Origin of the sequence: Streptomyces glomeratus, from assembly GCF_021462825.1 — a bacterium.
Taxonomy (GTDB): Bacteria; Actinomycetota; Actinomycetes; order Streptomycetales; family Streptomycetaceae; genus Streptomyces; species Streptomyces glomeratus.
Genome location: NZ_JAKEEB010000042.1, coordinates 1 through 49,181, shown reverse-complemented (window position 1 = coordinate 49,181; position 49,181 = coordinate 1). Strand labels below are relative to the sequence as shown.

The window sequence follows — 49,181 nt, the reverse complement described above, 5'->3', positions numbered from 1 at the left end:
CTACTCCCCCCCCCCCCCCCGCCCCCGCCGCCGCCCCCCCCCCCCCCCCCCCTCCCCCCCCCCCCCCCCCCCCCCGCCCCCCCCCCCCGCGCCCCCGCCCCCCGGCGGCCCCCCCCCCCCCCCCCCCCCCCCCCCCCCCCCCCCCCCCCCCCCCCGCGGGCCCGCCCCGCCCCCCCCCCCCCTCCGTTCCCCCACTTCCCGAACGGTGTCTGCGGTCGCCGGGGCGGCAGCCCTAGGCCGCGTGCTCCAGGACGCCCTCCGCCACCTTCTTGTCCAGTGCCGCCCGCACCAACGCGGCGGAGAGCACCGCCGGTTCGGTGCCGCCCGCCAGCCGCACCAGTTTCTCCGGGTCCTTGGGCAGCCCGAGCCGCTCGGCTCCGGACAGGGCCTTGGCGTCGACGTAGGGCGCCACCTCCGGCCAGACCCGCTGCACCTCCCGCAGGAAGATGTCGGCGCCGGCCGGCCCGATTCCCGGTATCTCCTGAAGAAGCTCGCGCAGCGTCGGAACGTCCCCGTCCGCCTCCTTCCGCAGCCTGCGCAGATCGCCTCCCCAACGCTCCGTCAGCAGCTCGGCGCCGTCGCCGAGCTGGGTCGCCGTCCGCTCGTCGTAGCGCCGGTAGCCGCCCCGGCCGAGCGCGTCCACACGCTCCTGCCACTCGGCTCCGGCCATGCGCCGAGGATCGCGCAGTCCCGCCTCCTGCAGCGCCCGCACCGTCTCCAGGGCGATCGAGGTGCGGATGCGGGCGCTGAGCAGCAGGGCCATCAGCAGCAGCCGGTAGAGCGGCTGCGGGGCGTCCTTGAGCGGGATGCCCGCTTCCTCGGCGTAGGTGTGACCGTGCTCGCGGACGAGTTCTTCGACGACGCGGTCCGCCTTGTCGCGGCGGGGCACGGCGATCTCACTTCCGCGGCTTGAGCGGGTCGTGGCCGATGGTCATCAGCCGGTGGCGGCGGTCCTCGTCCGAGGCACGCTCGGGCTCCGGTTCGTCGTACAGGTCCTGCTGGGCGGTCACGGTGTCCACGACCTCACGCATCACCTGGATGTCGTCGTCGGTCAGATCCGTGCGCCGCTTCTGCAGGATCGCGAGGACGTGCCGTCCGGTCGGCGGGCCCGCCTGCTCGGGCAGCGGCTCGGTGTCCTCGCCGGCGTCCAGGACCCGCAGCCAGGCCGCGAGTTCCTGGGAGGTCATGTTGACCACGCGGTGGAACTCGTCCCACAGCGCGTCCATCTCCAGGGCGTCGGTCATGGTGTACTCCTCTCCACCCTCGGTGGCAGCCCTGCCTCTCGGTGGTTCAGTCCTCCCGCGGCCAGTTCTCGGCCTCGAACATCCAGCGCTGCTTCTCCAGCTCCGCGGTGAGTCCGATCAGCAGGTCCTGGGTGACCGGATCGGCCTTCTCCGTGGCGTCGATCCGCGTGCGCAGCCGTCCGATCGCCGTCTCCAGCGACTCCACCATCAGCCGCACGACGTCGGTGTCACGCAGCCAGCCCTCCTTCGCGCCCGGCAGTCCGAAGGCGGACGCGACGGTCTCCGGCCGACCGTCCGGCGGGACGCCGAGCGCGGCGGCCCGCTCGGCGACGGTGTCGGCGTACGTGCGTGTCGTGGCCACCACTTCGTCCAGCTGGAGGTGGATCGAACGGAACCTCGGTCCGACGATGTTCCAGTGGGCCTGCTTCCCGACGAGTGACAACCCCAGCAGATCCACCAGAGTCTCCTGCAGAGCGTCCCCCGTGACCCGGCGTGCGGGCTCGGGCAGAGTGCTGTGCACCACGGTCATCGCGCGCTTCTCCTTGTCGGTCGGTGTACTGGTCGGTATGCCGGTCGGTCCTGGTCCGGGGCGGTTCGGCGGCGGGGCCCTGGCTCTCGCATGCCGCCTGCCACCCCATGGCCGCCCGGGTGCCCGGGTCGGATGGGGGTGAAACCCGGTGAGCAGGTCCGGCGCGGGGCGGGAAGCTTCCCGGTGGGCCGTCCGCGGTCTATAGTCAAAACTAGCGGTGCTAATTAATGGTTCGAGGCCGATCAGGAGTCCCGTCGTGCGTACCGTCCATTTCGCGGCAGCCCGCCGCACCCCCATCGGCAAGCTGCGCGGCGCCCTGTCCTCCGTACGGCCCGACGACCTCGCCGCGACGGTGATCCGGACCCTGGTCGCGGACGTGCCCGGCCTCGACCCGGCCCGCGTCGACGACGTCTACTGGGGCGCCGCCAACCAGGCCGGCGAGGACAACCGCAACGTCGCCCGCATGGCCGCGCTCCTGGCCGGGCTGCCCGAATCCGTCCCGGGCGCCACGGTCAACCGGCTGTGCGCCTCCGGTCTGGAGGCGGTGACGACCGCGGCCCGCACCATCGCCGCGGGTGAGGCCGACATCGTGCTGGCCGGCGGATCCGAGTCCATGAGCCGCGCCCCCTTCGTACTGCCCCGCCCCGAGGAGGCGCTGCCGCACCGCATCGAGACCGTCGACACGCGTCTCGGCTGGCGCCTGGTCAACCCCGCCATGAAGGACCTCCACGGACTGCTGTCCATGGGTGAGACCGCCGAGGAGGTCGCGGAGCGGTACGGCATCGGACGGGTACGCCAGGACGAGTTCGCGCTGCGCAGCCACCGGCGTGCCGCGGACGCCCGCAAGAACGGGTGGTTCGACAGCGAACTGCTGCCCGTGGTGAGGCCGGACGGGGTCGTGGTCACCACCGACGAAGGCGTGCGCGAGGACACCTCCTACGAGAAGCTCGCCCGCCTCAAGCCCGCCTTCCGCGAGGGCGGCACCGTCACCGCGGGCAATGCCTCGCCGATGAACGACGGAGCCGCCGGCCTGCTCCTCGTCAGCGAGGAGGCCCTCGACGAGCTGGGACTCGAGTCCCTCGGCCGCTATGTCGCGGGCGCCTCGGCCGGCGTCCACCCGGACGTGATGGGCATCGGGCCCGTGCCCGCCACCGAGAAGGCCCTGGCCCGCGCCGGCTGGACGATCGGCGGCATCGAGGAGGCCGAGTTGAACGAGGCGTTCGCCGCCCAGACCCTCGCGTGCGTCGACCGTCTCGGCATCGACCCGGAGCTGGTCAACCCCGACGGCGGCGCCATCGCACTCGGGCATCCGCTCGGCTGCTCGGGCGCACGGATTCTGACCACCCTGCTGCACCGCATGCGCCGCACCGGGGCGGCCCGCGGGCTCGCCACCATGTGCGTGGGAGTCGGGCAGGGCACCGCGGTGCTCGTGGAACGGCCCTAGGGTTTCCCTCGCCCCTGATCCACCGGGACGGCGCGAACCCGACATGGGAACCGAGGCGATGGCCCGACACTGCTGTACGGCGATGACGGACCGGGCGAACTGGCGTGCGACCGGCACGAGGGCCCCTTCGCCTGCCCGGACGCACTGATCCCGTTCACCGCCAGGTTCCGGGAGTACCCGCTGATCGTCCACGACGGCTGACGCGTGCCGTCGGGCATACGGCAACCCGGGCCTGGGCACGGGGTTGGGGCTGCGGTGGCCGCACAGCCCCGGCCTGCGGCCCGGGACCCGGCCGCCGGGCGAGACGCCTCTGACGCGGCCGGATGCGTGGGCATAGCATCGGTCCCCGCATGAACACGATGACGCTCTGGAACATATCCGCCGGGGGGTTCGCCGCGCTGGCCGTCGCGGCGATGCTCGTAGGCTTCTCCAAGACCGCCGTCAGCGGCGCCAACACGGTCAGCCTCGCGATCTTCGCCGCGGTCCTGCCCGCCCGGGCCTCGACCGGCGTCCTGCTGCCGGTGCTGATCGTCGGCGATGTCCTCGCGGTCCTCACCTACCGGCGGCATGCCCACTGGCCCACCCTGTGGCGGCTGTTCCCGGCGGTCGCCGTGGGCGTCGTCCTGGGCACCCTGTTCCTGATGTGGGCGGACGACGGAGTCGTACGCACGTCGATCGGCGCGACCCTGCTGCTGATGGCGGCGGTCACGGTATGGCGCCGACGCGCTGCCGGCCGGCCCGACGACCCGGACGCGGTGACCACGCGAGCCGGGCGGATCAAGGCCCGCTCCTACGGTGTCCTCGGCGGCTTCACCACGATGGTGGCGAACGCCGGCGGCCCGGTGATGTCGATGTACCTGCTGTCGGCGGGCTTCCGCAAGATGGGCTTCCTCGGCACCTCGGCGTTCTTCTTCCTGATCGTCAACGTCTCCAAGGTTCCTTTCAGCGCCGGCCTCGGCCTGATCGACGGCCGCTCACTGCTGCTGGACGCGGCGCTCGCGGTGTTCGTGGTGCCGGGTGCGTTCGTCGGAAAGTGGGCGCTGCACCGGATCGACCAGCGCCTGTTCGAGCAATTGGTGATCGCCGCCACCGTGGTGGGCGCCCTCCAGTTGCTGCTGCGCTGAGCGGGAGGGAATCAGCGGCGCAGCAACGCGGGGAGGTCCGCGAAGGAGTCGAGGACGTGGTCGGGCTCGCCGCTCGCGGCCCGGTGGGTCTCCGGCTGGTACTTGCCGGTCCTGACGAGTACCCCCCTGATCCCGGCACGCTGGGCCGCGAGAACGTCGTTCTCGATGTCGTCGCCGACCATGAGCGCCTGATCCGCGCCGACCCCGAGACGGGCCAGCGCCGCCTCGAAGAACGCGGGCGACGGCTTGCCCGTGACCTCGGCCTCGACCCGCGCCGCCCGCTCCAGACCGAGCAGAAACGCACCCGAGTCGAGTTGCAGCCCCTGGTCCGTGCGCCAGTACAGGTTGCGGTGCATGGCGACCAGCCGCGCACCGCGCTGAAGGTGGCCGAAGGCGCGGTTGAGCGCCGCGTAGTCGAACTCCGGTCCGGCCCCGCCGAGGAGTACGACGTCCGGGACGGTGTCCTCGTCGTCGGCGACGACCGAGACCCCGACCAGGTCCTCCCGGATGTCACCGCTGTTGAGCAGCAGGCACCGCGCGCCCGGACAGCGGTCGGCGAGATACCCGGCTGTGACGGCGGGCGCGGTCAGGACGTCTTCGGCGGACACCGGGAAGCCGGCTTCGGAGAGGGTCTCGGCAACCGACGCACGGGTGCGGGACGTCGTGTTGGTGACCAGGGAGACGGCGAGACGCGCCGCGCGGATCTCCTGCAGTGCGCGGACCGCGCCCGGCAGGGGCTGCCAGGAGACGGTGAGGACCCCGTCGATGTCGATGAGCACGGCGCGCACAGCATCCATACCAGGACCCTAGCGAGCGGAGCGCCCGCCCGCCGTGAGGCCGCGGGCGGAGGGAACCGGGGAAGCCCGTACCCTCGTGGCCATGTCCCTCCACGTCCTGGTCCTCGGCGGTACCACCGAGGCGCGTGAACTGGCCGCCTCGCTCGCGGCCCGTCCGGACGTACGGGTGACCACGTCCCTGGCAGGCCGGGTGTCCCGGCCGGGGACGGTCGAGGGGGACGTACGCGTCGGCGGGTTCGGCGGCGCCGAGGGGCTGGCCGCATGGCTCCGCGCGCACCGGGTGGACGCGCTGGTCGACGCCACGCACCCGTTCGCCGCCGGCATCACCGCGAACGCGGCTCGGGCCGCGGCGGCCGCCGGTGTTCCCGCCGTGGTACTGCGCCGGCCCGGCTGGCGTCCGGCGCCCGGCGACCGGTGGCACGAGACGGCCTCCCTCGCGGGCGCGGCCGCGCTGCTTCCGGCGCTCGGGCGTCGGGTGTTCCTCACCACCGGCCGACTGGGCCTCGCGGCCTTCGCCCATCTGGCGGACTTCCACTTCGTCGTACGGTCGGTGGAGCCGCCGGAGCCGCCCATTCCGCCAGACACGGAAGTGGTGCTCGCCCGCGGGCCGTTCACGGTCGGGGAGGAGACGGCCCTGCTGCACGAGCACCGCATCGAGGTGCTGGTGACGAAGGACAGCGGGGGAGCGGCGACGGCGGCCAAGCTCACGGCGGCGCGGGAACGGGGGATCCCGGTGGTCGTCGTACGGCGTCCGCCCCTGCCCGAGGGCGTCACCGCGGTGCCGGACGTGGCCGAAGCACTCTCCCGGCTGGGGCTCGGCTCCCGGGAACGGCCGGATCCCGTCTAGTCCCGTGGACGCCTGCGCAGCAGATACGTGTCCATGATCCAGCCCTTGCGCTCCCTGGCTTCCGCCCGCAGCCGCTCGATGCGCTCGGCCGTCTCGGCCAGGGGGCCGGAGACGAGTATCTCGTCCGGTGTGCCGATGTACGCGCCCCAGTAGATGTCGATGTCCTGGTCTGCGTACTGCCGGAAGGTCTGGTGGGCGTCGAGCATGACGACCACGTCGTCGACGCCTTCCGGGAAACCTTCGGCGAGACGGCGCCCCGTGGTGATCTGCACGGGCCTCGCCACCCGGTTGAGCCCCGTGCGGTGCCTGGCGACAAGCGCCGAGACGCTGCTGATCCCGGGCACGACGTCGTACGAGAACGTCACCGCGCCGCGGGCCAGGACCTCCTCCAGGATGCCGAGCGTGCTGTCGTAGAGCGCGGGGTCGCCCCAGACCAGGAAGGCGCCGGTGTCGTCCTCGCCCAGCTCCTCGGCGATGAGCCGCTCGTAGATGTCGGCTCGCGCCGAGCGCCAGTCGCCGACGGCGGGGGAGTAGGCGGTGCCGCCCGCGGCCCGGTCGCGCTCGGGGTCGCGTGCCTCGGCCAGGCGGTACGTCCCCTCCGGCAGGTGTGCGTCGAGAAGGTCACGGCGCAGCTGCACGAGGTCCGACTTCACCTCGCCCTTGTCGAGCACGAAGAACACGTCCGTGCTCTTCAGCGCCTTGACCGCCTGCAGGGTCAGCTGATCGGGGTCGCCCGCCCCGATGCCGATGACATGAATCTTTCGCACGCCCCGAGTCTGCCGTACGCCGCCGAGCGCCCGCGCCCGCCCCTGCCCCGGTCCGCCTACCGTGGTTCCCCGCGCAGCCGGGGCGCCCACGCGCGTGCGTCGACCGGCGCCGCCTCCCGCTCCACGACCGCCGCCGAGTCCCGTGCCCAGCGGACGAGTTGCGTCACCCCGATACCGTACGGCCGCTCCCGGCCACTCTCGATCGCCCACTCCTCCACGGCGCCGGCACCGCGTCGCAGCAGCCGGGCACCACCGGTCGCGTTGCCACGGGCCGCGTGCGTCAGGCCGACGGCCAGCTGGGCGAGCCCGCGCCACAGGGCACGCTCCTCGGCGGGCCCCGACTTCCATGCGTCCTCGAAAACCTCGTGGGCATGGAACGGCCGCCCGTCGTCCAGCAGCGCCTGAGCCTCGGCGACGGTGTCCTGCGGTGTCCGCAGGACACCCTCCGGCTGGCGCTCCACGCCCGGCGAGCCGTACGGAAGCGGCCGCCCCAGTCCGTCCCGTGGCCGCGCATTGCGGGCCCGCCCCCCGGCGTCGCGGTCGCGGTCCCGGCTCGCGCCGGCCTCCGATGCGTCGTTCATACCCCGATTGTCCCCCGCCGCCCGCCCCTTCGAGGCAGTCCGCGGCGTGGGGTAGAGTTCTGTCCGCGCGATCACGCGGGCCACCGCGAGAGGCGCACCGGGACGTGGCGCAGCTTGGTAGCGCACTTGACTGGGGGTCAAGGGGTCGCAGGTTCAAATCCTGTCGTCCCGACGGTGAGGTCGTTGGATTTCCATACGTCAGGGGCTCTCTTCGGAGAGCCCCTGACGCATGAGTCGGTAGTCAGGGCGGGGTTGCGGTCGGGAGAGTCTTCTCGGCCCAGACGGTCTTGCCCTCGAGGGAGTAGCGGACACCCCAGTTCTGTGCGAGTTGGGCGATGATGAACAGGCCGCGTCCGCCTTCGTCGATGGTGTTCGCGTGGCGCAACCGCGGCGCGAGGGAATTGCCGTCGTGGACCTCGCAGGTGAGTGCCCGGTCCTTGATGAGCTGCAACCGCAGAGGCGGGGTGCCGTAGCGGACGGCGTTGGTGACCAGTTCGCTGACGATCATTTCGGTGGTGTAGGCGGTTTCCTCGTCTATTCCCCACAGGGCGAGCTGCTGTCGGGTGTGGGCGCGCGCCGTGGCGACGGCTTTGGCGTGCGGGTCGAGATCCCACCTGGCGACGTGGTGAGCGGGAAATGTGCGCGTGCGGGCGAGCAGGAGGAAGACATCGCCGTGGCAGGTGTCGTTCCGCAGCCGGTAGAGCACCTCGTCGCACAGATCCTGCAGTGGCCGGTCGGGATGGGCCAGCACCTGCTGGAGAGTGTCCGGGGACGGGGAGACGTACAACAGGGATGCGGTGTAGAAGGCGAGGATGCTGCCGTCGGTGACAGGGAGGGTGGTGACGGCGAAGGGGGATCCCTCGGCACTGCCCAGAGGGGGTCCGGCGGGCAGGTCGGGGATCTCGGTGGTCCCGTCGGGGTGGGCGATGACGGGTGGGGGATGGCCGGCCAGGGCGATCGCGCAGGTCTGGGCGAGCGGGTCGTATACCGCGTATGCGCAGCTTCCCCTGACGGGTACGCGGTCTCCCGGCGGCAGGGTTGCGCGTTCCTGGGCCAGACTCAGGGCAGTGTCGTTGAGGCGTGCGACGAGTTCGTCGGGCTCCAGGCCGAGTGCGGCCAGGGAGTGGGTGGCGGTCCGTATCTGTCCCAGAGTGGTGGCCGCGTGGACGCCTTGACCGGCGACTTCTCCGACCATCAGCGCGGTGCGGGCGCCGGGCAGGGCGAAGGTGTCGAACCCGCCGCCTCCGCCCACAGCGGAGGGCACGTGCATGTGCGCGGTTTCGACGGTGGTCTGCGTCGCAGGGAGGGGCAGCAGCACATGGCGCTGGATCGTCAGAGCGATGGTGTGTTCGCGTGTGTAGCGGCGGGCGTTGTCGATGCACAGCGCGGTGTGAGCGGCCACTGCGCGGGCGAGGGTGACATCGCCTCTTTCGTAGGTGTCCGTCTGGCCGGTGCGGTACAGGCTCAGCAGCCCCAGCACGGTCCCACGCAGCGCCAGGGGCACCGTGATAAGGCTGTGGGCGCCGGACGCGCGGATCGCTGCGGCGCGTGGCGGGTCGGCTGCCAGCCAGGGCGTGTCGGGGCCCAGGGCTACGACGCGGGGCACGAGGTCGGCCAGCGTCTGGGCGAAGGGCGTCGGGAACGGCAGAGCGCGCACGTCACCCACCGGATGTGCCTGCATCTGCTCCTCGCCGCCGCTATGGCCGTAGGCGGCACGGCGCAGCGGCACCTCGAGTCCCAGAGGGCTCAGCGGAGGGTCCTCGCCACGCACCACTGCGTCCACCACGTCCACCACGGCTATGTCGGCGAGGTCCGGCACCACCTCATGCACCAGTTCCTCGCAGGTGGCCACCACATCGAGGGTCCGTCCCACGCCCTCGCGCACCGAGCCGAAGACGCGGAGGCGGGCGCCCACCTTTTCGCGTTCGGTGACATCGAGCATCTCCGCCAGCACCCCCAAGACCCTCCGCTGCGGGCTCTCCAGACGAGACGCCGAGACGGAGAACAGGTACTCAGGCCCCGGCGCGCCCTTCGGACGCACTCTCACCAGGTGGTTCCGTGCGGGCGCGCCGCTCGCCAGCACACCCTCCAGCATCGCCACCACCTCACCGGGCGCGGAAAGGTCGTACACCTCGGTGAAGTGCCGGCCCACGATCTGCCCAGGCGGTGTTCCGTGCAGACCCGGCACGGTGAGGTTGAGCCGTAGGATCCGCAGCTGCGTGTCCAAGATCAGCAGGCCTGTAGGGGACTGGCGGAACAGAGCTTCCAGTACCGCAACACCCTCGACGGGCGAGATGGCGTCGTCTTGCGCCACGCCGACCACCTCCACTATCCAGCCTGCCCCTGGCTCCAGCGCGCCGCTCCCTGGCCTCGGAAGACGTCTCGGAAGACGTCAGGGAGCACCGGCGTGGAGAACACGGCACCAAGGGCATCTCTGTCTTCCTGGTCGAGTCCGACCGCCCGGGCGTCGGCGTCGGGCCGAAGGACCACAAGACCGGCCAGGCCGGCGCCTGGACCGCCGAGGTCTTCTTCGACGACGTCCGGGTCCCACTCTCCGCCCTGGTGGGCGGCAAGGAGGGCGCGGGCTTCGGCGAGGCCATGAAATCGCTGGTCCGCGGCCGGGTGCACATCTCCGCGATCTGCGTCGGCATGGCCCAGCGGATCCTCGACGAGTCGGTTGCCTACGCCGCCTCCAACAAACAGGGCGGCTCCCCCATCGGCGAGTTCCAGCTGGTCCAGGCGATGCTTGCGGAGATCCAGACCGGCGTCTACGCCGGCCGTGCCATGGTCCTGGAGGCCGCGCGGAAGTACGACTCCGGAGAGGATCGGAAGATCGGCCCCGCCGCCGCCAAGCTGTTCTGCGCCGAGATGGTCGGCCGCGCCGCCGATCTCGGCGTCCAGATCCACGGCGGCATGGGCTACATGCGGGGGGTGGCGGTCGAGCGATGTTTCCGCGACGCCCGCCTGTTCCGCATCTACGAGGGCACCAGCGAGATCCAGAAGCTGATCCTGGGCCGGGCCCTGCTCAAGGACGTGAAGTGACCATCGCGATGCGGCCGCACCAGTCGATCGGCGACTGCCTGGCCCCGTGACCGCGAGCCTCCGCCGGCGACAGGCAAGCCCGAAATGACCAAGGCGTCTCCTTCTCCGTCGGCGAGGGCGCCGGCCCTGTCTCCGGCCAGGTCATCCATGCCGCGGGTCTCCGGCCAGGTCATCCATGCAGCGGGTCTCCGGCCAGGTCATCCGTGTCGCGAGCGGCCCCAGGGCCTGATCCGGCGCACCCGACCGATCCCGGAGGCATCCGGCCCGCGCACCGCGTGTCGTGGACGAGGCAGTCCGGCTCGGAGGCCGTGGCCCGTCTGCTGGGCGTGTCCACCACCAAGACGAGCCGCCGCTCCTGGCCGCGTGGGAGGGCCGGGACGGCGGCCGCGTCTCACACGAAGGCACTCTGCCCGGTGATGGACTTGCCGACGATGAGGGTCTGCATCTGGTGGGTGCCCTCATAGGAGTAGAGGGCTTCGGCGTCCGAGAAGAACCGGGCGACGTCGTAGTCGAGGAGGATGCCGTTGCCGCCGAAGAGTTCGCGGGACCAGGCGACGACCTCGCGCATACGGGCGGCGACGTACTCCTTGGCCAGCGCGGAGTGCTCGTCGCGGAAGATGCCCTGGTCCTGCAGCCGGGCGAGCTGTACCAGCATGCCCCAGGAGGCGGTGATGTTGCCCAGGCTCTTGACCAGCAGGTCCTGCACCATCTGGAACTTGGCGATGGGCCGGCCGAAGGCGATGCGTTCCTTGGCGTAGTCGAGGGCGAGTTCGTAGGCGCCGATCATGACGCCCAGGGCCTGCCAGGCGACCCCGCTGCGCGTCTGGCGCAGGAGCTCGGCGACGTCTCGGAAGCCCTTGATGTTCTGCAGCCGGTTGGCCTCCGGCACGCGCACGTCGGTCAGGGTGATCTCGGCGTTCTGCACGATCCGCAGCGCGATCTTGCCTTCGATCTTCACCGGCTGGAAGCCGGGAGTGCCCTTTTCGACGACGAAACCCTTGACCTTGTTGTCGTCGACGTCCCGCGCGAAGACCACGACGTAGTCGGCGAAGGTGGCGTTGCCGATCCACTTCTTGGCGCCGTTGAGGATCCAGGTGTCGCCCTCGCGCTTGGCGGTGGTGCGCATGCCGCCGGAGACGTCGGAGCCGCCGAGCGGTTCCGTGAGGGCGAAGGCGCCGATCTTCTCCATCGTGGCCATGGCGGGCAGCCACCTGTCGCGCTGTTCCTGGTCGCCGCCGTAGTAGATGGAGTAGAAGCCGAGCCCGTTGTGGACGCCGAAGAAGGTGGCGACCGAGGCGTCGACGTGGCCCAGCTCCGTGGCGAGCATCCCGCTGAGCAGGTGGCTGGCGGCCGGCTGGTGCTCGCCGTAGCCCTCGTAGGCCAGGGCGGCCAGCCCGCTGCCGCGGAACTTCTCGATCAGTTCGTAGGGGAACTCGCCCCTGCCCCAGTACTCGTTGACGAGCGGCTTGATCTCCTCGCGCAGGAAGGTGCGGGCCTTGACCAGTATCCTGCGCTCCTCGTCCGAAAGCAGCGTCTCGTAGAGGTAGAAGTCGGCGGTCAGCTGGTCGTCCAGGTGTGCGAGGGGGGTGGTGCTGGTGGTCATCTCAGTTCTCCTTCTGGTGCTGGTTGCGGCGGATGTCTTCCAGGGCGGACAGGACGGCGAGTTGCCTGCGGTCCCGGGCCTCGGCGAGGTGGGTGTACGGCGTGGAGGCGTATGCCTTCTCCACCGCTTCGATGACTCGCTCCCGGTCCTTGGGGTCCTGCGAGGGCTGTCCGAGGGCCAACTGCTGCATGGACCGGCCGATATGCGCGCTGATGTGGCGGTAGCCGCCGGGGCCGCCGCCCAGATGTGAGCCGAGGAACGGCCCGACCGTGGACCAGCGGATGCCGAGCGAGTGCGTGACGACGGTGTCCAGGTCCTCGGGGCTCACGACGCCCTGCTGGACGAGGTAGACGGCCTCGCGGTTGAGCGCGCTCTGGAGACGGTTGCCCACGAAGCCGGGGATCTCCTGGCGTTCGACGACGGGGGTGCGGCCGACGGCGGTGTAGAAGTCGACGGCCGCCTGCACGGCTTCCTCGGTGGTGCGTTCGCCGGGTACGACCTCGACGAGCGGCAGCAGATGCGGCGGATTGAAGGGGTGTCCGATGAGGATGCGGCCGGCGTCCTCGAGGTCCGTGGTGAAGACGGTCGCCGGGATCGCCGACGACGAACTCAGCATCAGTGCGTGCCCGGGGGCCTCCCGGACCAGCCGGGCGAACAGCTCCTTCTTGAATGCGACGCGCTCGGGCCCGTTCTCCTGGACGACGTCGGCGTCCCGGACGGCTTCCGTGACGTCGGCCGCGAAGTGGACCCGGTCGGCGAGGCCGTCGGTGTCCAGACCCTGGGCGGTCAGGTGCGGGGTGAACGCGGCGAGTGCCGTGCCGATCGCCTCGGCGAGATCTGGGCGCGGGTCACTCACGCGGACGGTCAGGCCGTGGCCGGCGAACAGTGCCGTCCAGGACAGCCCGATGGTGCCCGCGCCGATCACGGCGGCGGTGCGGAAATGACGTGTCACTGGGTGTCTGCCTTGAGGTAGTCGAAGACCGGCTTGACCGGGGCGAGGGTCAGATCGGTGAGGATGTGGCTGGCGGAGACGATCTCCAGGACGGGCAGGTCGGCCAGCGGGGCGAGGACGTGCTGGAACAGCTGCAGCCGGGCCGGGCCGGTGTAGGCGGCCTTGACGAGCACGTCGGTGATCTCGGTGCGGACCAGCTCCAGGACGCGCGGGGTGCCGTCGTAGCCGGGGACGGCCTTCAGCATGAAGGTCGGCACGGTGATCTGCTCTTCGGCCTCGCATGTGTCGAGCGCGTCATGCTTGTAGCCCATGGTCGCGGTGGCGACCCGCAGCGTGCCGTAGTCCAGGGTGCCGACCAGCACGTCCTGGTCGACGTACAGCTGCGGTGTGCCGAGAACCTTCGGGTAGGCGCCGGCCTCGCGTCCGGCCGCTGTCGCCGGGAAGCTGTCGAGGTACATCGCGTGCAGGTACTCGCCCGGCTCGCCGTCGAAGCTGACCTGGATCGCCTGGCCGCCCTCGGTGTAGGGGCCGAACCCGGTGACGTCGTTCATCTTCATGATCTCGAACCGGACCAGCGGCTCCTCGATCCTCAAGGGCTCGGGAACGACCGCCCGCAGCGCGCCGGGGTCGGTGCGGTAGACGATGCTGAGGTACTCGCGGTCGGTGAACCACGCGGTCCTGGGTGGAAACGCCGGGCGGGTCAGCGGGGTGGTCACATGGCGCCGTACGTCTTCGATCCGCATGTCACTTGCCCGTCCACTGCGGGGCACGGCGCTCGGCGAAGGCGGTCATGCCCTCGCGCGCGTCGGCCGAGGCCATCAAAGTGCCCATCTCCTTGCGCTGCACAGCGAACACATCGGCCTCCGGGACGCCGTCGGCGGCCCGCGTAAGGTTCTTCACCGCGGCCAGCGCGAGCGGGGCGTTGTGGGCGAGCTGCTCGGCGAGCTCGACGGCGGCGGCCACTGCCTCGCCGGGCCCGGTGACCCGGTTGGCCAGGCCCAGCTCTCCTGCGCGGCCCCCGCTCACCGGCTCACCGGTCAGCAGCAGCTCCATCGCCAGGTGGTACGGGATGCGCTTGGGCAGCCGGATCACGCCGCCACCGGCGGCGATCAGACCGCGCTTGACCTCCGGCAGGCCGAACTTCGCGTCCTCGGCGGCGACGATCAGGTCACAGCCCAGGGCGAGTTCGAATCCGCCGCCCAGGGCGAAGCCTTCCACCGCGGCGATCAGGGGCTTCGTCAGCTCTGCCTCGGTCAGGCCACCGAAGCCGCGGCCCGGTATGGCGGGCGACTCACCCTTCAGGGCGGCCTTGAGGTCCATGCCCGCGCTGAAGGTGCCGTTCGCTCCGGTCAGGACACCGGCCCGCAGCGCGGCGTCGGCCTCCAGTTCGTCCAGCGCGGCGGCCAGGCCGGCGGCGACCGCGGCGTTCACCGCGTTGCGTGCGTGCGGGCGGTCGATGGTGATCAGCAGGATCGAGCAGACCCGCTGGACGCGCACTTCGTTGCTCTTCATCGCTGTGCTTCTCCTACGACGTACTGCGGGCTCAGCGAGTCGCAGACAGCTCGGCGAGGACCTCCGCGGTGTCCTGGCCCGGAACCGGGGCCAGACGGCGGATCGAGCCGGGCGTGGCCGAGAACCTCACCGGGATCCCGATCGTGTGGACCGGGCCCTCGGTCGGGTGGACCACCGTGTCGAGCAGGTGGCCCTCGCGGACGTAGGGGTCCTCGTGCGAGTGGTCCAGCTCCAGCACCGGTCCCATCGGGATGCTGTGCTTGACACACACCTCGGCCCATTCCGCCGTGGTCAGCGCAGGGGTGCACTCGTCGACCAGGTCGGACAGGTCGTCGGCGTCCGCCGGGTTGAGGACGGGGCCGTTGACGCGCGGGTCCGCGGTGAGCTCGGGACGGCCGGCGGCGGCGAAGAAGTCGCGGTAGTTCTGCGGGTTGTACGGAATCACGGCGGCCAGGCCGTCCTTGGTGCGCCGGGCCCTGTGGTGCTGCGAGAGCGACCGCGCGTAGCCCGTGGGGCCCGTCGCCGGTTCGAAGGTGTGCCCTGCGAGATGCTCGATCAGGTTGAACGTGATCAGTGTGTCGGCCATCGGGATCTCGATCTGCTGGCCGTGCCCGGCCTTGTCCCGGTGCACCAGCGCCGCGAGCACGCTGTAGACGATGGTCAGCGCCGAGACCTTGTCGGCGAGGATGGTCGGCAGGTAGAGCGGCGTCCCCAGCGTGCGGTTGGCGATGTCGACCAGCCCGGAGGCGGCCTGGACGGTCTCGTCGTAGGCGGCGGCGTCGGCCCGGTCGGAGTCGCTGCGGAAGCCCGCGGCGTGTGCGTAGACCAGACCCGGATTCGCGGCGGCGAGGTCGTCGTAGGTCAGGCTCAGTCGGGCGAGCGCACGGGGGCGCATGTTGGTGATCAGTACGTCGGCGGTGCCGATGAGCTTCAGGGCCTGGGCGTGCTCGGCCTCGTCCTTGAGGTTGAGGTCCACGCTGCGCTTGTTGCGGTTGACGTTGAGGTGCATCGGGGTCATGCCCGGCGTGTTGCGGTACTCGCCCACCCGGACGGTGTCCGTGGGGGATTCGATCTTGATGACATCGGCGCCCAGATCTCCGAGGATCTGGGCCGCGTACGGCCCCATGACCACGGTCGAGAGGTCGATGATCCGCACGCCGTCGAGGGGCCCGGAAGTGTGTGTGTCCGCCATTGTCGCGTCCTTTCATGCCTCGGTTGGCTATGACAAAAACGCTAATGGCGAATTGCGACCGGTGGAATTATCGTATTGCTAATATCGGTGTGACCGCAGAGGTCACACCGGTCAAATCACGAAAAACCGCTCCTCCGATGGGGTCACGCCGCTTCAGGGCGTCGACGGCGTCGACGGCGTCAAGGCGTCAAGGGCATCAAGGGCATCGAGGGTGGATATTGGAGCCCCCACGTGCGGCCTGCTCGGTTCAGACGTGAAGCGGGTCGGCGAAGACCTCGCGGGCTGCTTCGACGAGTTCATCGAGGTCACCGCCAGACGCCCGGTCGTGCCGCCAGATCAGGACAGTGTCCAGTCGAGGTTCGAAATCCGTGAAAGGCAGGACCTTCGTATTCTCCATCGCATAGCGGTGCATGGGACTTTCCGTGTCGAGTATGGAAAAGTAGAAAGCCATTCCGCTGGAAATTACTTGAGCGACTCCCGCATAGCCGGTATCCGTCAGCTTGATACGTTTCTTGATCCCCCGCTCGCACAGTTCCCGGTCAAGCTGTTCGAAGTAAGCGGCGCTGATTTCCTTGGGCGCGACGATGAAGGAGAGGTCGGCCAGGTCGGCCAGTGCCACGGAGTCCCGCCCGGCGAATTGGTCGGCCGGCACCACCGCTGCCAGCCGTTCCGATATGGCGGGCAGCTGGTCCAGCGCGGGATCGCTGATCGGCAGCCGGGCCAGCGCGAGCGGGAGTCTGCCCTCGCGCACGCCGATGGTCAGAGCCTTGGAACTGCCGGGCCAGCGCAGGAGCTCGCACCTCCTGCTCACGCGCTCGGCCAGCGTGTCGACGAGCTCGCTCAGCCTGGGGTGCAACCCCGGGGGAATGCCCACGAACATGGTGGTGCGCCCGGATCGGGTCACCTCGCGCAGCCGCCATGGGATGGAATTGATCTGCTCCAGCACCTCTTGCGCGATCGGCAGCAGCGCTTCACCGGCCGGCGTGAGCGTGACACTGTGTGTGTCGCGGTCGAACAGTCGGTGGTCGAGCTCCCGCTCGAGGTCCCTGATCCGCTGGCTCAGCGGCGAAGTGGCCATATGCAGTCGACGGGCCGCCGCCGAGAAGTTCAGCTCCTCCGCAACAGCGACGAAATACCGCAAATGGAACATTTCCACCCTGTCACGTTAACCCTGACAAGCCGGCTTCGAGGTGTCGTGGGTCAGGCGGGGAGAGACCGGACAGCCCGGGCATTGCGGACCGGGAGCACTTTTCGGGGGCCGAAGGCGGGTCACACATCCTGGTTTCCATCGACCGGGGCCGCCCGCCCCGTGCCGTATTGCCCGCCTCAGCCGGCGCGCAGACGAGGATCGCGATCGCCGAGCACGAACTCCGCGGACCAGAGCCCGTGCAACACCTTGCTCAGCAGCGGGTGGCTGGCCTCGAGCCACCTCGCAATAGCGCACGGACCCGTCCTCGTTGATCTGCTGTCCTCCCAGGACGACAGGCGCGCGCAGCAGTTCCTCGCCCCACGGCCCGATGACGTTCCGATCGCGTTCGGTGCCGCGGTGACGGGGGTTGGTCGAACGGTGCCCCGGTGACGGGGTTGGCCGAAGGGGGCGGGTGGGCCGCGCCCGGGAGGGCATGCCGGGACGGGTCACCGGGAAGACGGCGAGCCGCCGACGGGAGCCCAGGCGTGGAGGTCGCCCACCGAGGTGACACGGCCGAACACGCCGTCCGTGAAGTGTCCGGCAGCGATGACGGTGTCCGGCCGCCGCGGCACGTGGTCGCGCACCGCTCGTGGCTGGTCCGGAGGGCTGTCGGCGCCACCGGTGAGGGCCTTCCGGCCCCGCGACGGGACCTTGTGGGGCGCCGGCCGGCTCTCAGCCGTTGAGCGTCGCCATCAGCTCGGGTGCGTAGCGGTCGCCGGTGACCACGCCGTGCGGGGCGACCGCGTCGATCGCGGCGATGTCCTCGGTGCTCAAGGTCACCTCGGTCGCGGCGATGTTCTCCTCGAGGTAGCGGCGGCGCTTGGTGCCGGGGATGGCGACCGCACCTTGGTGCTGGACCCAGGCGAGCGCCAGCTGGGAGGGCGTGACGTTCTTGTCGGACGCGATGCGGCGGACCTCGCGGACGACGTCCAGGTTGCGGTGGAAGTTCTCGCCCTGGAACCGGGGGTCGGTCCGGCGCCAGTCGTCCTCGGTGAAGTCGTCGGGACTGGTGATCGCGCCGGACAGGAAGCCGCGCCCCAGCGGGGAGTAGGCGACCAGGCCGATTCCCAGCTCCCGCAGCGTGTCGCGCACCCCGTCCTGCTCGATGCCGCGCTCGAACAGCGAATACTCGGTCTGGACGGCGGTGAGCGGGTGGACGGCGTGGGCACGCCGGATGGTCCCCGCGGAGGCCTCGCACACGCCGATGTGGCGGATCTTGCCTTCGGCGACCAGCTCGGCCAGGGCGCCGACGGTGTCCTCGATGGGCACCTCGGGGTCGATGCGGTGCAGGTAGTACAGGTCCACATGGTCGGTGCCCAGGTGCCGCAGCGAGCGTTCGAGGGCCCGGCGGACGTACTCGGGCCGGCCGTTGAGACCGATGACCCGGCCGTCGTCGGTGATCTCGACGCCGGTCTTGGTGGCGAGCACGGCGTCTTCCCGGCGCCCTGCCAGCGCCTTGCCGAGAAGCTGCTCGTTGGCGAAGGGGCCGTAGCTCTCGGCGGTGTCCAGCAGGGTGACGCCGAGCTCCAGCGCGCGGTGGATCGTGGCCAGCGACTCGGTCTCGTCGGTGGCGCCGTAGAACGCGCTCATGCCCATGCAGCCGAGACCTTGGGCGCCGACGGTCAGGCCCTTGCTGCCCAGTGCGCGATCTTCCATCAGGGTTCCCCTTCTCATAACTAACTGGATAGATACATACGGTAGAGGGGGGCGCCTCGGGTGTCAATAACTAGATAGTTACTTGCTAGGCTGGCCGCATGCCACGGGACTCCAGCGCCACCAAGGCCCGGCTGCTCGACGCCGCCTTCACCGAATTCGCCGCCTATGGCATCGCCGGGGCCCGGGTGGACCGGATCGCGGAGGCCGCGGGGGCGAACAAGCGGCTGATCTACGCCTACTTCGGCAACAAGGAACAGCTGTTCGACGAGGTCTTGCGACGGGCCCTGACGGCGGGTGCCGAGTCGGTGCCCTTCGACATCGAGGACCTGCCCGGATACGCCGGTGCGATCTTCGACCACCTCGTCGCCCGTCCGGACCTGATGCGCCTGCGCCTGTGGAAACTGCTGGAGCGCCCCTCCGCCACCGGACTCGAACCGGACGCCTACCGGCGCAAGACCGCCGAAGTGGCCGCCGCGCAGCAGCGTGGCGACGTCGCCCGGGAGATGGACCCTGCCGATCTCCTGACCATGGTTCTCGCCATGGCGCAGGCGTGGTTCTGGGCCGCCGAGGGCGAGGAGGCCGGCCAGTCCTGGTCGCCGCAGCGGCTGGCCCGGCACCGCTCGGCGGTCGTCGAGGCCGCCCGCCGGATCTGCGAACCGAAGTCCGCTGACGGATAGCAGCCTCACAGGCGCACGCAGGGGAGCCCTCGTACGAGGCTGTCGTCAGCCTCGGGGCGCAGGTGCCGCGGTCGCGTCGGCGGTCACGCTGCGCGCGTGGTCGACGAACCGTTGCGGGGCCGGTGGCAGGGTGCGCGAGGCCAGCCAGGCGATGCCGATGTCGCGGGCCGCCTGCACATCGGTGACCTGGAGGTAGCGGATGGGCAGGTCCGGGTTCATGTCCGGGGCGGTGGAGGCTTCCCGGGAGACCGGGATCAGGGACACCCCCAGACCGGCCGCGACCAGGCCGCGCAGGGTCTCCACCTCTTCGCCCTCGAAGCCGACGAGCGGGCTGAAACCGGCCTGACGGCACAGCGTTTCGGTGACGCTCCGCAGGCCATAGCCGGGCTTGAGCACGATGAACTGTTCCTCGGCCGCCTCGGCCAGACGGACTCGCTGCCGCTGGGCCAGGCGGTGCCGGACGGGGACGGCGAGCCACAGGCTTTCGACCAGCAGCCGCCGCCATGTGATGAGGGGGTGGCCCGGGTCCCGGCTGGTGATGATCACGTCCGCGGTGGAGTCCAGAAGGCGCTGGGCGAGACCGTTCTCGTCGGCCTGGTGCAGTTCGAACCGGGTCTGGGGGAAGGCCTCCCGGAACCCGGTGACCAGCCTGGGGACGAGCCAGGTGCCCAGCGTGTGCAGGAAGGCCAGCGACACCACGCCGCCCTCCGGGTCGACGACCTCGGCCACCGCGCGGCATCCACGGTCGTAGCTGTCCAGTACGGCATCGACGTACTCCTTGAACACCCGCCCGGCCGGGGTGAGGCGCAGAATCCGGCCGACGCGGTGGAACAGCTCCGCACCCACCTCGTCCTCGAGCCGCTTCAGGGCGCGTGACAGGGCGGGCTGGGTGATGCGTGCCTCCGCCGCGGCATCGGTGACCGTCGCGCCCTCGGCCACGGCCTGGAAGGAGCGCAGAGCGTGCAGGTCCATGCCCTCATTCTCCCGCCGTATCGATCACGGCATGTTCAGGTCCTGTATGCATGGTTCCTGGGGCGGAGCGCAGGGACAGGGACCGTGCGGTCACGGCGTCACAGAGCTGTTCGGCCTCGGTGACCGTCCGCTCCCAGTCGGGGAGCCGGTGACCGGGCCGGACCGGTTCGCGTCGGGCGTTCGCGGCCGCCCGTCGAGCCTCGGCCAGCTGGTGGTAGGCGGCGCGGCGCAGTGCCTGCCGCTGGGCCGGCGCGGCACTCGGGGCGAGGTCCTGGTAACGGCGGGCCGCGGCCAGAGCCGCCTCGGTCAGGGCGTCGGCGCGGCCCGCCGTGGAACGCGGCCACAGCGCGAAGTGCGCTGCGAGCACGAGGGCGGACGCGAGAGCGGTGTCCAGAATGCGGGGCCCGTACAGCGCCCGGTGATCGCCGAGCAGATCGACCAGGACGAACACGATCGCGGTCAGGCCCGTCGTGGCCACCGCGTAGTGATGGCGCACGCCCACGGCCATGAGTGCGCCGAAGACGGCCACCAGGCCGATGAACGCGCAGGTGCTCTCCGTCAGCAGGGACACCGTGCCGATGGCGGCCACGCCGACGACGGTGCCGATGCAGCGGTGCAGTGCCCGGCGGAAGACGGGGCCGAGATCCGGCTGGTAGACGAAGGCCACGGTCATCGGCAGCCAGTAGCCGCGCGGGGCGTTCAGCAGGAGGGCACAACTCTGCGCGGCAAGGACGCAGGCCGCCAGCAGGACGGCGTAGCGCAGTCGTGCCGACCGGCTCTGTCGGGGACATTCCGGAAGCGACAGGGCCGCGTCGTCCATCCCCTCGGCGTCGGCGGCGGCGCGCAGCTCGTTGAGGGCCCGCAGCCCCGGGGAGCCGGGTTCGACCACCGGCAGCACAGCGGCAGCCGCGGGGCGGCCGTCCGGCAGGGATCCTACGGCCGCGTGCTCGCCGTCCGGGGGAGACGGAGCGGCCGCCTGCTCGCCGTCGGGCGCAGACGCCACGGCCGGTTCCCCGCCGTCCGGGAGCAGTCCCCGGGCGATCAGCAGGGGGATTTTCACCACGGTCGCCGGGAGCGGACGCCCTTCCCACAACAGCGTCGTCACCGCCTCACCCAGCCGTGCGGCGACGTGGAACGCCCCGAGGAGCCGGTCGGCCTCCGCGTCGCGGCGGCGCGCGTGACCGGACGTCAGGTAGCGGCCCAGCATGTGATGAGCGGCGTCCAGGGCGTCCGTGAGCCGCCGCCGGGCATCCTCGGCGGTCGCCGTGCCGGCTGCCGCGAGCGCCTCGGACGCGGCCCGGTACACAGCGCGTACGGCGGCCCGCTCGACGTGGTGACGCCGCCACAGCCACGGGGTCGCGGACAGTACGAGGACGAGGCCGACGCCGGTGAGCAGGGCCGACGGTGCCTGCCACCACGGCCCCGGCACCGGGATGCCGCCGCCGACCGTGGCGCCCAGCAGAAGGTGCATGCCGGCCACGGACGCGGTCCGCTCGCGGAGGCTTATCGCGCCGCCGACCAGGGCGCAGACGACCAGGCACACCGTCACGGCCGCCGTCTGCCCGGTGCGCAGCGCGAGTTCACCGGCGAGCAGCCCAAGGGCACTGGCCGGCCCCATCCAGCACAGCCGTCGCGCCCGTGTCCGGTAGGGGTCGGAGCCGTCCTGGCTCACTCCCCACAGGGCGCCGATGGCCGCGATCACCGCGGGGGTCATGTGTCCCGTCCACATGCCGGCGAGCAGCGGGAGGGCGAGGGCGACGGCTCCCCGCAGCGCCGCCGCGACCGGGAAACCGCCGAGAGTGTCGACCAGGGGACGGCGCGGCCGTGACGCCGGGGGAGTGTGCGGTGCACGTCCCTGAGGCGCGTGCGCTGCCGATGCCATACGGCCGTGTTCCTTTCGGGGCGGGCGGGGTCAGCCGACCGGATCGATGGTCTGCGGGAGGGCGATGGGGGGCGGGATCACACGGCCTTGACGGGCGGGTAGTCAGGCTGCCAGGCGGCGGCGCGGACGCGCTCTTCGATGTCGTCGCCGACGGGGGCGTGGGCGACGCCGTCCTGGGCGGCGGCCCGGGCCACGGCCACCGCGACCGCCACGGACGTCTCGCGCAGCCGGTCGATGAGCGGAAGGATCGGGGCGCCCGGCGCGGTGGCGTCGGTCTGCCCGGCGACGGCGTGCGCGGCGGCTACGAGCATGCGGTCGGTGACGCGATCGGCCCCCGCGACGATGGCGCCCAGCCCGAGCCCGGGGAACACCAGGGCGTTGTTGGCCTGGCCGATCTCGTAGGTGACGCCCTCGAACTCGACGGGGGCGAACGGGCTGCCGGTGGCGATCAGCGCACGCCCGCCGGTCCAGGCGAGCAGGTCGGCGGGGACGGCCTCGGCCAGCCGGGTCGGGTTGGACATCGGCAGGATGACCGGACGCCGCACATGGGCGGCCATGGCGCGCACGATCTCCTCGGTGAAGGCGCCGCCCTGGCCGGAGGTGCCGATCAGGATGGTGGGCCGGACCCGGCGGACCACCTCGGCCAGCGGGATGCCGCCGAGCTCCTCGTCGCGCTGCCAGCCGGCGACCTCGGTGCCACGGCGGACATAGGGGGTCTGGAAGTCTCGCAGGCCCCGCTGGCCCTCGGTGAGCAGGCCGTGACGGTCGACCGCCCAGATCCGGGAGGCGGCCTGCTGGGGCGAGAGGCCGCTTGCGACGAGGGCGTCACGGAGCTGGTCGGCGACACCGATGCCAGCGGTTCCGGCGCCGAGGATCACGATGCGATGGTCGGGCAGCGGCACGCCGGCGGCTTCGACACCGGAGAGCACGGCGGCGAGGTTGACGGCGCCGGTGCCCTGGATGTCGTCGTTGAAGGTGAAGATCTTCTCGCGGTAGCGGTCCAGGATGCGGCGTGCGTGGACCGGGCCGAAGTCCTCCCAGTGCAGCATCGCGTTCGGGAACAGCGTGGTGGCCGCGGTGACATAGGCGTCGATGAAAGCGTCGTACGTCTCCTCGTCCACGCGCGGATGCCGGTTGCCCAGGTAGAGCGGGTCGTCCAGCAGTTCCCTGCGGTTGGTGCCGACGTCCAGCATCACCCCCAGCGTCCGCTGCGGGTCCACTCCGGCGGCGGCGGTGTAGACGGCCAGCTTGCCCACCGCGATGTCGATCCCGCCCACACCCCAGTCGCCGATGCCGAGGATGGCCTCGCCGTCGGTGGCCACGATCAGGTCGACGTCGCCCGGCCCCAGTCCGGTGGCGCGCAGCGACCGCTCGATGTCCTCGGGCGCGTCGACCGACAGGTACACCCCGCCCGGGCGTCGGTATTCGTAGCTGTAGCGCTCTATCGCCGCGCCGACGGTCGGGGTGTAGACGATCGGCAGCATCTCTGCCAGGTGATCGCCGATCAGCCGGTGGAAGAGCCGCTCGTTACGGTCGTGCAGTGCCGTCAGGTAGACGTTCTTTGCCAGGTCGGTCGGCTGCGCCTGGTACTGCTGGTAGGCCCGTGCCGCCTGCTGGTCCTGGGTCAGCACCTGTGGCGGGACCAGGCCCACGAGGTCCAGTTCCCGCCGTTCCTCCTCGGTGAAGGCGGTGCCCCGGTTCAGGCGGGGGTTGGACAGCACCGCCCGCCCGCGGGCGGTGGTTTCGAGCCGGCCTGCCGCCGCGTTCCACTTCGTGTTCACAGTCGCCTCCCTGTCGGTCCTGGACTCGGATGACCCCAAGAGTCGGTGAACGTTGCGGCATGCGTCCAATGCCTGATAACCGGGCAGTCCATGACCTCAGTGCATGGAATGCCGCTGACGTGTGCTTTTCGCTGAGGTAAGGACTGCCCGCGTGTCCGCGAGAACATGGCCGGCCGCCGGCTTGCGCTCGCCGTGGCCTTCGTAGGCCGGCGTGATCAGGCCGTCCTCCCGGAACTTCTCACGGAACTTCTTCTCTTCTTCTCAGTCCTTCTCCTCGCCTGTGCGGCTTCCCTGCTCGCTCACCTGCTTCAGTGCGGTCAGGACGGCGAGTTGCCTGCGGTCGCGCAGCTCGCCGAGTTCCGTGGACGGGGAGGAGCCGTAGGCCTTCTCCACGGCCCGGATGACCCGTTCCTCGCATTCGGGGTCCTGCGAGGGCTCGCCGGCGGTCACCATCTCGTCCATGGACTTGCCGATGTGCGTGACGATGTGGCGATAGCCGCCGGGACCGCCGCCGAGGTGCTGGCCGAGGAAGAGTCCGACCGTCGCCCAGCGGATGCCGAGGGAGTTCCTCAGCACCTTGTCGACGTCCTCGGGACCGACGACGCCCTGCTGGACGAGGTAGGTGGCCTCACGAGCCACCACGTACTGCAGGCGGTTCCCGACGAACCCGGGGATCTCCTTGTGCACGACTACCGGGGTACGGCCGAGGAAGGTGTAGAAGTCGACGGCTCTCTGCACGGCGTCCTGGCTGGTGCGCTCCCCCGGTACGACCTCGACGAGCGGCATCTGGTGGGGCGGGTTGAAGGGATGGCCGATGAGGATCCGGCCGGCGTCCTCGATCTCCTCGGTGAACGCCGTGGCGGGGATCGCCGAGGAAGAGCTGAGCAGCAGCGCGTGCCGGGGGGCCGTACGGACCAGGGTGGCGAACAGCTCCTTCTTGAACTCGACGCTTTCCGGGCCGTTCTCCTGCACGATGTCGGCGTCGCGGACGGCGCCGGTGACGTCGGACGCGATGTGGACCCGGTCGGCGAGGCCGTCGACGTCCAGTCCCAGGGCGGTCAGATGCGGGGCGAACCGGGCCAGCGCCTCGGCGACGGCATCGGCGAGATCGGGCCGCGGATCGCTGACCGCGACGGTCAGTCCATGACCGGCGAACAACGCCGTCCAGGACAGTCCGATGGTGCCCGCGCCGATCACGGCGGCGGTGCGGAACGACCCGCTCATCGCCCGTCTCCCTTCAGGTAGTCGAAGACCGGCTTTGGCCCGGCGAGGGTCAGGTCGGTGTTGATGTGGCTGGCGGAGACGACCTCGAGCACGGGCAGGTCGGCGAGGGGCGCGAGGGCGTGCTGGAACAGCTGAAGCCGTGCCGGACCGGTGTAGGCCTCCTTCACCACGATGTCGGTGATCTGGGCGCGTACCAGTTCCTGTACGAGGGGGACGCCGTCGTAGCCCGGGATGATCTTGAGCATGAAGGCCGGCGTGGTGATCCGGGCCTCGGCCTCCTGCCGGTCGAGCGGATAGTGCTTGTAGCCCATCGTCGCGGTGGCGATCCGCAGCGTGCCGAAGTCGATCGTGCCCACCAGGGTGGGGCCGTCGACGTACAGCTTAGGCGTGCCGATGACCTTCGGATAGGCGCTGAGCTCGCGACCGGCCGCGGCCGCCGGGAAGTTGTCCAGGTACATCGAGTGCAGATACTCGCCCCGCTCGCCCTCGAAGGTGACCGGGATGGCCAGACCGCCCTCGGTGTAGGGGCCGTAGACGGTGACCTCGTTCATCTTCATGATCTCGAACCGGACCAGCGGCTCGTCGATCCTGAGGGGCTCGGGGACCACCGCGCGCAGCGCGTCGGCGTCGGTGCGGTAGACGATGTTGAGGTACTCACGGTCGGTGAACCGGGCGCTCACCGGCGGGTACGCAGGGTTGGCCAGCGGGGTGGTCAGCCGGCGCCGGACGTCTTCGATCTTCATGTCACTGTCCCGTCCACTTCGGGGCGCGACGCTCGGCGAAGGCGGTCATGCCCTCCCGTACGTCGGCCGAGGCCATCAGGTCGCCCACGACCTTGCGCTGGGCGGCGAACGCGTCGGCCTCCGGTACACCGGCCGCGGCCCGCACGAGTCTCTTCACGGCGGCTAGTGCGAGCGGGGCGTTCGCCGCGAGCTGGTCGGCGAGCTGGAGCGCGAGGCCCCTGGCCTCGCCAGGGGCGGTGACCCGGTTGACCAGACCCAGCTCCGCGGCGCGGCGGCCACTCACCGGCTCGCCCGTCAGCAGGAACTCCATCGCCAGGTGGTATGGGATCCGCTTGGGCAGCCGGATCACGCCGCCGCCGGCGGCGATCAGCCCCCGTGTGACCTCGGGCAGGCCGAATTTCGCGTCCTCGGCGGCGACGATCAGGTCGCAGCCCAGGGCCAGCTCGAAGCCCCCGCCCACGGCGAAGCCCTCGACGGCGGCGATCAGCGGCTTGGTGAGCTCCGCCTCGGTCAGCCCGCCGAACCCGCGGCCTTCGACCTCGGGCGACTCGCCCCTCAGGGCGGCCTTGAGGTCCATACCGGCGCTGAAGGTGCCTCCCGCGCCGGTCAGCACACCGGCCCGGAGCCCCGGATCGGCTTCCAGCTCGTCCGAGGCGGCGGTCAGGCCGGCGGCCACCGCCGCGTTCACGGCATTGCGGGCCTCGGGGCGGTCGATCGTGATCAGCAGGGTCGAGCCGACCCGTTCGCTGCGCACGGCGGTAGTGCTCATGACTGTCTTCTCTCTGCGGTTCAGCGGCCGGCCGGTTCGCCGAGGACGTCGACGGTGTCATGACCGGGAGGGAGGCCGGCCGCCGGATGTGAGGCGGGCGTGACGCAGAACCCGCGTCGGGTGGCGGTGTGGCTGCAGCCCTCGGCGCGGTCGCGGCGCCACATCGGGGCGGTGTCCGGATGAGGGTGGAAATCGGTGAAGGGCCGCGTCGTCACACTGTCCAGGTGACAGCCGCGCATCGGATTTCGCGACGTGGTGCGCGTCGCGATCGAACAGCGGGTTCCCGAGCTCGTGCTCGAGATCCCTGAACCGCCGGCTCAGCGGCGAGGTGGCCATGGGCAGCCGACGAGCCGCGGCCGGGGAGTTCGGTCTCTCCGCGCCCGCGACGAAACAGCACAGGTGCAGCGTCTCCACTGATCACCTTAGCCCGCCCGGTTCCGGGCTTCAGCCGCGCGCGAGCCGGACCGGCGGCATAGAGGACTGATTCACCGAGGGCCCGATCAGGGTGTTGATCCGAGGGTGCTCCACGGAGAGGCGCTCAGGCGAATCCTCCCTCCTCGACGGGAGGTTCGGCTGCGGCCGGCGCGGGTGGCCAGGCCTGCGGTGAGAGGACGCCCTTCACATAGGCGCGCGCCACCAGAGCCGTTCTGTTCGTGACCCCCCAACGCCGGGAGAGGCGCGCGAGGTGGTAGTTGACCCCGTCCGCGGTCAGGCCCACCTGTGTGGCGATGCGCGTGCTGGTGCAGCCGGCGGCCGCCAGGGCGAGGATGCGCGCCTCCATGGCGCTGGTCTGTCCGGACTCCTTCGTCTGCGGAGTGGACCGGGGAGGAGCCGGCGCCTCCGGTATCCGGAGGATCAGCAGGAGGTTCGGCGGGGTGTCGGGTGCGGTGCCGACCAGGTCGACGGTCATCTCGCCGCGTCGTTCCACACCGGTCGCCGGGCACCAGGACACCTCGATCGGGTACCGGGACCTCCGGCGCAGCCGTAGCGCTTCCGAGAGGGGATCGAGCCGCCGCCCCGCCGTCGGGCGGAAGAGGTCGAGGGCCTTGCGCCCCACGAGGCGGCCGGCGAGCGTGCCCCACTCCGAGGCCAGGGCGTGGTTCGCCGCGAGAACGGTTCCCTGTGCGTCGCAGAAGGCGAGAGGGAGCGGGATTCGGTCGAACAGCGCGGTGGCCTGGTTGCGCCAGAAGACCGCCTGGTCGTCCGGGGCCGGCGCCGGTGTGTTCGATGTGCCGGCCGCCCGCTGCTCTGGTGTGTCCATCCGTCGCTCCCGCGCTGGTACACGAGGGGTGAAGGGCCGGCAATCCCCCGCCCGTCACCACCGCTACAAGAACTGGTAGCACCGAGGCGACCGTGCGCATTCCGCCGGCGCGAGGGTGGACGGGCTGCGCCCCACCGGGGCGACATCCCTGAACGACCGAGGGGGCTATCTCCATGCGCCATAAGCGCACCGTCCGCCATGTGGTGGGCAACCTGCTCAGCGAGGGCCACACCGTTCGCCATGTGGTGGTCCATCTCCTCACCCCGCTGCTGATGTGTTTCGGCATGGGCCTGTCCTACCTCGGCGCCTTCCATGCGCCTGAGGCCCAAGCGCACGGGCTGAAGGTCGCCGTGGTGGGTACCTCGGCGCGCAGCCATCTGCTGGCCCAGGCGGTCAAGGACACCGCCGGTGACGCACTGGACGTCACCACCGTGCCCGACCGGGCCACCGCACGGCGGCAGATCATGGACCGTGACCTGGTCGGTGCGTACGTCCCGAGCGCCAGGCACGCCGAGCTGCTGGTCGCGGAGGCCAACTCCAGCACCTCCGCCGACGCGGCCGCGAAGGTCTTCACCGCGGTGGCCGCCCGCCAGGGCGCCCCGCTCAAGGTCACCGACCTGTCCCGCTCGGCAAGCGGCGATCCCACCCATGCGAGCCTGTTCTTCCTGCTGGTCGCACTGAGTGTCGGTTCCTACGCCGGTGTCGCGGCCATCGTCGCGGCCGGTGCCGCGCTCAGCGTGTGGAAGCGGGCCGCCATCGGTATCGCCACGGCACTGGCGGTGAGCGTCATCGGGGCGGTGCTGGCGGGCCCGTGCTTCCATGTCGTCGACCACGACCTGTGGGGGGTGTGGGGGATGGCCTTGATGTACTCGGCGGGCATCCTGACCATCGGCATCGGCCTGCACACGTTCCTCAAGCGCCTGACCACGCTGGCGCTCATGGTGCTGTTCGTGATGCTCAACTTCACGACGTCGGGCGGCGTCTTCGAGCCCGAGCTGCAGAACGGCTTCTTCGGCGCGCTGCACGCCTTCTGGAACGGCGCCGGATTCGTCGAGGGAGCCCGGAGCCTGCTCTACTTCGACTCGGCCGGCCTGGGCAGCCGGGTGCTCTCCCTGGTGCTCTGGCTCGTCGCGGGACTGCTGCTGGTGGCCGCGGCCGCGATCGCGGAGCGGCGTGCCACCTCCGCCTCGGCCTCCCTTTCCCCGGCGGAGGCGGACGCCCTGGAGGAGATGGGCGAGGCCGTCGCCGTATGACCGAGCGTCGAACACCCGCCGGGTCGCCGCCCGGCGGGTGCGGCGTTCTGACCGCCCGGCGCACACCGGACACGGGCACCGGGCGTGCCGCGTCCGGTAAGGGAACGGCCCGCCCCGCCCGGGAACCCGGGGGCGGGCCGCTCCCGTCGCCGCTCAGCCCGCCTCGGCCCGCGTGAAGCTCACGTCCGCCGTGTCCACGGTGCCCCCACGGCGCCCGGGAGCTTTCTGGTCCGACCAGTACAGGTTGGTGTGCGCGATCACCTGCTCCGGGGACGGGGCGCCGTACGCGGTGAGGTCCTCGGTGGTGTGCGCGTCGCCCACGAGCGTCACGTCGTACCCGCGCACAAGGGCGCCGTGGAGGGTGGACCGGATGCACATGTCGGTCTGGGCGCCGGTGACGACGACGCGGCCCACTCCGCGCCCGGCGAGCAGCGCCTCCAGCTCCGTGTCCTCGAACGAGTCGCCGTACCGCTTGTGGACGAGCGGCTCGGCGTCGTGGCGCACCAGTTCCGGCACGTACTGCCAGTTCCCGCTGCCCCGCTCGAGGCCCTCGTCGTCGGAGTGCTGCACCCAGATCACGGGCACGTCCTCCGCCCGTGCCTTGCCGATCAGGGTGTTGATGTTGCCTATCACGCCGTCACGGTTGTGGGCGCCGGCCACCACCCCGTTCTGGACGTCGATGACGAGCAGCGCGGTGTTCGGCCGGTCCGGCAGGGTTGTCATGGGGACTCCGGTTTCCTCTGGTTGGGGCCACGTCGAAACCCACCGTAGAGGCGGCCACCGACAACGCGTCGCGGGGACGTCAGCGCAGCAGCTCCGCCAGGCGGCGCCAGGCGGCACGGGGAAGGGCGCCGCGGGACCCGCCGTCGATCACCTGGAGGGCCACATGGTCCGCGCCCGCCGCGTGGAAGGACTCCAGCCGTGCCCGGATGCGGTCGTCGTCGCCCCAGGCGAACAGCGCGTCGACCAGGCGGTCGCTACCGCCGCCCGCGAAGTCGTCGTCGGTGAAGCCGAACTGCGCAAGCGCCTTGGTGTAGTTCGGCAGCCCGAGGTAGAGGGCGAGGCTGTCACGGGCCTTCGCGCGGGCGCTGTCCGGATCCCTGTCCAGTACGACCTTGGTCTCGGGCGCGAGGAGCGGCGCGTCCCCCAGGATGCCGCGGGCCCTGGCGGTGTGCTCGGTCGTGACCAGATACGGGTGGGAGCCGGCCGCGCGGTCGCGGGACAGCTCCAGCATCTTCGGGCCGAGCGCGGCGAGGACACGGCGCCCGGCGGGTACGCCCGCCGTGTCCAGGGCGTCCAGATAGTCGACCATGGCCGAATACGGGCGGCGGTACTCCCTGGCCAGCTTGGCGTGGCTCACGCCGAGCCCGAGGAAGAAGCGCCCCGGGTGGGTCTTCTCCAGCTCGGCGAAGTGCGTCGCGGTCTGTGCCGCCTCGTGCTGCCAGATGCTCTGGATGCCGGTCGCCACCCTCAGGCGCGAGGTCGCCTCGATCAGCGGCACCGCGTGGCGTACCGCGCTGCTGCCGCCCATCCAGAGGGCCCCGAAGCCGAGTTCCTCCAGCTCGGCGGCGGCCTCGGCGAGTTCACCGCGCCTGGCCGGGTCCTCCGAGCGCAGCCCGATACTCCAGATGCCGTATCGCCCGACGGCCTCCTTCAGGGAGCCTGCGCGGTCCGTGTCCGTGTCCGTGACATCGCCCATGGGTTCCGGTTCCTCCGTCCTCGGTGCTGCGTGCTGTCCGGGATCACTCGGATCACCTGACCGCTCGGATCAGTGATCACTTGGATCACAGGAGAGCCCAACGGCCGCGGACGCGGGCGTATTCCACGCCGGAGGTACTTCGAAATGCCCCTTGACTTCGCAGGACCCCCGCGCCACATTCCCTGACGCTGCATCAGATCGGGAGGTGAAACGCCTCACCGTCCCCCGCCATCCCTGGAGCGATCTGCCATGCCCACAAGCGCGGACCCCGCGAGACGCACCGCATCCCCCGCGGCGGCCGGACCGTCGCGCCGACAGGTGCTCGGCGCGGCCGGCACCGGGGTCGCCCTCGTGGCCGGGCTGCCGGGGACCGCCGCCGCGGCACACGCGGCCGGCCTGCCCTCGCTCGGCACGTACGACGTCGTCGTGATCGGCTCCGGCGCGGCGGGCATGACGGCCGCGCTGGCGGCCGCCCACCAGGGGCTGAGCTGTGTGGTCGTGGAGAAGGCGGCCACCTTCGGCGGCTCGGCGGCACGCTCCGGCGCCGGCATATGGATCCCGAACAACCCCGTCCTTCTCGCGGCGGGCGTCCCCGACACCCCGGCGAAGGCAGCCGCCTATCTCGCGGCGGTCGTCGGCCCGGACGTGCCCGCCGACCGGCAGCGGGCCTTCCTCGACCACGGCCCCGCCATGATCTCCTTCGTCATGGCCCACAGCCCGCTGCGCTTCCGCTGGATGGAGGGGTACAGCGACTACTACCCCGAGCTGCCGGGCGGACTGCCGAACGGCCGCTCCATCGAGCCCGACCAGCTCGACGGGAACATCCTCGGCGCCGAGCTGGCCCACCTCAACCCGCCGTACATGGCGGTCCCGGCAGGCATGGTCGTCTTCAGCGCCGACTACAAGTGGCTGACGCTCGCCGCCGTCAGCGCCAAGGGAGTCGCCGTCGCCGCCGAATGCGTCGCCCGGGGCACCAAGGCCGCCCTGCTCGGCCAGAAACCCCTCACCATGGGGCAGTCCCTCGCCGCCGGGCTGCGCGCGGGCCTGCTCGCCGCGGGTGTGCCCGTGTGGCTGAACACCCCGCTCACCGATCTCTGCGTCGAGGGCGGTGCGGTCACGGGCGCCGTGGTGACGCGCGACGGTACGCCGGGACTGCTCCGGGCCCGGCGCGGCGTGATCGTGGGCTCCGGGGGCTTCGAGCACAACGCGGCCATGCGTGCGCAGTACCAGCGGGGTCCCATCGGCACCGACTGGACCGTGGGGGCGCGGGAGAACACCGGTGACGGCATCCGGGCCGGTGAGCGGGCGGGCGCCGCGCTCGACCTGATGGAGGACGCCTGGTGGGGACCGGCGATCCCGCTGCCGGACCAGCCGTACTTCTGCCTCGCCGAACGCACCCTGCCCGGCGGTCTGCTGGTGAACGCCGCCGGTGCCCGTTTCGTCAACGAGGCCGCCCCCTACAGCGACGTGGTGCACACCATGTACGACCGGAACCCGAGCGACCCGGACATCCCGGCCTGGCTGATCGTCGACCAGAACTACCGAAACCGGTACCTCTTCAAGGATGTTGCGCCCGTTCTCCCCTTCCCCGACGCCTGGTACGACTCCGGCGCAGCGCACAAGGCCTGGACCCTGGACGCGCTCGCCGGGCGGATCGGGGTGCCCGCCGTCGCGCTGAGGGCCACGGTGAGCCGCTTCAACTCCCTTGCGAGAAGCGGTGAGGACCCCGACTTCCACCGCGGGGACAGCGCCTACGACCACTACTACACCGACCCCGCAGTCTTCCCCGACTCCTGTCTGGCGGCGCTGTGGCTGCCGCCGTACTACGCTTTCAAGATCGTCCCGGGTGATCTCGGCACCAAGGGCGGACTGCGCACCGACGCGCGGGCCCGGGTGCTGCGCGCGGACGGCTCGGTGATCCCCGGTCTGTATGCGGCGGGCAACGCCAGCGCCGCCGTCATGGGGCACAGCTACGCGGGCGCGGGCTCGACGATCGGTCCGGCCATGACCTTCGGCTACGTCGCCGCACTCGACCTCGCGGGCGGGTCGTGACCGGTCGCGGCGCCGGGTGTGTGGTGCGGGGCGCCGGGCGCCGGGCGCGGGGAAGGGGCGCGGGGAAGGGATCTCAAAAGAGGGGATGCGGGGACGAGGGCGCAAACGCGGGGCAACAGGGTCACATAGGCTGCACTCTTCGGCATTTACAGTCCGCGAGTGCCCGGGAGAGCCCCTGTGACCGTAGCGATCCCCCCGTCCGACACGGCCGGTTCGCCCGACGACCGGCACGCGCCCCGCGCATCGGCCGACGACGCGCCCGCCATTGCGCCGGCCCCCGACGGCGACGGGTTCTGGGTGGAGCCCGGGGCGGCCGAGGACGCGGCCGCGGTGCCGGGGGAGCCCGAGGTGGCCGAGGCCGTGGCCAGCGACGCCCGCGAGTTCGGTGTGTACGCCCGGACCGGCGGCTGGGCGTTCGCGCTGAAGGTGGCGCGCAGCGTACGGCCCGGCGGACAGCCGGCGGGTGGCACGCCCAAGGTCTCCGCCAAGAGGTTCGCCGAGCTGGCGGGGTGTTCCGCGGAGCGGATCATGCGCTACTACAAGGCCTGGGACAAGGCCGCCGACGACGGTCTGGTGCCGCACTTCGAGATCCTGGTACCAGGCCAGGACATCGAACTGCCCGACTCCGACGTATGGCTCTCGTACTACACCGCGCGCTCCAGCGCGTCCTCCGAGCGGGGGACCGCGATCGCCGCGGTGGCCGAGGCCGAGGGCATCCGGCCCACCAAGGCGCTGGAGGTCGCCGAGAACCCCACCGCGCTGCGGGCCGCCATCCTCGCCGATCCCTCGACCGCGCGGACCGCGCGCGCCGCGCTGCTCGACCGGCTCAGGGAAGACCCGGTTCTCCAGACCGAGCTGGCCCGTGACGTCGCCCGCACGGAGGCGCTGAAGAAGGCGGTGGCCACCGAGAGCCGGGCCGCGGACCGTATCGGCTATGTGCGGCAGATCGCGGAGAACGGACAGGTCAAAACGCCGGCCGGGCAGACGATCGACGCGCCCGCCGAACTCCGTGCGGAGGCCGAGCGCCATCTGTCCCTCATCGATGAGCTGGACGACGGCGAAGAGGCCGGGCAGTGGGCCGCGGAGGCGTACGACACGGTGAAGGAACTCGTGGTACGGGCCGTCGAGGCCGACCCGGAACTGCGCCGCCAGGAACGCCGTACGAAGTTCTACGGCAGCCTCCAGCGGGCGACGAAGGTCTTCGAGGAACTCACCCTGGACGACACGGACGACCTCGACGACCTCTACGACGACGACATGCTCCAGCGTCTGGAGCAGCTCCGCACGGCCATCGGCACCTGCATCGCGGCCCTGCGCAGGGCGGCCCCGGAGCAGCCGTGACGCACGGGAGGTCCGGCATGGCGGTCTCGTATCCCGCGACAGGTGGGCGGGAGACGGTCGGCCGTCGGCTACGCGGGGACGGTGACCGGACGCGGCTGCCGTTGCGGTACGGAGGCGCGGACGCGGTGGACCACAGGCGGCAGGAACGGTGAGACCGCCGTCGCCGCGGCCGCCGCGGACAGGGCGATGGCCCAGGCGGCCGGGCCGAGGGGCGTGCAGCCGAAGAACTGGCTGAGCCCCGGGGTCTGGACTACGGCCGCCAGCGCCACCAGGGAGCCCACGGAGGAGACCACGATCGACCTGCTGCGGCCCCCGGCCAGAAGCGTCTGGCCGAGCTGGGAGCACACCAGCGCGATCAGGGCGACGGTGCGGGCGCGGGCGCCGCGCCCGGTGAACCGCGCGGCGAGCCACGCGGCCGTCGCTCCGAGGGCGGTGGCCACGGCACGGCACACGGTTTCCTCGGTCAGCGCCGAACCGAGCGAGACCTCGGGACCCTCGTGCAGCATGCGTTCGGCGGCTTCGGGAGGCGGCGGGCGCAGGGCCACGGCCATGGCCGGTGCGAGGTCCGTGAACAGGTTGACCAGCAGCAGCTGGCGGGCCGTCAGAGGCGAGGTGCCGGTGGCGGCCGCACCGAGCAGGGTGAAGGCGATCTCCCCGAGATTGCCGCCGACCAGGATCGCCAGGGCCCGGCGCACCGAGGCCCACATGGCGCGTCCCTCCACCAGTGCGGCGAGCACCGTCTCCAGCCGGTCGTCGGTGACCACCAGGTCGGCAGCCGCCCGCGCGGCCGGCGTGGCCCGCGTACCGAACGCGATCCCGATGTCCGCGAGCCGGATGGCGGGCGCGTCGTTGGCGCCGTCGCCGGTCATGGCGACCGTGCGGCCGAGACGCTGGAACGCCTGCACGACGCGCACCTTGTGCACCGGGGTGCCCCGCGCGACGACGCCGACGTCGGGCAGCAGCGCATCGAGCGCGGGGTCGTCGAGTTCGTCGAGTTCGGCACCCGTCACCACACGTCTGCCGTCCAGGACGCCCAGTTCGGCGGCCGTCGAGCCGGCGGTGCCCGGGTGGTCACCGGTGATCATCACGATGTGCACGCCCGCGTCGGCCAGTTGGCGCACCGCGGCCGCGGCGGTCTTGCGCACGCGGTCGGCGAACGCCAGGAACCCCGCGAAATCCAGCTCCCGCACGGCCTCGTCGGTGAGTTCGCCCTCGGGGGCGTCCCGGAGTTCGGCGACCGCCAGCACACGATGGCCCTCGGCCGCCAGCCTCTCCCCGGCGGCGAGGATGTCCGCGCGGCCCTCCTCGTCCAGCGGCCGGCCGCCGCGGGTGGCACAGCGCCCGACGACCTCCTCCGGGGCTCCCTTCACCGACAGGATCCGGCGGCCTTCGGACCGGCACAGGGTGGCGTGGAAGCCGCGGCTCGGCTCGAAGGGCAGCCCGGACAGGCGCTGCCAGCCCGGCGCACCCGTCGTCCGCCGCACCCCCGCCTCCTCCGCCCCGGAGGTGACCGCACCGTCGGTGGCGTGTTCGAGCCCGTTCGGGCCGTGCGGGCGCGGTGTCGCCCGCAGCGCGGCGGCGAGCACGGAGCGCTGCTCCTCGCCGAGCGCATCGAGGGGCCGGCTGTCGCCGTCCGCCGCGACGGCCACGAGGGAGATACGCCCGTGGGTGAGGGTCCCGGTCTTGTCGAAGCACAGCACGTCGGTGCGGCCGGCCGCCTCGATGGTGCGGGGGTCCCGGACCAGCGCACCCCTCACGGAAAGCCTTCTGGCTGCGGCGAGTTGGGCCGCGGAGACCAGGAACGGCAGCCCTTCGGGAACGCTCGCCACGGCCAGCCCCACCCCGGCGCCGACGGTGTCCCGGGCCGGGCGTCCCCGCAGCGTGCCGGCCGCCATCACCGCCGCGGCCGAACCCAGCGCCACCGGCAGCGTGCCGCGGGTGATCCGGGCCAGTCGGCGCTCCACCCCTACGGCGGGGGCGGCACCGCGGCCGACCGCCGCCGCACGGCTCGCCTCGGTCGCCTTGCCGGTCGCGACCACGACAGCGCGGCAGCGGCCGGCCGCGACCGTGGTGCCTTCGTAGACCATCGACGTACGGTCCGCGAGGTCCGAGGCCAGCACGGGCGCCACATCCTTGGCGACCGGAAGCGACTCACCGGTCAGCGCCGACTCGTCCGTCTCCAGGTGGTGCGCCTCCAGCAGGCGGGCGTCGGCGGGCACGACGTCACCGGCGTTGAGGTGGACCACATCCCCCACGGCGAGGTTCTGCGCGGGGACGGTCGTGTCCGTGCCGCTCCGCAGCACCTTCGCCATGACCGCCGACTCGCGCCGCAGCCGGGCCACCGCCCGGTCGGTCCGGTGGCGCTGGAAGCCGCCGAAGAGCCCGGACAGTGCGGTGACGGCCACGATGACGACCGCGTCGAGGACGGCGCCCACGGATGCGGACATGGCCGCGCCGGCGCCCAGGACGGGCGTGAGCGGGTTGGCCATCTCGGTCAGGTAGGCCCGGCCGAGCGATACCGTGCCCCTCTCCTCGTCGGGCGCGGTGCCCCGCCGTCGTACCTCTTCCGCGGTCAGCCCCTCGTCCCTGCTGCCGGTCCTCGCGAGCACGGTGGCCGGATCCATGGCGTGCCAGGGGTGCCGGGACTCGGCGGTCAGGGGCAGGGGCCGCCGCAACAGCCGTACCGCCGACCAGACGCCGACGGCCGTTCCGAGGGCGGCCGCCGCGTTGAACGCCGTCGTGCTGTGTGCCGCCGCCCGCCGTGACTGCCCGGCCACCGCCGCCGTCGCGCCGACCGCGGCGGACGCCTGCGCGAGCCGCACCCCGCGCTGCGCGCTGTCGCGTGCGCCGCGGCAGGCCCGCACCAGGACGACGGCCGCCGACGGATCGCCGTCCACGCACACGTGCGCCCCCCAGGGAGGGCAGCTCCCGGGTCCGCTGACGCCCACCCCCACGTCGGCGGCGCGTAGCGCGACCGGGTCGGCGGAGACCAGCAGTACGCCGCTGCCGTCGCGCTGGAGGTCACGTACCGCGTCGAGCACCCGCTCGCCCGGGCCGCGCACCGCGTCGGCCTCCCGTACGGCCGGGTCACGGGTGTATCCGCCGGTGGCCACGACGGTCAGGCCGGCCGCATGCGCGGCGGGCACGAAGGCTCCGGCGGCCTCGTGCATCTGGGCCACCACGCTGACCAGGGCGCGCAGCCGCCGTCCGTGGGCCAGGCCGAGCACGAGCCGCGCGCCGTCGCGCTCCAGCCGCTCCCGGGCCCGCGCCCCCGTGGGTCCGTCCAGCGCCAGGTCCTCGAGGGGCCCGAGTGCCCACTCGTCCTCCCGGGACAGCCGCTCGGGCGCGGAGCCGTCGAAGAGCCGGTGGGCCCTCGCGGCGAGTTCTCCGCCAGGCGCGTCGTCGTCGAGGGTCACCAGATCGGCCAGGACGTCGGACCCCGTGGCCAGCACGTCCGTGTCGAGGAGCACCGTGCCGATCCGGTCCAGCCGGCGCAGGGCACGCGGGTCGACCACGAGGACCCCCTTGAGTGCCAGACCGCGGCCCAGGGCGCAGGCAAAGCCTTCACGTGCCAGCAGCGGCGCCTTGGGGATGGCCGCCAGCGCGCCGCCGGCCGCCTTGCCGGGGCGCCGGGTGGCGAGGAGCGATCCGCCGAAGGACGCCGCCGCCACGAGGGGCGCCCGGTCGGCGTAGCGCTCGACGGGACCGTGCTTCAGCGGGGTCTCGCGGGGAAGCGGGGGCTGCCCGCGATGGGTTCCGGCCGCGGCGCTGCCCGCGAGGCGCGGCTCGGCCGCGGTCCAGGCGTCGCACTCCGCGTTCGCCTCCATCACCCGCAGGCCGTGCCGGACGGTGTCCACGGCCACGCCGAGGAGCCCGCCGGAGCCCGCTTGGCCCAGTGCCGTGAGTGCGGCCATGAGCAGTCCGGCGTTCTCCGTCCCGACCGCCCGGTCCACCAGCGACCGCAGCCGCGGGTGGCTGTCGACGATCGGGACGAGGGCCGCGACCGACGCCGGCAGGGGAGCGCGGCGCACCAGGCCCACCGCGGCGGCCAGCGGCGCGGCCGCGAGGTGCAGCGCCACTGCGGCACCCGCCCGCCGTGCCCTCTCGCCGGAGGAGGGGTGGTCGGGCAGGGGCAGGTCGACGTCGTGGGCCTCCTCGGTCACCTCGACCGCCTCGGTGAGGGCCTCGACGAGGTCCTCGATGTCGGAGCCGCCCTCGGTGGCGACGATGACATGCCCGAGCACCGTGTTGGCCACCGCCCACGCCACCCCCGGCACCTCGGCGATCCGCCGCTCGACGTCCTCGGCGAGCCTCTTCGCCTTGGCGTGCGGCAGGTCACCTTCCCGCAGCCCGCGTACGGCCACGTGTGCGCGCCCGTCGAAGCACCGTATGCGTTCTCGCGTGTCGGTCCCCAGTACGGCGACCGCCGAGGACACGACGGCCCGCAGCAGCGCGCCTCCCGGCAGTGCCACCACGTATCACCTGCTCCCGGGCCCCGGTGGTTGACTCCCGGTTGCACGAGTAGCCACACATCGTAGGTTTCAATCCGACAGAAGCCCTCACACCCCCCAAGGGAGTGAAAATGGAATGAAACGGACTCTTCTCGGAGAGGAGGCAGCGGGATGGTCAAGGCAGCGGGGATCGCCCCACAGCAGGAAACGTCCCAGAAGCAGCACATGGAAACCCATGCGCATGAAGGTGCCGGCCTGCACCTCCATACGCTCACGCTGCACCCGTCACTGAAACTCCCCTACATCACCAGGGACGACGTGACGAGCACGGCGAGGGCGGCGACGTCACGGGTGCCGGGCATGCCGTCGGGCAAGGACGTCGTGTTCTACGGGGGGCTCGGCGCGATGGCCGTGGCGGGGGCTCTGGAATGGCCGGTCGCACTGGCCGTCGGCGGAGCCACCTGGCTGTTGCGCAGCGGCAAGAAGCGGATAGAGGGCGCCGGACCGGCGACCGAGCGCTACGGCCAGGGCCGCGGCGCGGCCGGGACCGGTAGCTGAGGCCGGAGGTCGCTGTCATCTGACGGCGCGCGGCGTCGACGGCGCGGCGCCGGGCACGCGGACGCGAGGCGCCCGTGTCTGCCGGGCGCGCGGGCCGCCGGGTACCCGTGGGGGCGGGTCGGCACGTCGCGCGTCGAGACATGGATGTGTCGACAAGCAGACCGTGTCGGTGCGTCGGCATGTCGGCGCGTGGACGCGCGAGCGCGTCGATGTGTCAGGCGGTGGCCGGGACGGCGGTGGCGCGCAGGTGACGGGAGTAAGCGGCCCACAGCTGCCACGCAATGCGCAGGATGATCGTCTCGGCCAGCGCGAGACCGATCTTCGTGGCCACGGCTACAAGAATCTCGCCCATGTCGGCTGAACTTTCTGTACTCGATTACGGATGTCCGATATCCGACCATGCAGCCGTTTCTTCGGTGATGGGTGCCATATGCGCATACGTTCGATGTCTTTTTGGTGAACAAACGGGGTCGACGCGAAGCCGTAGCCGACGACGCGCCGGGTCGCCAGGGGTCCGGTACCGCAACGCCGTATCTGAGGAGTGGCAGCCCAAGTCCCGTTACTGTGCGGACGGTTCGGGATGAGCGATCCGCCACTCGGACACCGCTCGACGCGATCAACGACAGGCGCTGAGCCGGAGCCCCGGAGGGGACGGTCGCTTCGATGGCAATGTCTCCACCGCGGTTTGTCCCTGTGGGCGTGGCGTCAGGCGGCGGCGTCGAGGACGGCGCGGAAGCGGGCCCGGCCGGAGAGCATGTGCTCGTACGCCTTGGGCGCCTCGGCGAGCGGGAAGGTCTCGATCAGCGGCTTGATGCCGTTCGCGGCGCTGAAGGCGAGGTTGTCCTCGTTCTCGATCGGGGTCCCGGTGAGATGGCCCTGGATGGTGCGGGTGCCGAAGATCAGCTCGGCGGTCTGTGCCTGGATGGGGTCGGGGGCCGCGCCGACGACCATGAGCTTGCCGCGCGGGGCGAGCCCCGCCACGAGGGGACTCATGGACGAGCCGCTGGAGGCGGTGGCGATGACGGCGGCGGCGCCACCGAGGTGCTGCAGGGCGTCGGCGATGTCCTCTCCATTGCTGTCTATGTAGTGGTGAGCGCCCAGTTGCCGGGCGAGGGACTCCTTCTCGGTGCCGCGGGCGATGGCGGCCACCCGGTAGCCGAGGCTGCGTGCGTACTGGACGGCAAGGTGCCCGAGCCCGCCGATGCCCTGTACGGCGACGAGGGCGCCGGGGCGGGCGCCCACCTGCTGCAGCGCCGTGAAGGTGGTGAGGCCCGCGCACAGCAGCGGGGCGGCCTCGGCCGGCGGGAGGTCGTCGGGAATACGGACCAGGCCGCTGGTGCGGGCGTAGGCGAACTCGGCGTAGCCGCCGTCCGTGGTGGTGCCCGTCTGCTGCTGATTGCGGCAGTTGACGAAGTCGCCGCGTCGGCAGGGATCGCATTCACCGCAGTGCCCGGCGAGGAAGCCGACGCCGACGCGCTGGCCCACATGCCAGGCGGTGACGCCCGGGCCCACCGCGTCGATAGCGCCGATGATCTCGTGGCCCGGGATGATCGGCTGCTCGGGATGAGCGCGCAGGCCCTCGACGGCGAGCACGTCGGAGTGACAGATCCCGCAGTACTGGACGCGCAGGCGCACCTGGTTCGGCGCGGGGTCGGCCAACTCCCGGTCGACCAGGCGAAATGTCCGGTTGCCGGTGACTTCGAAGGCTCGGTACGTGGTCATGAACTACTCCTCCGCTGGGTCGCGGCCGCTTCTATATGACCGGTCATCTCCTCCAATATGACCGACCGTCTTAAGTGGTGCAACCCGCACACCCGTCCTTGACAGTGTTAAGACGACTGGTCATATTGGAAGGGTGCCCGCGGACGAGCCGCGGCACCCCCAGGTGACACCCGGCCCGCACCTTTCCGCGCGTGCCAGGGGCCACGTCGCCGTTACATCCGCGGCGCGGGCCGCCTCGAACCCTGGGACACACAGCTCATGTCTGCCAAGAACGGCACGGATCTACGGTCGGAGCCGGCCCGGCACCTGTCGGCGTCGTCCGGCGTCGTCGCCTCACCCGGATCCACCCCCCACCACGACTCCGCTTCCCGCGGCTCGCGGAGCGCGAGCATCGGTCTCCTGGCGATCTCGCTGGGCACCGCGGGCCTGGGGGGAGCCTGGCAGGCGGCGGCAACCCTCGTGTGCGCCCCCGTCCAGATCAGTGATGCCCTGTTCACGGCCGCCGGGCTGGTCTGGGTCGTGCTCCTGGGCGTCTACGTCCGGCACGGCGGAGCGCGGTGGCGCAACCTGCGTGAGGACCTGCGCCACCCGGGCCAAGGGTTCGCCTTCGCCTACGTTCCCATCATCGGCATGCTGATCAGCGGTCACTTCTCGCGCTTCGGCCAGGAAGGCGCCCGCTGGGCCTACGCCGTCTTCCTGGTGGCGTCCGCACTGGTCGCCGCTCATCTGCTCGCCCACTGGCTGACCGGTGCGCTGAGCGAGGCCGCGCTGCATCCCGGCTACCTGCTACCGGTCACCTCGGCGCCGTTCATCGCGAGTGCCACCGCGTCGACGCTGCACCTTCCCGAGGTCGCGGCAGCGGCCTTCGCCGTGGGCGTCCTGTACTGGCTTGCCCTGGGTGCGGTCATTCTCGGCGGTCTGATCACCGGCAGCCCGCTTCCCCCGCCGGCCCGGCCCACCCTCACCGTCCTGATCATCCCGCCGGCCACCGGCGGCATCGCCTGGCTCGCCGCCCACAGGGGCCGTCTGGACGGAGTCGGCTACGGGTTCTCCGGAATCGTCCTCTTCACCCTCGCCACGGTCGCCTTCCTGCTCCCGGCGATGAGCCGGCGGTCCTTCCACACCGGTCTGTGGATCTTCAGCTTCCCGGTGGCCGCCACCGCGAACTTCCTCGTCCGCTGGACGTACGCGGCGGAAGTGCCCGGCCGCGAGGTCCTGGCGTGGGCTCTGATGGCCGCCGCAAGCGCCGTCTTCCTTCTCCTGACCGGCGCGACACTGGTCCACGGCGGCCGGCACCGGCGGCCCGGGGACTCAGGCCACGAGTGAGTCGAACAGGGTGAGGAAGTCGTCCAGCGGCTCTCTGCTCCGGGTCACCTTGGCCCGGAGGGCGGCACCTTCCCAGGCGTTCACGAGGAAGCCGGCCAGCGTCTCCGGCTCCAGAGTGCTCTTGAGTGTCCCGGCGCTGCGTGCCTCCTCCAGCGCGGATGTCACTTGGGCGGTCCAGCGGTCCAGCCCGGATTCCACCTGGCTGCGCACATCGGCGCTCTGCGCGGAGAGTTCGGCGCCGAAGTTGCCGAAGAGGCAGCCCCGAGCGAACTGGAACCGCTCCAGGTCGTCGGCCAGGTAACCGAAGTGCGCGCGCAGGCGCGGGGCCGGGGCGAGCGTCCGGTCCTCGAGCATGTCCAGCCGACGGGTCACCGCATAGCGGCGCATGATCTCGACGGCGAGCGCCTCCTTGCTCGGGAAGTGGTTGTAGAAGGAACCCTTCGGCACGCCCGCGGCGCGAGTGATCTCCTGGACCCCGATGCCGTTGAACCCGCGCTCGTGGAAGCATTCCGCGGCGGCATCGACCAACTGCTCGCGTACGCTCGGCCTCGGCATCTTCGACTCCTCACTCCTCTCTACCAATGTGACCGGTCGTCTTGTGGGTGTCAAGCGTCACGCCCGCGCGCCGGCCTGGTTGTCGTCAGTGAGCGTCACCTGTCAACATGGTGACGTGAATCTGGAGCATGTCTTTCTGTGCGGAAATCCCGCACTTGATTTCGCTGCGACGCTTCGAGCCCGCCGGTCGGCGCGGTTCGAGATGTTCGTGTCGCCGGACCGGCTGGACGCCTGGTACCTCGAGTCCGGGATCGTGGACGCCGTCACTCCGAGCCGCGAGTCGGACGTCGAGCAGGCGGTGACGGTTCGCGAGGCGATCTACGCGCTGGTGTCGGCGCGGCTGGCCGGCGAGCCGTTCGACAGGAAGGCGCTCGCGGTGGTGAACGGGGCGGCCCGGAAGCCTCCCGTGGCGCCGCAGCTCACGGCAACGGGGCGGTGGACGGAGGCGACGCCGGAGGAAGCGTTGTCCACCGTGGCCCGCCACGCCGTCGAGCTCCTGAGCGGCCCGGATGTGCCGCTGATGAAGGAGTGTGCCAATCCCGAGTGCACCCGGGTCTTCATCGACCGGTCACGTGGCATGCGCCGGCAGTGGTGCGGCATGGAATCCTGCGGGAACAAACTCAAGGCGGCTGCCTACCGCGCGCGCAGGCGGCAGGCCGAGGCGCCCGCCGCTCACTGAGGGAGAGGCCGGAGTGGGAGAGGCCGGGGCGGGAACCGTATCGGGGCCGCGGCGCCCGGCCGCTCGCCGTGAACTCGGCGGGTCCGGCTGATTCCACTGTGCGAAGTGCGCAGCGACGTGCGCCGGTTGGACGGCATGCCGAGACGACGGAGTCGCAGTGCGGAAACGCTCGGCCAACTGCCCCTGCCCGTGCCGAGGGACCTTGAGGCTCAACGGTCCTCTCCCGCGCCGGCCCGCGTCATGTCCGCCGCCCCTGCGGCGCGCGCCGCGACCTGGGCGGCGGCGCGCGCGGCTCTGCCGGTCACCCGCCAGGCGAGGTATCGCGGTGGGCGGGGCCGGCAACTCGTCTCGGGGCTGCGCTCTGTGTGCCGCGTCCCGCCGCCATCGATGCGGTTCATCGCGTCACCTGCTCGACTGATGACGGTCCTCCAGTCTGTCGCATCACCTGTCAAGGTGGTGACGCAGTGATCGGGGTGCACTGCTCTGATGAACCGCGACTGTCGGGAACGTCAGAGCCTGTCCGCGTCGACGACGGCTCGGGCGAAGGCCTCAGGCGCTTCCTGCGGCACGTTGTGGCCCATGTCGGCCGACGTCCGGTGGGGAGGGCCGGCGAAGGACTCGGTGCGCACGTAGCGGTTGCGATACCAGGCCGCGCGCCCGTCCTCCAAGCGCACGGCGTGCAGCATGCCCTCGCCGGTGAACCAGTGGGCGGACGGGGTCCGCGGATTGGGGCCGTTGCGCACGTACCAGCTGGCCAGTTCCCGCGGCAGGACACCCGTGACGGCCAGATCGCAAGCGGTGTGCTCGGCCACGACGGGGCCGTGATTGCCGGCCAGGTGAGACGCGGGGGCCCGTCACCGGGAGGCCTCCTCCCGCACGGCCGCGAACCGGGCGCGGGCGATGTCGGGGTAGCGGACCGTGAACAGCACCGGGAGGACGAATGTGGCGACCGTCAGGAGCGTACGGGCCGTGCCCGCGTCCGGCAGGTAGTGGCGCAGCAGCACTCCGCCGATACCGGAGAGGGTGAACGCGCTCGCCCACACGATGGTGATGTGACGGTTGACGCGCAGGAACAGCGGGCTGTGCCACAGATGCTCGGGGACCTGGGTACGGGCGATGCCGAGCGTGAAGGGACGGCCGAGGGCGAGCGAGCCCCAGGCGGTCGCCGCCAGCCACAGCGAGGACAGCGGTGAACCGTAGTGGGCGAGGGCCGGGGAGTCCGGCGCCGCGAACGCGGCGACGGTGTAGGCGGCGAAGAACACCACGGCGCTGCACTCGATCACCAGGGCGTCCCAGCCGCGGCCGGCACGGCGTTGGGCCACGACCAGACCCGCGGCCAGGACGAGGCCGGTGAGCACGGCCCAGCGTAGATCGACCGTACCGGTGAGCACGGCGACGGCAATCCACGGAAGGAAGCTGCGGATGTAGCCCACGGCGGTGGTTTCCTCTCGACTCTTGTGTGGGTGTGCCGCCCAGTCTGGTGATCATCCGGGCACTGCAGCATCCGGATAAAGTGCAAGACTCAGTGCAGGAAGCTGCACGGGACGGGGGTGCCGATGAGCTTGCAGAACCTGGGCCTGACGCCCGAACAGGAAAGTGTCTATCGGTATCTGCTGCGGACGCCGCGCGCCGATCCCGCTGTGGCCGAGACGGAGCTGGGCATCCGCGTGCCCGTGGTCCTCGACGAACTGAGGGCTCTGGGCCTGGTCGACGAACTGCTGCTGCCACTGCCGCCGGCAGCCGCCGTCGACGTGCTGGTCCGCCGGAAGATGGAGCGCGCTTCGCGTGAACTGGCGCGCATGGAGGCGGCTTTCGACGTCGTACGAGACCTCGCCGAGGAGGCGCGCCGTGGCCGGGCCGTCGAACTCGTCGAACGCCTCCCCGACGGCCTGGAGGTCAACCGTCGTATCAGCGCGATGCTCGACCGCTCCGAGACCATGCACGCCAAGCCGATGCCGCTCAGCTCGACCTACTCCGAGGAGTACGCGCGCCGCTACCGTCGGCAACTGGCCGACGGACTGGTCAGCCGGACAATCGTCGGTACCGCGGCACTCGACCGGCCCGAACAGCTGGCCTATGCACGGCAGATGAACAGCCTGGGCGACCTGCACCGGGTGTCCGCCGAGCAGTACCTGCCGCTACTGATCATCGACCGCCGGATCGCCTTCGTCCGTGTAGCACCCGGCGAACCGAGTGTCGAGGCTCCCACACTGCTGATCCGTCAACCCGGCATCGTGGCGGTGCTGGTGGAGTTGTTCGACGGACTGTGGTCCCGCGCCGCGGATCTCGACGGGCTGGAACTCACCGCGGCGGAGGCACGGGTCCTGCGCGCGCTCGCGGAGCACAGCAAGGACGAGGCAGCCGCGCGCGCTCTGAACATGTCCCTTCGCAAGTACCGAAGCCACGTAGCCGACCTGATGAGCCGTCTGGGCGCGAGCAGTCGCTTCCAGGCGGCCCTGCGCGCGAAGGAACGCGGCTGGCTGTGACGCAGGACCACACAGGCCGCCGGGTGCCTGTGACGCCTTGTCACCGCAGTTGCCGTGGAGGCCGCGGACGTACACCCGGAGCCCGACCGGGAAGTCAGGGACCGTTGCCGAATTCGTCGTTGATGACCGGGCGAGCCGTCTGCAAGGCTGGGTCCTCACCGACTGACCTGACACGGGGGACAAGCAGGCATGAGGAAAATCCTCAACACGGCCCATATCTACATGATCGTCGGGCTGGTCAGCGGCCTGTACTACCGCGAACTGACCAAAGCGAAGAACTTCACCGGCGACACCCAACTCGCCGTTGTGCACACTCACGTTCTGGCCCTCGGCATGCTGTTCTTTCTCATCGTCCTGGCGCTGGAGAAACTGTTCACTCTGACCTCCGTCCGGCTTTTCGCCTGGTTCTTCTGGACTTACAACGCCGGCCTGGCGCTGACCGTCGTCATGATGACCCTGCACGGGACCCTGACGGTGCTGGGGCATTCCAGCGGTGAGGCCATCTCCGGAGCCGCCGGGCTCGGTCATATCCTGCTGACCGTGGGCCTGGTGCTCTTCTTCATCACCCTGAGCAAGCGCATCCCCTCCGTCTCCCGGACGGGAGGCGACACGGCCGCGAGCCGGCTCCCCCTCGCTTCGTCGGCCGAGGACCGGTGACAACGCAGTTCCAGTCATTGCGTACGCGGTGACTCCCTGCGCCGAGGGCTTTCCCACCCTGTGCTGCCCGATGTCGATTCGCGGCCCTGCCCAGGCTGGGCCGAAGAGGGCGCCTGCCGGGCATCTGCTCTGGCCAGGCGCCCTCCACCGGGCATTCGGAAGAAGCCCGGCCTGCCGGATCCACGGTCCGGCCGGAAGGGCCGTTCGGCCCCCGGTGAACGACACGCCTCCTTGGGCCACTCTCCGGACAGGGCGGGACGGGTGGCACTCACCCATGGCGGCGGCCGGGCTCAGCATGGACGGAACCCGTGCACCGGTCGAGAGAGTGCTGGCCCCATGCACCCCAACGACGGATTCCGCGAACTCGGTCGCGCCGAGTGCCTGCGTCTGCTGGCCACAGCACCAGTGGGCCGGGTCGTCTACACGCGGCAGGCCCTGCCCGCGGTGGTGCCGGTCAACTTCGGGCTGGACACGGACGGCGCGGTGCTGCTGCGCACGCCGGCGGCGTCCGAGCTGGCCCGCGCGGTCGACGGTGCGGTCGTCGCCTTCGAGGCGGACGCGGTCGACATGGCAAGGCGGGCCGGCTGGAGTGTCGTCGTCACCGGCCCGGCCGAGATCGTGATCGACGGGCCGGAAGCGGGACGCCTTGAGCGGATGGCCCCGTGCTCCTGGGTGCCGTCGCCCGACGAGGTCTTCATCCGCATCGACGCCGAACTCGTCACCGGGCGCGAACTCGTCGGCCGCCGGACCATGTACGGCGTGCCCCTGCCGGCCTGACGCGTGCATCGCCTCTCACCACCGCGACCGAACGTCCCTATGACGGTGGGGCCGGACGGCACGGCGGCGGGCTCCCACCGGGCCCTGCCTCCCGCGGTGACGGGCGAGGAGCATCGCCGATGGAACCGCCCACGGGAATTCCCTGAGCGGTGTCGCGAACGATGCGGAGGCGGAGACGACCGTGGCACCCCACCCAGACGTGGCCGCACCCACCGAGGCCTGGCGGGGCTTCGCGGGACAGCGGTGGCGCGAGAGTGTCGACGTACGTGACTTCATCCAGGCCGACTACACGCCATACGAAGGCGGTCCGGAGTTCCTGGCCGGAACCGTCCGTCGGCTGGACGGCCGGCGGGCGGTGTCACGTATGGCCGGCTGTGGCAGGTGAACTGCGGTCAGGCGTTGCCGTGGGGCTGTCCGCCACGGCCACGCGGTCATCGGTCGTCAAAAGGACTCCGCTGATCAGGTCGGGGCGGATGCGTACGGCGTAGTCCATCCCTGATCTTGCGTGGGTATTCCCGGCTTCAGCCGGGGAGGGAAACGCGTGCTCGGGTCGGAGGCGCGCAGCGCCGGAATTCGCTGCGCCTCCTCGGTGACGGTCAGGTGGGCCGCTTCTGGCCCTCGATGTACTGACGGACGATGCTGAGCGGCGCGCCGCCGCACGAGCCGGCGAAGTAGGAGCGGGACCAGAACACGGAGCCCAGTCCGATGCGGTTGATGTGGCCGGTGTACTCGGCGCGCAGGTATCGGGAGCTGACGCCCTTGAGGCTGTTGATCAGCTTGGACAGGGCGATCTTCGGCGGGTAGTGCACGAGCAGGTGGACGTGATCGCGTTCGCCGTTGAACTCCTTCAGATCTGTCTCGAAGCTGCCGCACACCTCTCGCATGATTTCCTCGCACCGCTTCAGCATGGCGTCATCGAAGACGTCTTTGCGGTACTTGGTGACGAACACCAAGTGCGCGTGGAGGTTGTAGGCGACGTGGCGACCCGTGCGGATATCGGGGTTTGGTTCCCAGCGCGGTGACATACACCAAGGGTAGTATGATCGTGCGGGCTGACCAGGAAGGGGGTGGGCCGGATGATCCGTGCGTACAAGTTCCTCATGCGGCCCACCGTGGGCCAGGCGGCAGCGCTCGGTGAGATGCTGCGGGATCACTGCTCCCTCTACAACGGGGCGTTGCAGGAACGCCGCGACGCCTACCGGCACACCTCGAAGACCAGCATCAAATACGGGCAGCAGTCCGCGCAGCTCAAGGACATCCGGGCCTTCGACCCCGAGCGTCAGGGCCGCTGGTCGTTCTCCTCGCAGCAGTCCACCTTGCGCCGCCTGGACAAGGCGTTCCAAGCCTTCTTCCGGCGCGTGAAGGCCGGGGACAAACCCGGATACCCCAGGTTCCGGGGCGCGATGTGGTTCGACACGGTGGACTTCCCCAAGGACGGCGACGGCTGCCGCTGGGACTCCACCCCCCACGACCCCGTCACCCGCGTCCGCCTCCAGGGCGTGGGGCACGTCAAGGTCAACCAGCACCGGCCCGTGGTCGGCAAGGTCAAGACCGTGTCCGTCAAGCGTGAGGGCAAGCGCTGGTACGTCATCCTGACCGCCGAGCAGGCCGCCCCCGAGCCGCTTGGGGCGACCGGCAGCGTGGTCGGCATCGACATGGGCATAGCCAACTTCCTCGCCGACTCCAACGGCGAGTTCGTACCCAACCCGCGCCACGGCCGGAAGGCCGCCGCAAAGCTCGAAGCCGCACAACAGGCTCTCGCCCGCTTCCCCCGCGCCCGCCGCGACAAGCGCACCGCCAACCACCGCCGAGCCGTCCAGCGCGTTGCCGACCTGCA

48 protein-coding genes and 1 tRNA gene are annotated in these 49,181 nt (G+C 71.3%); 18 read left to right on the top strand and 31 right to left on the bottom strand.

The genetic code is table 11. The features are described from left to right. Positions 1–232: 232 nt before the first annotated feature. Genes LZ604_RS31535 through LZ604_RS31525 form a run of 3 tightly spaced genes read right to left on the bottom strand, consistent with a single transcriptional unit; the run spans position 233 to position 1,773 of the window. Positions 233–889: an HhH-GDP family DNA glycosylase gene (locus tag LZ604_RS31535; RefSeq protein WP_234519349.1), complete on the bottom strand. Its 657-nt coding sequence runs from the start codon at positions 887–889 to the stop codon at positions 233–235. A 7-nt stretch (positions 890–896) separates the two neighbouring features. After that, positions 897–1,244, bottom strand: a complete 348-nt coding sequence (locus tag LZ604_RS31530; RefSeq protein WP_234519348.1) for a DUF3140 domain-containing protein — start codon at positions 1,242–1,244, stop codon at positions 897–899. Positions 1,245–1,290: 46 nt separating this feature from the next. Next, positions 1,291–1,773: a Dps family protein gene (locus tag LZ604_RS31525; protein WP_234519347.1), complete on the bottom strand. Its 483-nt coding sequence runs from the start codon at positions 1,771–1,773 to the stop codon at positions 1,291–1,293. A 256-nt stretch (positions 1,774–2,029) separates the two neighbouring features. On the opposite strand from LZ604_RS31525, the gene LZ604_RS31520 reads away from it, so the two are divergent. The 3 genes from LZ604_RS31520 to LZ604_RS31515 all read left to right on the top strand — a co-directional run bounded on the left by LZ604_RS31520 (position 2,030) and on the right by LZ604_RS31515 (position 4,341). Next, positions 2,030–3,217: a thiolase family protein gene (locus LZ604_RS31520; protein ID WP_234519346.1), complete on the top strand. Its 1,188-nt coding sequence runs from the start codon at positions 2,030–2,032 to the stop codon at positions 3,215–3,217. Between the two features lie 69 nt (positions 3,218–3,286). Continuing rightward, positions 3,287–3,418: a DUF6980 family protein gene (locus tag LZ604_RS36435; RefSeq protein ID WP_372482242.1), complete on the top strand. Its 132-nt coding sequence runs from the start codon at positions 3,287–3,289 to the stop codon at positions 3,416–3,418. Between the two features lie 149 nt (positions 3,419–3,567). Next, complete coding sequence (locus tag LZ604_RS31515; protein WP_234519345.1) at positions 3,568–4,341, top strand: sulfite exporter TauE/SafE family protein; 774 nt, start codon at positions 3,568–3,570, stop codon at positions 4,339–4,341. Between the two features lie 11 nt (positions 4,342–4,352). Here the strand turns inward: LZ604_RS31515 and LZ604_RS31510 are convergent, their stop codons facing one another. Continuing rightward, the gene (locus LZ604_RS31510) at positions 4,353–5,138 is read right to left on the bottom strand and encodes a TIGR01458 family HAD-type hydrolase (RefSeq protein ID WP_234519343.1); all 786 of its coding nucleotides are present in this window, start codon (positions 5,136–5,138) and stop codon (positions 4,353–4,355) included. An 82-nt stretch (positions 5,139–5,220) separates the two neighbouring features. Between LZ604_RS31510 and LZ604_RS31505 the strand changes: the two genes are divergently transcribed. Continuing rightward, a complete protein-coding gene (locus LZ604_RS31505) occupies positions 5,221–5,985 on the top strand; it encodes a cobalt-precorrin-6A reductase (protein WP_234519341.1) in 765 nt (254 codons plus the stop codon). Here the strand turns inward: LZ604_RS31505 and cobF are convergent. Together cobF and LZ604_RS31495 are read right to left on the bottom strand one after the other, a co-directional pair. Next, positions 5,982–6,752: a precorrin-6A synthase (deacetylating) gene (gene cobF, locus LZ604_RS31500; RefSeq protein ID WP_234519339.1), complete on the bottom strand. Its 771-nt coding sequence runs from the start codon at positions 6,750–6,752 to the stop codon at positions 5,982–5,984. The two genes, LZ604_RS31505 and cobF, sit on opposite strands and share 4 nt — an antisense overlap. 56 nt (positions 6,753–6,808) lie before the next feature. Then, complete coding sequence (locus tag LZ604_RS31495) at positions 6,809–7,333, bottom strand: DUF309 domain-containing protein (RefSeq protein WP_234519337.1); 525 nt, start codon at positions 7,331–7,333, stop codon at positions 6,809–6,811. Between the two features lie 98 nt (positions 7,334–7,431). On the opposite strand from LZ604_RS31495, the gene LZ604_RS31490 reads away from it, so the two are divergent. Continuing rightward, a tRNA-Pro gene (locus LZ604_RS31490) sits at positions 7,432–7,505 on the top strand. 69 nt (positions 7,506–7,574) lie between these two features. On the opposite strand, the gene LZ604_RS31485 is transcribed toward LZ604_RS31490, so the two are convergent. Beyond that, positions 7,575–9,647 (bottom strand): SpoIIE family protein phosphatase, encoded by a 2,073-nt coding sequence (locus LZ604_RS31485; protein WP_234519335.1) that lies wholly within the window; start codon positions 9,645–9,647, stop codon positions 7,575–7,577. A 248-nt stretch (positions 9,648–9,895) separates the two neighbouring features. Here LZ604_RS31485 and LZ604_RS31475 point away from each other — a divergent pair, with 248 nt between their 5' ends. Then, complete coding sequence (locus LZ604_RS31475) at positions 9,896–10,375, top strand: acyl-CoA dehydrogenase family protein (protein WP_234519332.1); 480 nt, start codon at positions 9,896–9,898, stop codon at positions 10,373–10,375. Positions 10,376–10,766: 391 nt separating this feature from the next. Here LZ604_RS31475 and LZ604_RS31470 read toward each other — a convergent pair whose 3' ends face one another. From LZ604_RS31470 to LZ604_RS31440, 7 genes are all read right to left on the bottom strand, one after another. Next, positions 10,767–11,978 carry an acyl-CoA dehydrogenase family protein gene (locus LZ604_RS31470; RefSeq protein WP_234519331.1) on the bottom strand — a complete coding sequence of 404 codons (1,212 nt, stop codon included), beginning with the start codon at positions 11,976–11,978 and terminating at the stop codon, positions 10,767–10,769. 1 nt (position 11,979) lies between these two features. Continuing rightward, positions 11,980–12,930 (bottom strand): 3-hydroxyacyl-CoA dehydrogenase NAD-binding domain-containing protein, encoded by a 951-nt coding sequence (locus LZ604_RS31465; RefSeq protein ID WP_234519330.1) that lies wholly within the window; start codon positions 12,928–12,930, stop codon positions 11,980–11,982. Continuing rightward, a complete protein-coding gene (locus tag LZ604_RS31460; protein ID WP_234519329.1) occupies positions 12,927–13,673 on the bottom strand; it encodes an acetoacetate decarboxylase in 747 nt (248 codons plus the stop codon). Before LZ604_RS31460 ends, LZ604_RS31465 begins: the two co-directional genes overlap by 4 nt. Before the next feature lies 1 nt (position 13,674). Beyond that, positions 13,675–14,442: a crotonase/enoyl-CoA hydratase family protein gene (locus tag LZ604_RS31455; protein ID WP_234519328.1), complete on the bottom strand. Its 768-nt coding sequence runs from the start codon at positions 14,440–14,442 to the stop codon at positions 13,675–13,677. Positions 14,443–14,473: 31 nt separating this feature from the next. Then, positions 14,474–15,634: a CaiB/BaiF CoA transferase family protein gene (locus tag LZ604_RS31450; protein WP_234519327.1), complete on the bottom strand. Its 1,161-nt coding sequence runs from the start codon at positions 15,632–15,634 to the stop codon at positions 14,474–14,476. 247 nt (positions 15,635–15,881) lie between these two features. Then, the gene (locus LZ604_RS31445; protein ID WP_234519352.1) at positions 15,882–16,784 is read right to left on the bottom strand and encodes a LysR family transcriptional regulator; all 903 of its coding nucleotides are present in this window, start codon (positions 16,782–16,784) and stop codon (positions 15,882–15,884) included. A 711-nt stretch (positions 16,785–17,495) separates the two neighbouring features. Beyond that, positions 17,496–18,479, bottom strand: a complete 984-nt coding sequence (locus LZ604_RS31440; protein WP_234519326.1) for an aldo/keto reductase — start codon at positions 18,477–18,479, stop codon at positions 17,496–17,498. Between the two features lie 98 nt (positions 18,480–18,577). On the opposite strand from LZ604_RS31440, the gene LZ604_RS31435 reads away from it, so the two are divergent. Then, positions 18,578–19,156, top strand: coding sequence for a TetR/AcrR family transcriptional regulator (locus tag LZ604_RS31435; protein WP_234519325.1), 579 nt, complete (start codon positions 18,578–18,580; stop codon positions 19,154–19,156). Between the two features lie 45 nt (positions 19,157–19,201). On the opposite strand, the gene LZ604_RS31430 is transcribed toward LZ604_RS31435, so the two are convergent. The 8 genes from LZ604_RS31430 to LZ604_RS31395 all read right to left on the bottom strand — a co-directional run bounded on the left by LZ604_RS31430 (position 19,202) and on the right by LZ604_RS31395 (position 27,788). Next, positions 19,202–20,128 (bottom strand): LysR family transcriptional regulator, encoded by a 927-nt coding sequence (locus tag LZ604_RS31430; protein ID WP_234519324.1) that lies wholly within the window; start codon positions 20,126–20,128, stop codon positions 19,202–19,204. Positions 20,129–20,132: 4 nt separating this feature from the next. Then, positions 20,133–22,010 carry an FUSC family protein gene (locus LZ604_RS31425; RefSeq protein ID WP_234519322.1) on the bottom strand — a complete coding sequence of 626 codons (1,878 nt, stop codon included), beginning with the start codon at positions 22,008–22,010 and terminating at the stop codon, positions 20,133–20,135. A gap of 77 nt (positions 22,011–22,087) precedes the next feature. Further along, positions 22,088–23,791: an NAD-dependent malic enzyme gene (locus LZ604_RS31420; protein ID WP_234519319.1), complete on the bottom strand. Its 1,704-nt coding sequence runs from the start codon at positions 23,789–23,791 to the stop codon at positions 22,088–22,090. 261 nt (positions 23,792–24,052) lie between these two features. Next, complete coding sequence (locus LZ604_RS31415) at positions 24,053–25,015, bottom strand: 3-hydroxyacyl-CoA dehydrogenase NAD-binding domain-containing protein (RefSeq protein WP_234519318.1); 963 nt, start codon at positions 25,013–25,015, stop codon at positions 24,053–24,055. Next, entirely contained in the window at positions 25,012–25,758 is a 747-nt protein-coding gene (locus LZ604_RS31410) for an acetoacetate decarboxylase (RefSeq protein WP_234519316.1), read from the bottom strand. The genes LZ604_RS31415 and LZ604_RS31410 overlap by 4 nt, the downstream gene beginning before the upstream one ends. A gap of 1 nt (position 25,759) precedes the next feature. Next, positions 25,760–26,527, bottom strand: coding sequence for a crotonase/enoyl-CoA hydratase family protein (locus LZ604_RS31405; protein ID WP_234519315.1), 768 nt, complete (start codon positions 26,525–26,527; stop codon positions 25,760–25,762). Between the two features lie 57 nt (positions 26,528–26,584). Then, complete coding sequence (locus LZ604_RS31400; RefSeq protein WP_234519314.1) at positions 26,585–26,941, bottom strand: helix-turn-helix domain-containing protein; 357 nt, start codon at positions 26,939–26,941, stop codon at positions 26,585–26,587. Positions 26,942–27,065: 124 nt separating this feature from the next. Then, the gene (locus tag LZ604_RS31395; protein ID WP_234519313.1) at positions 27,066–27,788 is read right to left on the bottom strand and encodes a helix-turn-helix transcriptional regulator; all 723 of its coding nucleotides are present in this window, start codon (positions 27,786–27,788) and stop codon (positions 27,066–27,068) included. A gap of 173 nt (positions 27,789–27,961) precedes the next feature. Between LZ604_RS31395 and LZ604_RS31390 the strand changes: the two genes are divergently transcribed. Then, positions 27,962–29,041, top strand: a complete 1,080-nt coding sequence (locus tag LZ604_RS31390) for an ABC-2 transporter permease (protein WP_234519312.1) — start codon at positions 27,962–27,964, stop codon at positions 29,039–29,041. Between the two features lie 153 nt (positions 29,042–29,194). Here LZ604_RS31390 and LZ604_RS31385 read toward each other — a convergent pair whose 3' ends face one another. Both LZ604_RS31385 and LZ604_RS31380 read right to left on the bottom strand, forming a co-directional pair. After that, entirely contained in the window at positions 29,195–29,764 is a 570-nt protein-coding gene (locus LZ604_RS31385) for a cysteine hydrolase family protein (RefSeq protein WP_234519311.1), read from the bottom strand. Positions 29,765–29,843: 79 nt separating this feature from the next. Continuing rightward, positions 29,844–30,740: an LLM class F420-dependent oxidoreductase gene (locus LZ604_RS31380; RefSeq protein ID WP_234519310.1), complete on the bottom strand. Its 897-nt coding sequence runs from the start codon at positions 30,738–30,740 to the stop codon at positions 29,844–29,846. Between the two features lie 249 nt (positions 30,741–30,989). Here LZ604_RS31380 and kstD point away from each other — a divergent pair, with 249 nt between their 5' ends. Together kstD and LZ604_RS31370 are read left to right on the top strand one after the other, a co-directional pair. Further along, positions 30,990–32,792 carry a 3-oxosteroid 1-dehydrogenase gene (gene kstD, locus LZ604_RS31375; RefSeq protein WP_234519309.1) on the top strand — a complete coding sequence of 601 codons (1,803 nt, stop codon included), beginning with the start codon at positions 30,990–30,992 and terminating at the stop codon, positions 32,790–32,792. 177 nt (positions 32,793–32,969) lie between these two features. Then, a complete protein-coding gene (locus tag LZ604_RS31370) occupies positions 32,970–34,133 on the top strand; it encodes a hypothetical protein (RefSeq protein ID WP_372482241.1) in 1,164 nt (387 codons plus the stop codon). Between the two features lie 68 nt (positions 34,134–34,201). On the opposite strand, the gene LZ604_RS31365 is transcribed toward LZ604_RS31370, so the two are convergent. Beyond that, positions 34,202–38,605 carry an HAD-IC family P-type ATPase gene (locus LZ604_RS31365; protein ID WP_234519308.1) on the bottom strand — a complete coding sequence of 1,468 codons (4,404 nt, stop codon included), beginning with the start codon at positions 38,603–38,605 and terminating at the stop codon, positions 34,202–34,204. 150 nt (positions 38,606–38,755) lie between these two features. Here LZ604_RS31365 and LZ604_RS31360 point away from each other — a divergent pair, with 150 nt between their 5' ends. Further along, positions 38,756–39,142: a hypothetical protein gene (locus LZ604_RS31360; protein WP_234519306.1), complete on the top strand. Its 387-nt coding sequence runs from the start codon at positions 38,756–38,758 to the stop codon at positions 39,140–39,142. A 214-nt stretch (positions 39,143–39,356) separates the two neighbouring features. Here the strand turns inward: LZ604_RS31360 and LZ604_RS31355 are convergent, their stop codons facing one another. Together LZ604_RS31355 and LZ604_RS31350 are read right to left on the bottom strand one after the other, a co-directional pair. Then, positions 39,357–39,494 carry a hypothetical protein gene (locus tag LZ604_RS31355; protein ID WP_234519304.1) on the bottom strand — a complete coding sequence of 46 codons (138 nt, stop codon included), beginning with the start codon at positions 39,492–39,494 and terminating at the stop codon, positions 39,357–39,359. A 353-nt stretch (positions 39,495–39,847) separates the two neighbouring features. Then, positions 39,848–40,864 (bottom strand): alcohol dehydrogenase, encoded by a 1,017-nt coding sequence (locus LZ604_RS31350; protein ID WP_234519302.1) that lies wholly within the window; start codon positions 40,862–40,864, stop codon positions 39,848–39,850. Between the two features lie 258 nt (positions 40,865–41,122). On the opposite strand from LZ604_RS31350, the gene LZ604_RS31345 reads away from it, so the two are divergent. Next, positions 41,123–42,190, top strand: a complete 1,068-nt coding sequence (locus LZ604_RS31345; RefSeq protein ID WP_234519301.1) for an SLAC1 family transporter — start codon at positions 41,123–41,125, stop codon at positions 42,188–42,190. On the opposite strand, the gene LZ604_RS31340 is transcribed toward LZ604_RS31345, so the two are convergent. Further along, complete coding sequence (locus LZ604_RS31340; RefSeq protein WP_234519300.1) at positions 42,176–42,745, bottom strand: TetR/AcrR family transcriptional regulator; 570 nt, start codon at positions 42,743–42,745, stop codon at positions 42,176–42,178. The two genes, LZ604_RS31345 and LZ604_RS31340, sit on opposite strands and share 15 nt — an antisense overlap. 115 nt (positions 42,746–42,860) lie before the next feature. Here LZ604_RS31340 and LZ604_RS31335 point away from each other — a divergent pair, with 115 nt between their 5' ends. Then, on the top strand, positions 42,861–43,424 hold the full coding sequence (locus LZ604_RS31335) for a CGNR zinc finger domain-containing protein (protein WP_234519350.1): 564 nt from the start codon (positions 42,861–42,863) through the stop codon (positions 43,422–43,424). Positions 43,425–43,933: 509 nt separating this feature from the next. Here the strand turns inward: LZ604_RS31335 and LZ604_RS31330 are convergent. Together LZ604_RS31330 and LZ604_RS31325 are read right to left on the bottom strand one after the other, a co-directional pair. Then, positions 43,934–44,236 carry a carotenoid oxygenase family protein gene (locus LZ604_RS31330; RefSeq protein ID WP_308283699.1) on the bottom strand — a complete coding sequence of 101 codons (303 nt, stop codon included), beginning with the start codon at positions 44,234–44,236 and terminating at the stop codon, positions 43,934–43,936. Positions 44,237–44,278: 42 nt separating this feature from the next. After that, the gene (locus tag LZ604_RS31325; RefSeq protein WP_234519298.1) at positions 44,279–44,857 is read right to left on the bottom strand and encodes a hypothetical protein; all 579 of its coding nucleotides are present in this window, start codon (positions 44,855–44,857) and stop codon (positions 44,279–44,281) included. 123 nt (positions 44,858–44,980) lie between these two features. Between LZ604_RS31325 and LZ604_RS31320 the strand changes: the two genes are divergently transcribed. The 4 genes from LZ604_RS31320 (at position 44,981) to LZ604_RS31305 (ending at position 47,729) form a co-directional block, all read left to right on the top strand. Next, a complete protein-coding gene (locus LZ604_RS31320) occupies positions 44,981–45,910 on the top strand; it encodes a helix-turn-helix transcriptional regulator (protein WP_234519296.1) in 930 nt (309 codons plus the stop codon). Between the two features lie 189 nt (positions 45,911–46,099). Further along, the gene (locus tag LZ604_RS31315) at positions 46,100–46,567 is read left to right on the top strand and encodes a DUF2871 domain-containing protein (protein WP_234519295.1); all 468 of its coding nucleotides are present in this window, start codon (positions 46,100–46,102) and stop codon (positions 46,565–46,567) included. Positions 46,568–46,903: 336 nt separating this feature from the next. After that, on the top strand, positions 46,904–47,344 hold the full coding sequence (locus tag LZ604_RS31310; protein ID WP_234519293.1) for a pyridoxamine 5'-phosphate oxidase family protein: 441 nt from the start codon (positions 46,904–46,906) through the stop codon (positions 47,342–47,344). A gap of 181 nt (positions 47,345–47,525) precedes the next feature. Beyond that, positions 47,526–47,729, top strand: a complete 204-nt coding sequence (locus tag LZ604_RS31305) for a hypothetical protein (RefSeq protein WP_234519353.1) — start codon at positions 47,526–47,528, stop codon at positions 47,727–47,729. 211 nt (positions 47,730–47,940) lie between these two features. Here LZ604_RS31305 and tnpA read toward each other — a convergent pair whose 3' ends face one another. Continuing rightward, entirely contained in the window at positions 47,941–48,369 is a 429-nt protein-coding gene (gene tnpA / locus LZ604_RS31300) for an IS200/IS605 family transposase (RefSeq protein ID WP_234519291.1), read from the bottom strand. 51 nt (positions 48,370–48,420) lie between these two features. Here tnpA and LZ604_RS31295 point away from each other — a divergent pair. Continuing rightward, the coding region (locus tag LZ604_RS31295) for an RNA-guided endonuclease InsQ/TnpB family protein (RefSeq protein WP_234519289.1) at positions 48,421–49,181 on the top strand (761 nt) is incomplete at its 3' end.

What these genes read in the sequence shown, in the direction of transcription:
- LZ604_RS31340 (WP_234519300.1), bottom strand. Translation starts at nt 42,745, where the DNA reads ATGCCGAGGCCGAGCGTACGCGAGCAGTTGGTCGATGCCGCCGCGGAA.
- LZ604_RS31345 (WP_234519301.1), top strand. Translation starts at nt 41,123, where the DNA reads ATGTCTGCCAAGAACGGCACGGATCTACGGTCGGAGCCGGCCCGGCAC.
- LZ604_RS31425 (WP_234519322.1), bottom strand. Translation starts at nt 22,010, where the DNA reads ATGGCATCGGCAGCGCACGCGCCTCAGGGACGTGCACCGCACACTCCC.
- kstD (WP_234519309.1), top strand. Translation starts at nt 30,990, where the DNA reads ATGCCCACAAGCGCGGACCCCGCGAGACGCACCGCATCCCCCGCGGCG.
- LZ604_RS31350 (WP_234519302.1), bottom strand. Translation starts at nt 40,864, where the DNA reads ATGACCACGTACCGAGCCTTCGAAGTCACCGGCAACCGGACATTTCGC.
- LZ604_RS31450 (WP_234519327.1), bottom strand. Translation starts at nt 15,634, where the DNA reads ATGGCGGACACACACACTTCCGGGCCCCTCGACGGCGTGCGGATCATC.
- LZ604_RS31430 (WP_234519324.1), bottom strand. Translation starts at nt 20,128, where the DNA reads ATGGACCTGCACGCTCTGCGCTCCTTCCAGGCCGTGGCCGAGGGCGCG.
- LZ604_RS31525 (WP_234519347.1), bottom strand. Translation starts at nt 1,773, where the DNA reads ATGACCGTGGTGCACAGCACTCTGCCCGAGCCCGCACGCCGGGTCACG.
- LZ604_RS31390 (WP_234519312.1), top strand. Translation starts at nt 27,962, where the DNA reads ATGCGCCATAAGCGCACCGTCCGCCATGTGGTGGGCAACCTGCTCAGC.
- tnpA (WP_234519291.1), bottom strand. Translation starts at nt 48,369, where the DNA reads ATGTCACCGCGCTGGGAACCAAACCCCGATATCCGCACGGGTCGCCAC.
- LZ604_RS31415 (WP_234519318.1), bottom strand. Translation starts at nt 25,015, where the DNA reads ATGAGCGGGTCGTTCCGCACCGCCGCCGTGATCGGCGCGGGCACCATC.
- LZ604_RS31395 (WP_234519313.1), bottom strand. Translation starts at nt 27,788, where the DNA reads ATGGACACACCAGAGCAGCGGGCGGCCGGCACATCGAACACACCGGCG.
- LZ604_RS31355 (WP_234519304.1), bottom strand. Translation starts at nt 39,494, where the DNA reads ATGGGCGAGATTCTTGTAGCCGTGGCCACGAAGATCGGTCTCGCGCTG.
- LZ604_RS31440 (WP_234519326.1), bottom strand. Translation starts at nt 18,479, where the DNA reads ATGGAAGATCGCGCACTGGGCAGCAAGGGCCTGACCGTCGGCGCCCAA.
- LZ604_RS31510 (WP_234519343.1), bottom strand. Translation starts at nt 5,138, where the DNA reads ATGGATGCTGTGCGCGCCGTGCTCATCGACATCGACGGGGTCCTCACC.
- LZ604_RS31435 (WP_234519325.1), top strand. Translation starts at nt 18,578, where the DNA reads ATGCCACGGGACTCCAGCGCCACCAAGGCCCGGCTGCTCGACGCCGCC.
- LZ604_RS31460 (WP_234519329.1), bottom strand. Translation starts at nt 13,673, where the DNA reads ATGCGGATCGAAGACGTACGGCGCCATGTGACCACCCCGCTGACCCGC.
- LZ604_RS31495 (WP_234519337.1), bottom strand. Translation starts at nt 7,333, where the DNA reads ATGAACGACGCATCGGAGGCCGGCGCGAGCCGGGACCGCGACCGCGAC.
- LZ604_RS31470 (WP_234519331.1), bottom strand. Translation starts at nt 11,978, where the DNA reads ATGACCACCAGCACCACCCCCCTCGCACACCTGGACGACCAGCTGACC.
- LZ604_RS31405 (WP_234519315.1), bottom strand. Translation starts at nt 26,527, where the DNA reads ATGAGCACTACCGCCGTGCGCAGCGAACGGGTCGGCTCGACCCTGCTG.
- LZ604_RS31385 (WP_234519311.1), bottom strand. Translation starts at nt 29,764, where the DNA reads ATGACAACCCTGCCGGACCGGCCGAACACCGCGCTGCTCGTCATCGAC.
- LZ604_RS31410 (WP_234519316.1), bottom strand. Translation starts at nt 25,758, where the DNA reads ATGAAGATCGAAGACGTCCGGCGCCGGCTGACCACCCCGCTGGCCAAC.
- LZ604_RS31320 (WP_234519296.1), top strand. Translation starts at nt 44,981, where the DNA reads ATGAGCTTGCAGAACCTGGGCCTGACGCCCGAACAGGAAAGTGTCTAT.
- LZ604_RS31455 (WP_234519328.1), bottom strand. Translation starts at nt 14,442, where the DNA reads ATGAAGAGCAACGAAGTGCGCGTCCAGCGGGTCTGCTCGATCCTGCTG.
- LZ604_RS31530 (WP_234519348.1), bottom strand. Translation starts at nt 1,244, where the DNA reads ATGACCGACGCCCTGGAGATGGACGCGCTGTGGGACGAGTTCCACCGC.
- LZ604_RS31380 (WP_234519310.1), bottom strand. Translation starts at nt 30,740, where the DNA reads ATGGGCGATGTCACGGACACGGACACGGACCGCGCAGGCTCCCTGAAG.
- LZ604_RS31445 (WP_234519352.1), bottom strand. Translation starts at nt 16,784, where the DNA reads ATGTTCCATTTGCGGTATTTCGTCGCTGTTGCGGAGGAGCTGAACTTC.
- LZ604_RS31310 (WP_234519293.1), top strand. Translation starts at nt 46,904, where the DNA reads ATGCACCCCAACGACGGATTCCGCGAACTCGGTCGCGCCGAGTGCCTG.
- LZ604_RS31360 (WP_234519306.1), top strand. Translation starts at nt 38,756, where the DNA reads ATGGTCAAGGCAGCGGGGATCGCCCCACAGCAGGAAACGTCCCAGAAG.
- LZ604_RS31505 (WP_234519341.1), top strand. Translation starts at nt 5,221, where the DNA reads ATGTCCCTCCACGTCCTGGTCCTCGGCGGTACCACCGAGGCGCGTGAA.
- LZ604_RS31515 (WP_234519345.1), top strand. Translation starts at nt 3,568, where the DNA reads ATGAACACGATGACGCTCTGGAACATATCCGCCGGGGGGTTCGCCGCG.
- LZ604_RS31315 (WP_234519295.1), top strand. Translation starts at nt 46,100, where the DNA reads ATGAGGAAAATCCTCAACACGGCCCATATCTACATGATCGTCGGGCTG.